This is a genomic window from Thiohalocapsa marina (genome assembly GCF_008632335.1).
Taxonomy (GTDB): Bacteria; Pseudomonadota; Gammaproteobacteria; order Chromatiales; family Chromatiaceae; genus Thiohalocapsa; species Thiohalocapsa marina.
This window is the reverse complement of record NZ_VWXX01000016.1, coordinates 1-56,444: the sequence shown is the minus strand read 5'-3', so window position 1 is coordinate 56,444 and position 56,444 is coordinate 1. Positions and strand designations below refer to the sequence as shown.

The window sequence follows — 56,444 nt, the reverse complement described above, 5'->3', positions numbered from 1 at the left end:
AGGTCTTGCAGCGCCACGCGGCTGTCGACGCCGGCGCGGGTCTGCAACATGACCATGCCGAGCTCTTCCGCCAGCTCCGGGTGCTGAATCTGGGTCTCCTGCGACACGCGCTGGATCGCGGCGTTAAGCCCCAGGCCGGCCTCGGTGCAGACCACCAGCATGTCTAGTGCATCCGGCAGGGCCCGCCGCAGGGCGGCCTGACGCTTGCGGCCCTGACGCGCGAGCCAGTTGTCGGGCAGCAGCGCGCCGATCAGGACAGACCCAATGACCATGCTGAGCTCGGTATTCAGCGGCAGACTGAGGCTGAAGTAGGCCACCAGCGCGACCACCACCGGCAGCACGACGAATCCGACAATCTTGGCGCCGTATAATGCAAACAGCGCCCGTGGCGAGCGATACCCGGCCATGGCCAGCCTGGCCTCCATGCGGCTGCGCTTGCCCACGTCCTGAGGGACCAGGCCCCGGCCGAGTCGCTCCAGCAGGCGGCGCGTCTGCGGCGCAACCCGACCCGGTGGCGCTGCCGCTTCCCTGGTGGCGCCCGCAGCGGGATTGCCGAGGTTTCCGGCGAAGGTGTCGATGCGCTGCTGCACCGGATTTCGGGTGCCACGCACCACCTGGGCGATCAGGAGCACCAGCAGGAACGCCAACAGACCCAGGCCGGCAATGAAGGCCCATTGCAGCGTCTGAGGATCGGCGAGCAGCCGGTCGAATGCAGCCTGGATCTTGGCTAGGGCGTCCATGAAGATGGCTCAGATGTCGAGCTTGATCATCTTGCGAATCCACAGCACGCCAATGGCCTGAAGGACCAGGGCCGCCGCCAGCATCTTCTGGCCCGTGGGATCGTCGAACAGATCGGTGACATAGCCCGGCGACATGAATTCGAGAAGACCGGCCATGATGAATGGCAGCAGGGCGACAATCCAGGCCGCGGCCTTGTTGGCCGCCACCAGCGTGCGCAGCTTGCGCTGGAAGGCAAAGCGCTGCCGGATCAGGCGCTCGAGACGGGCAACGGATTCGGCCAGGTTGCCGCCGGTTTCGCGCTGGATCATGATGGAGGTGGACAAGGCCATCACCGACACGCTGGGCACGCGCTCGAGCATGGCCATGAGCGCGCCGCGCAGATCGCCACCGTAGTTGAGCTCGGCAAAGACGGCACCGAACTCCTCGGCCACGGGCCCCTTGAGCTCTTGCGAGGCGACCTGCATGGCCTGGCTCAGGGGCAGGCCGGCGCGCAGCGTCCGCCCGAACAAGGCCAGCCCGTCCGGCAGCGATTCCTCGAACTTTTCCAGCCGCTGCGCCTTCTTGCGCTGCAGCCAGAGATACGGCGCAATGACACCGACCGCTGCCGCGGTGCCTGCAATCGCCAGCCCGTAACCAAGGACCATCGTGACGCCGAAGGCCGCCACACCCAGCGCGAGACTGATGCCGACAAAATGCACCGCCGCCAGGTCCAGGCCGGCCTGCATCAGCATGTGCACCAGCGGATCGAACACAGGACGCGTCTCCAGCCAACGCGCGGCGGGCGACATCCGCTGCAGATAGTTCTTGCGAATCAGCGAAATCTGCTGATTCTCCACCACTTCGCGGGACAATGACTTGATACGGCTGCGCAGGCGCCGGCGCATGCGGGAGTCGGCCCCGGCCACCGGGGTGGCAAAGGCATAAGCAAGCAGCGCCACCATGAAGAACAATGCGATGACAAGCAGCGTCTGGTCGGACATGGCGCGCTACCGGAAGTGCACGTCGCTCGGCTGGAAGGCCGACAGCTCCAGCGGAATCCCCCGTTGTCGCAGCCGCTCGTAGAACTTCGGCACCAGACCGGTGGCGGCATGGTGACCGATGACATTGCCTTCGGTGTCGATGCCGCTGCGCTCGAACTGGAAGATCTGGGCGGTGGTGATCATGTCGCCCTCCACGCCCTGCACCTCGTCGATGCTGACGAGGCGTCGGGCGCCGTCTTCGTGCCGCTCCAGCTGGACCAGGATGTCCAGCGCCGAGGCGATCTGCGAGCGCACGGCGCGCGCTGGCAGGTTGAGCCCGGTCATGGCCACCATGCTCTCCACGCGCGACAGCGCATCGCGCGGGGTGTTGGCGTGGATGGTGGCAAGCGAGCCCTCGTGGCCGGTGTTCATGGCCTGCAGCATGTCCATGGCCTCGGCGCCGCGGATCTCGCCGAGCACGATGCGATCGGGCCGCATGCGCAGGCTGTTGCGAACCAGGTCGCGCTGGGTCACCTCGCCGCGGCCCTCGATGTTGGGCGGGCGGGTCTCCAGCCGCACCACATGCGGCTGCTGCAGTTGCAGCTCGGCGGAGTCCTCGATGGTGATGACGCGCTCGCTGGGGGGGATCTCGGCCGACAGCACGTTGAGCAGTGTCGTCTTGCCCGAGCCGGTGCCGCCGGAGATGAGGATGTTGAGCCGCGCCCGAACGGCGGCGGAGAGCACCTGCGCCATGGTGCGGGTCAGCGCCTGCAGATCGATCAGGCGCTGCATGGTCAGGCGGTCGGACGGAAAGCGGCGAATCGACAGACTGGGCCCGTCGATGGCCAGCGGCGGGATGATGGCGTTCACGCGCGAGCCGTCGGCCAGGCGCGCGTCGACCATGGGCGAGGCCTCGTCGATGCGCCGCCCGACGCGGGAGACGATGCGGTCGATGATGGTCATCAGGTGCCGTTCGCTGTCGAAAAACACCGGCGCCTGCTCGAGCTTGCCGCGGCGCTCGATGTAGACCTTGTTCGGGCCGTTGACGAGGATGTCCGACACCGTCGGGTCTTTGAGTAGCGGTTCCAGCGGCCCCAGGCCCAGGATCTCGTCCTGAATGTCGCGGATGATGCGCTGGCGCGTGGTCTGCGGAAAGGGCGCGACGTCCTGCTCCATCAGCGTGACGCAGGTCTCGTGGATCTGGCGACGCGCCTCGTTGTCGTCGAGGGTGCCGACCAGACTCAGGTCCAGCGCCTTGACCACCCGATCGAAGATCTCGCGCTTCCAGCCAAGCTCGGCCTGGGACAGACTGCTGGTGATGCCGGAGCCGCCACCCAGGGTGCGCGCCCAGACATCCGGGCTGCGCCGCTCGCTGGGGGCCTGGGACTCAGGGGCAAGCGCCGAGGGCTTACGGATCAGTGCCATTCAGGTATCCACCAGATCATCGTCGGAACAGCCCGAGCACACCCTTTTTCTTCCGCTCTGGCGCTTCGCCCGCCGCCTGCGCGGGCCTGTCGCTGGCCGCCACGGGTTTGTCGATGCCCGTTGCCAGGGCCTGCAGACTGCGGCACAGCTCCGAGCGTGGGGCCGACTCGCAGATGGGCACTCCAAGGTTGATGCTCTCGGAGGCGCGCAGGTAATCACCGGGGAGGGTGCGCACGCGCAACTGCGGGAAGACATCCTCGAAGTCTTCCAGCCTGACCTCGGCCTTCGGGTCGTAGCGATTCACCAGCAGCACGATGCGCTCGGTGGCGATGCCGAGCCGGTCACGCAGCAGGAACACCAGGCGCTTGGTGTCGTGCAGGTGCGCCACCGATTGCTGTGCCACCAGGGCAATGACGTCGGCGCGCTCCAGCACCGCGGCGGTGGAGGCATCGATGCGGTGCGGCAGGTCGAACAGGATGTCCTCGTAGGCGCCGTTCATGGCATCCAGCAGCTTTGCCGTTCGCGCGGCGCTGACATCCTCCGGCACGATGATCTCGTCCATGGCCGCGGCGAGCAGATGCAGACCGCTGTCGTGCCGGATCACGTAGCCCTGCAGGGCGGAGTGATCGAGGGTATCGACGAACTCCATCGCCTTGATCAGCCCGTCGCGGGCGACCAGGTTGAGATAGGTGGGCAGACCGCCAAACTGGAAGTCGAAGTCCACCAGCAGAATGCGGCGGCTGAAGCGGGCCTCCTGCGCCATGGCGGAGGCCACGTTGGCCGCGATCAGGCTCGATCCGCTGCCGCCCTTGGTGTTCATGAACGCGACCAGCCGCGAACCAGACTCGCCCCGCTTGGAACGCTCTTCGCGCACCACGCGCGAAATGGCGGAGGTCAGCTCTTCCGGATTGAGCGGCATGGAGAAGACATCGCGCACGCCCAGGCGCATGGCCGTGCGCAGCAGGCCGACCTCGTTGGAGGAGGTCACCATGAACAGCGGCGGTCGCGGCAACGGGATGCGCTCGATCACCTGCCAGACATCGTCGCCCCACTGGTCATCGACGCAGAACAGCAGCGCGTCCGGCAGCGGGCGCATGTACTCGGGAAGCAGCAATTGGCCGTCGCCCAGGATCAGCGGCGTCAGCGCCAGCATGAGCTGGTCGTGGAGGTCTTCGGTGACGGCCGCGACGGTGTCGCGCGAGCGGCCGACGGCCAGGATCTCGAGGTTCAGATACATGGTGCCTTCAAAAGTTCGTTCAGTTGCCGCTGACGGTCGGCGTCTTCAATTCCAGTTCGCGGAGGGCCTCGAAGCTGGCGACGTCATCGCGATAGGCCGTCAACGCCACCTGCGACTTCCGTCCATCCAGGCCATGGGACCCCACGTCCGGATTGGATGTCTGCACCGCGATCATGTGCCGGACGGATGAACCGAATGCCGGGTCGAAGGCGGCGTCACCCGCCGGATCGCTGGCGCAGCCGAGCAGCAGCAGCCCGACGACACCGCCGGAAGCGGAGAGCGTCAGGGACGTTTTGAATCTGTTGATGTTCATAGGGTTATCCCGTAGATCCGCGGCCGTTGCCGGACCAGCGCCGAAAACTCTCCGCGCTCGACTTGTCCGGCGTGCGCGGAAGTCATCAGGCCCTTAGGGTATCAGAGGTCGTGCCCGAATGGTCCCTCCGAGCCCGACTTGTCGGGACCTAGCCGCTGAGAGCGGCGTGCCGCGGGGGCGGCCGGCGTCTCCGGCCGCCGACCTTCGAGCCGCCCCATCAGGTAGAACTCCACGTCGCTGGGCTCGACGAAGTCGTCGGTGGGCAGCCTCACTTCATCCGAGGCGAACGACCGCGCCAGCCGCGGTGTGACGAAGATGATCAGCTCCGTCTGGCCCGTTCGATAGCCCTGGCTGCGAAACAGCGCGCCGAGCACCGGAATGCTGCCAAGCCCCGGCAGCTTGTCGACCTCACCGCGCGTGGTCTCGCTGAGCAGGCCGGCGATGGCGATGGTCTGGCCACTGGGCACCTCGACCGTGGCGTTGGCGCCGCGACTAACGATGCTCAGCGCCTCACCGACGCCGGTGGGAACGATCTCGCCCTGCTCCGAGACCGACACGTTGACCTTCAGGCTGATGATGCCCGAGTCGAGCACGAAGGGAATGAAGCTGAGGTTGATGCCGACATTCTTGAATTCCGTGGTCACCTGGCCGTCGTCGTCCACCGTCTGATACGGGATCTGGCCACCGGACAGGAACTCCGCCTGCTGGCCGCTGAGCGTGGTCAGGTTGGGCTCCGCGAGGATCTTGGCCAGACCCCGGGATTCCGCGATGGCCAGTTCCATCTCGGCGAAGAAGTTGCCGCTGAGCACGCTGCCAAAGACACCCGTTGCCGGGACCGCATCCGCGGCGGAGAGGCCGGCATTGACAAGCCCGATCTGAACACTGCCGCCGTTGTAGAGGCCCAGAAAATCGATGTCGAGATCCTTGGCCATCGACCGCTGCACCTCGGCGACCTTGACCTCCAGCAGCACCTGCTGGGCCCCGCCCACTTGCAACAAATTGATCACGCCGGCCTTCTCCGTGCCGGCAAAACTCTGGGCAAGGCTCATGGCGGCGTCGATCTTGGCGGGACTGGACACCTCACCGCTCAACACGATGGCGCCCTGGGCCGACTCGACCCGCACCCGGTCCCCTGGCATGAAACGATGCAGTTTCTCCTTCAACCCTTGCAGATCATGCGTGACCTGAAGACCGACCTGGCGCTGAACACGATCGTCCTGATCCCAGAAGATCATGTTGGTGGTGCCGAGTTGCTTGCCGTTGATGTAGATCTGCCGGGGGTTGATGATCAGGATGTCGGCAATGGCGGGATTGGCCACCGAGACGCGGGCCACCGGGCTGGGCAGGTCAATCACCCGCGACTGGTTGACCGGGACACTGACGCCCTGCTGATTTCCGGCAGGCCCGGACAGGGAGGCGGGACCGCCGGCCCAGAGCAGCGTGCTGAGCACCATGCCAGTGAGCAACGCGATCGTGCGACGGACGGAACGGGCGCCGAGCCCCACTGTGAAACACTGGGGCTTCATTCCGCACCCTCCTCCGCATCCTCGTTCAAGGGAGCAACGGACCGCGACGGCAAGGTCGACAGCCCCTGAGACTGATCCCAACTGGTCCCGCGGATGACGGTGATCGGCTGAGGCGACCTGGCCCGCAGGATGTTCGCCTGCGCGGCGCGGGCCAGTTCTGCTTCTGCTTCCGGTGCTTCCGTGGCCGACACGCTCCCTTCGCCGAGATCGCGATCGAGCTGGTTGCGCAACGTCAGGCGGATACCGCCTCCGGTGGTGATTTCCGCCAGGATCTCGGCCTGCCGCGGATTGACCTCGAGGGTGACCGCTCGGACCTTGACGTTGCGCGACTCGTCCACCTGCAGACGCTCGCCGACCGCCAGGATCTTCATGTCTCTCAGGATGGTTCGCGCATTGCCGCCGCGCATGGAAATCACGTCCACGCGGCTGCCGGGAAGCAGGAATCCGGACAGGCCGCTGACCTCGTCCACGCCGATGGTGAGCGCCCGCATGCCCGGCTCCACCTTGGCGGCCAGGACGCTGCCGCCAGGGCCGCTGAGCAGGCGCTTGCCGGAGATGATCTCGCCGGCGTAGATGGAATCCTTGACGATCTCGCCCCTCAACTCCGCCTTGTCGGTGATGGCACCCTGGGGCAGCAGATCAGGTGGTATCTCGATCAGCTTAAGGTGCTTGTCTTCGATGACGCTGTCGACCGGGATATCCACCGCCGCGGCGACCACCTTCACCCTTTCCGCTGGCGCCGCGGGCTGACGGACCGCGAGCTGGCGATTCATCCACTCGTTGCCCAGATAGGCAACGACGCCGGCAAGAAGTAACGAGATGAGGATAGTAATGAGACTTCCAGCCCGCATGACGCCCCCTTGTCGATGTCTCGCCTTGCGCTAATGCGACGCCGTGCCCCGAACGGCTCCGCCCCCCTCGGCTCCAGCGCCACTGTCAACAAAATAGTTGTTCCACGCCCAGTCTAGCACCCTTTCATCGACCACGTAGTTCATGTAGCGTGCATAGTCTTCCGCCAGACCCAGCAAATCGCGCGGATGGCATTGCAGCAGGGGCCTTCCGGTGGCCTCGTAGTGCGTGCCGAGCAGGTAGTCGACCAGCGCGCGCGCGCGTGGAATCTGGCGCGCCGCACACGCCTGCTCCCAGATGGTGATGTATTCCTCACGGGTGGCTGGCTCAAAGGTGACCTTGTAGCCGATGCGGCGCAGAAAAGCCTCATCCGCCAGCGAGTGGGGGGGCAGATTGGTGGAGAAGATCAGCACCATGTCGAAGGGGATGTAGAAATGCGCCCCGGTCTTCAGCCACAGCTGATCCCGCTGCTCCTCCAGCGGCACGATCCAGCGATTGAGCAGCGCCTGAACGCTGACCCGCTGACGGCCCAGATCGTCGATCAGGAATAGCCCCGTGTTGGCGCGCATCTGCAGGGGGGCGGTGTACTGCCTCGTGGCGACGTCATACTGCAGTTCGAGCATGTCGAGCGTCAGCTCGCCGCCAACCGTCACGGCCGGGCGCTCACACAGCCTGTAGCGGCCATCGAACCCCGCCTGCAGACGAACGTCGGCGGTCTGCGGCCCGAGATCGACCGCCTTGTGGCTGCCGGCGTCGTAGTAATTGATGACACTGTCATTGACCAGCACTGCCTGGGGCAGCAGCACCGGATCGCCGAGCAAGCGGCTCATGCGTCTGGACACATAGGTCTTGCCGGTTCCGGGATGGCCGTGGATGAACACGGAGCGGCCCGCGCGCATGGCCGGGCCCAGGCGGTCCAGCAGTTCCGGCGCGATGACGACATCCGTAAAGGAGGCGTGCACCTCCTGGCGGGTCACCGGTCGCGTGCCGGCGGACTGGGCCGCAACCACGCGCCGGTAATCGGCAATGGTGACCGGCGCGGGACCGAGGTAGCCGTCCCGCTCAAGCGCCTGCATGGCCAGAAGACGTCCGCGCTCGGTCAGGCCATAACGCAGCAGGCGAGAATCATCGCGCTGGGTGTGCAGCTGCACGCGGCCCTCGGCGCGCAGGAAGCTGATGACCTCCTCGACGATATTGCCGGGCAGACCCAGGCGGCCGGCCAGATCCAGTTGGTCGAGCACACCGGAGGTGGCCAGATGCTTGGACAGCAGATCCGAGGCAAAGAGTTCGCCAAGACCGGTCTCGGCCAGCGTGGCCGGCCTCGGCGCCAGTTCCGCCAGGCGTTGCAGGTCGACCCTGCCTTCAGCTATCGACATACGTCCTCCTCAGCACGGGTCAGGAGTGATGTGCCAGCCAGATCGCCGCGCAGACGCCGAACGCGATGGCGGGTGCCATCGGCACAGGTTCCGCGTTGGGGGTACGGTGTCCGTCATCTAGATCCGCGTACTGATCGGTCGCGCACCGGTCGGTGCCTGCCGCCGCCCCCGTGGAACAACCAGCCCGCCGACGCCAAAGACGCAAGAAGGGCAGCGGCCGCCCGTTTACTATCGAGCCGTGCAGGGAATAGGCCACCGCCCAGACGGCCCCGACCAGATAGTAGACCATCACCGCGTGGAGGATCAGCCGAGGACCGAGCAAGCCCCCGAGGACGGCAACCAGCTTGAGATCTCCGCCGCCCGTCATGCGCAAGAGAAAACCTGGTAGAAGCAGAGTCGAGCCGACGGCGGTACCGGCAAACCAGATTGCCAGCCCATCCACCCCACTCTGCAGAACGGCAAGCAGTACGCCACCCAGGCTACCGGCAAGGACAATCTTGTTTGGAACGCGCCGCGTGACGACGTCCTTTGCGGCCGCTACGATCGCCAGGGCGATCGCCAAGATTAGCGCCAAGGGCGCGGGTTGCACGCGGTTGAACACCGCATCAGTGACAGGAGACACAAAGTCGCAAGGGTTGATGGCCACTGCCACCCAATACACTATACGGAGCAGATGTCACACAGGCAGGTCATTGCATCACCACCTATTAGCCGGCCGGCAGCGCCCCGAACCGAAGAAACGAAACCAGGCGACGACTCTCATATGCAAGGCCTCACCGATGGCTTCGCCATACAAACACCTGTTTCTTCAACGCTTCCGCCCCCGTACTCCGGAGACGGCAAGCGCTGAAGGTCCTATTAAACTAAGCTCGCCACTAACCAAGCGCGCCACTAATCGTGGTCGCGAGCGACGAGGCGGCAGTTTCGACGCTGTTACCAAGCAGCGAGAAGGCGGCGATGGCACCAACCACCACCAGCGCGACGACCACGACCCACTCGACGACCTCGGCACCTTCCTCGTTCTTCCAAAGCTTTTTCAGGAACTGTTTCATCTCTGTTACCTCAGATCAGACCAACCAGAGGCTGCAAGGTGCGCGCTGTCTTTATCGACAACCCGCCGCCCTAAGCCACCCAAAGTACCTCAGGATGCGCTGCTGCGAACCCTGCTAGCGCTCCGTCCTTGGGTATATACGATTGCGATGCGCAGCGACCATCTCCGAAGGACACACCATGCGTCACGGCAATCACTGCTCCGGTCGTGGACTCCTGGCGCGCCTGGCGAGCCGATAAGGTCGCAACCCCGAGATCCGTCTGCCATGAAGTCTAGCACTCGCTCAGCAGTTTGTATGCCCTCGCGAAGAAGTCCGAACACTTTTTGCCCGGCTTTTCCTGCCATTGATCAATCCACGGCCTTCACTGCTGGCCAAAGGTTATAGGCGTTTTCGAACTCGGCGCGAGGCGGGGGGCCCGCAGGGCGTGACGATTCCGGCCACCGAACGGAGACCGATGACGGCAGCATCCGTCCAGTTGGAATGGTGCCCGGGGCCGGACTCGAACCGGCATGGCCGAAGCCGAGGGATTTTAAGTCCCTTGTGTCTACCAATTTCACCACCCGGGCGGGCGACGAATGCATGGCGAAGGGGTGTCGCCGCGGACACCTGGGTAGTACCAGCGCCGAGCGCTTGGCATCGCTGCCCTGACAGCGACTCGGGACGGCTGCCGGGGCGGCAGTGAGGGGGGGGGGAAAGATGGAGGCTGAGGTCGGAATCGAACCGGCGTCCACGGCTTTGCAGGCCGCTGCATAACCACTCTGCCACTCAGCCGAAGCCCTGCAGTATAGGGCCTCAAGGTCGGCTTGTCATCCCCCAATTGTCTGAGGGTCCAAGCTGGCTCAGCCCATCGCGGACCGTCTGGAAACTGATTAATCGCCATCACGGCGTCCAGAACTTGATCAGGCTGACCACGATGCCGCCAACGGCGACAGTCGTGCCGAAGGACCAGATCATGAAGCGATCGATCCGCCGCGTGAGGGCCTCGAAGCGCTGATCAACCTGTTCGAACCGCTTGTCGACCTGTTCGAACCGCTTGTCGACCTGCTCGAACCGCTTGTCGATCTGCTCGAACCGCTTGTCGACCTGCTCGAACCGCTTGTCGACCTGCGCAAAGCGGGCCATCATGTCTTGGCGCAGTTCTTCGTGGCGCTTGTCCATCTGCTCGAAACGCTTGTCGACCTGCTCGAAGCGCCGCTCCATCATGGCGAAGCCCTGGCGCATCAGCTCGCGCTGGTGCTTGAGTTCTTCCTCCACCCGCACCATGCGCTCGCGCAACTCGATCTCATAGACCGCTGGCGGCTTGCCCAGACTCTGCTCGGCCAGCCATTCCGCCATGTGCCCCTTGATGAATTCGATGTCTTGCTGTGTGAGCGCCATGGGCCTGTCTCCGCGCGCCGGTGGCGCGATCTGATTGTGCAGTTGCCGAGCTTGGCGTCTACTCAGCCGCGCCGCCAGGTGGTGGTGCCGGCGCCGTCTTCGAGCACGACACCGGCATCCTGGAGCTGGTCGCGGATGCGGTCGGCCTCGGCGAAGTCACGGGCCTTGCGGGCGTCGGCGCGACGCTGGATCAAAGCCTCGATCTCGGCATCGGTGGGGCCTTGGGCGGCGGCGTCGCCGGCGCCGGCGCGCAGGTAGGCGTCCGGATCCTGGCCGAGCAGGCCGAGCACGTCGCCGAGGGTGCGCAGCTCCCCACCCAGGGCAGCGGCGGCGGCGATGTCGTCGGTGCGCAGACGGTTGATCTCGCGGGCCAGGTCGAACAGCACCGCCAGGGCCTCGGGGGTGTTGAAGTCGTCGTCCATGGCGGCGTCGAAACGGCGGCGAAAGTCTTCGGCACCGGGCGGCGAGCCCGTGTCCGCAACGGCCGACCGTTCGCTGTTCGCGGCGGACGGCAGGCCGCGCAGGGCGGTATAGAGCCGGGTGAGCGCGGCGCGGGCGTTGTCCAGGTGCTCGTCGTCGTAGTTCAGCGGGCTGCGATAGTGGCTGGTGAGGATGAAGTAGCGCACCTCTTCGGGCTGATAGCGGGCGAGGATCTCGCGGACGGTGAAGAAGTTGCCCAGGGACTTGGACATCTTTTCTTCGTTGACGCGGACGAAGCCGTTGTGCATCCAGACGTTGACGAAGGGCTCGCCCGTGGCGCCTTCGGACTGGGCGATCTCGTTCTCATGGTGCGGAAACTGCAGGTCGGCGCCGCCGCCGTGGATGTCGAAGTGATTGCCGAGGCAGCAGGTAGACATGGCGGAGCATTCGATGTGCCAGCCCGGGCGCCCGGCCCCCCAGGGCGAGTCCCAGGCGGGCTCGCCGGGCTTGACGGCCTTCCAGAGGGCGAAGTCCAGCGGATCGCGCTTGGCCTCGCCCACCTCGACCCGGGCGCCGGCCCGCAGGTCCTGCGGGTCCTTGCCAGAGAGCTTGCCATAGCCCGGAAAGCTGGCCACCGCGTAATAGACATCCCCGTTGTCGGCAACATAGGCGTGGCCGTTGTCGATGAGTCGCTGGATCATGGCCAGGATCTCGGCCATGTGGGCAGTGGCGCGGGGCTCGTCGTCGGGCGGCAGGATGCCCAGCGCCGCGGCGTCCTCGTGCATGGCGGCGATGAAGCGCTCGGTCAGGACGTCGATGGGTTCGCCGTTGTCGTTGGCGCGGCGGATGATCTTATCGTCGATGTCGGTGATGTTGCGGATATAGGTGACGTCGTAGCCGGCGCGCCGCAGATATCGATAGACGATGTCGAACACCACCAACACCCGGGCGTGGCCGAGGTGGCAGAGGTCGTAGACGGTCATGCCGCAGACGTACATGCGCACCTTGCCGGGCTCGATGGGGGTGAAGGGGGCCTTGCGGCGGGTGAGGCTGTTGTAGATCTCGAGCATGGCGGCGGGACTGCGCTGTGGGTTGACGGCGTTCGAAGGCTGCATGGTAACAGAGGGGCCTGAACCGTTGAACGCGATACCGCCGGCCCCGATGACGAAGCAGGCGACCAGGCCAGTGGCCGCGGCGGTGCGGGACAGAGAAAATTCCAAGGCCAGCGCTCGGAGAAGGCTTGTTACAATCCCGCCACCAAGCCGGGCCTGTGCGGCGACCGCATCCATGGCCTTCCGTGCCCAGCATCTGGGGAGGCTGTTTTTTGGTCAGGTGGCCAATAGATCAGCCTCTTCCCAGGTCCGACCTGATCGGCCCTCGACGCGGCCTTGCAACAACGGCCTGGCAACAGTCCACCAACAGACGCTGAGCAACCCCTCATCCAGGAGCACTTTCAATGATCAAACTGACCACCAACCACGGCGACATCACCATCGAGCTGGATCACGACAAGGCGCCGGTAACGGCGGCCAACTTCGAGCAGTATGTGCGCGACGGCCACTACGACGGCACTCTGTTCCACCGCGTGATCAACGGCTTCATGATCCAGGGCGGCGGCATGGACAGCAAGTTCACGCAGAAGGCCACCCGCGCGCCCATCGAGAACGAGGCCAAGAACGGGCTGAAGAACGTGGTCGGCTCCATCGCCATGGCCCGCACCATGGATCCGCACTCCGCCTCGTCGCAGTTCTTCATCAACGTCTCAGACAACAGCTTCCTGGACTACCCGGGTCAGGACGGCTGGGGCTACTGCGTGTTCGGCAAGGTGGTGGACGGCATGGACGTTGTGAATGCCATCAAGGAGGTCAAGACCGGCAGCCGCCATGGCCACCAGGACGTGCCGGCGGAGGACGTGGTGATCGAGAAGGCGGAGATTGTCTGAGCCAACCCGCACCGGCGCGCTGTTCGTCTCCGACCTGCACCTGGCGGCGGAGCGGCCGGCGATCGTACAGCGCTTTGTCGGTCTGTTGCAGGGACGCGCGCGTCAGGCGTCGCAGTTGTACATCCTGGGCGACCTGTTCGACGCCTGGGTCGGCGACGATGACGACACCCCGATGCACCGCGCCGTCATCCGCGCCTTGCGCGGCCTGACCGACAGCGGCACCCGCTGCGGGCTGATGCACGGCAACCGGGACTTCCTGCTCGGCCGGCGCTTCGCCCGCGCCAGCGGCTGCACCCTCCTGCGCGACCCGACGCGGATCCTGCTGGACGGCGAACCCGTGCTGCTGATGCACGGCGACCTGTTGTGCACCGGCGACCAGGCCTACCTGCGCTTTCGGCGCCGGGTGCGCAATCCGCTGGTGCAGCGGCTGTTCCTGTGGCAATCGCTGGCAAAGCGCCGGCAGGTGGCCGCGGACTATCGCCGCCGTAGCGGCGAGGCCATGGCCGCCAAGGACGCCAGGATCATGGACACCGACCAGGCCGAGGTGGTCCGCCGCATGCGCCGCGCCGGCGTGCACCGCCTGGTGCATGGCCACACGCACCGTCCGGCGGAGCATGTGTTCGGGCTGGACGGCGCCGAAGCGACGCGTCATGTGCTGGCCGACTGGAACGACCAGCAGGGCGAGCTGCTGGCCCAGGCCGACGGCCGATGGTGGCGAGAGACCCTGCCCTGACCCCTGCCGGTCAACGCCCCGTCCCTTTTGAACTTCACCCTACCAACTTCAGCCTTCAAGCCTTCCCGAACACATGGCCATCAACCCGTCGAGCTCGGCCTGATCGAAGCCAGCGCGACGGCGGTCCGGCAGGTTCAGCGGGCAGCGGACGGCGCCGCGGAAGTGCTCGCGGATCAGCCCCAGATAGGTATCCCGGGGCGCCAGGCCCCGTTCGGCGCAGAGCCAGCGGAACCAGCGGCTGCCGATGGCCACATGGCCCACCTCCTCGCGCAGGATGATCGCCAGGCGGTCGGCGGTGTCGTCATCGCCGACGGCACGCAGGCGCTCGATCATGCCGGGGGTCACGTCCAGCCCGCGCGCCTCCAGCACACGCGGCACCAGCGCCATGCGCCGCAACGGGTCGGCGGCGGTCTGCCGCGCCATCTGCCAAAGGCCGTCGTGGGCGGGAAAGTCGCCGTAGTCGTGGCCCAGCGCGCCCAGACGCTCGCGCATCAGCCGGAAGTGATATGCCTCCTCATCCGCCACCCGCAGCCAGTCGGCGGCGAAGTCCGGCGGCATGTCCGGGAAGCGCAGCACGGCGTCCAGCGCCAGATTGATGGCGTTGAATTCGATATGGGCCACGGCATGCACCAGGGCCGCGCGTCCCTCAGCATCCTTCAGGCCACGCTTGGGCAGTTGCCTGGGCGGGACCAGGCGCGGCCGGCCCGGACGCCCGGGGGTGTCCGGGGCGGGCGGCCGGGCCCCGACCAGCGACAGCTGGCCGTTTCGGAACTGCTCGGCGATGTCGTGCGTGCAGCGCACCTTGGCCGACGGTTCGCACACCGCCAGACACTGGGCCACGGCCTCGAACAAGGATTGTGTTGCCATCCGGCCTCGCTGTTTTTTGCTGTCGACGCGCCCCCGCGATGGGGTATGCTTGTTCAGTACTCCACCAATAACTAATCAAAAACCACACCCCACTGTCAAAGCCAGGAGGACCCGACAATGAAGCTGTGCCCCGGATGCGACACATCGCCATTGCCCTTCGTGATGGTGACCCTGATTGCGGGTATCGTCGGCTTCATCACCTGGCTGATCCTCGGGCTGTCCGACCTGGAGCCGCTGCTGCGCCTGGCAACGGCAGTGGCGGCCTTCCTCGCCATCGGCGCCACGCTGCTGCACTACGTCATCAGTTGCCTGCGGCGCCACTGCCAGCATCGGCAACGCTTCGAGCGCGGACTGTCGTCTCGCTGACGCAGACTCCATCCACCGCAAAGACTCAGCGGCAGACCGGCGCGTCTACGCAAGTCTTTGCGAATTCTCTGCGTACTCTGCGCCTTTGCGGTATTGACTTTCCGATTGCCGGCCGTCAGCGCAGCGGCGGGCCGGGCGGTTCTGATCGCGGCGGCACCGAGGCCACCCGATTGCGCAGGTACACCGGCAGGGCCGCGTAGGCGCTCACGACCTGGCCACGGCGAAAGGCGTCCTCCGCCAGGGGCAGAATGTCCTGCGACTCGCAGACCCGATCAGCATCCGCCAGATCGAGGCCCTGATCGAGCAAGGGCCCGACACGCCGCTGCAGCACATCGGCATGCGCCCGCCAGCCATCGCCGGCGGCGAACCAGGGCGTCTCACCGGACATCGGCGCCAGCGGAACCGCTTCGGGGGCGCAGACGCTGTCGTCCACCATGGGCCGCATCAGGCCCTGGTCGTCGGCCACATAGATCCCCCAGTAGACCTCGCCCATGCGGGCATCGAAGGCGCTCAGCACCCGCGACGCACCCCGCTCGCGCCGGCAGCCCTGGGCCAGGGTCGCCAGCGTGGAGATGCCGATGACCGGCAGTTCCGCGGCGAATGCCGTGCCCTGGGCGACGGCCGCGGCAATGCGCAGGCCGGTGAACGAGCCGGGGCCATGAGCGAAGGCCAAGGCATCCAGGTCGGTCACGGCCAGCCCCTGCGCGCGCAGCAGGTCGTCCATCATCGACAGGATCAGTTCGCCGTGACGGCGCGGTGCATGCTCCAGGCGCTGGCTGATGACACCGTCGATGGACAAGGCGGCGGAGCAGGCGGAACCGGAGGTATCGATGGCAAGCAGTCTCATGGGCGTGAATCGAGTCAGTGATTGGACCGGGTCGCGGTATCAGCGATCATCATCATCCGGCGCCGCGCCAAAGAAGGCGCGCACATCGTCTAGCGCGCGGGATCGGGCCATGGGCGGCAGGCTGTCGAGGAACACCTTGCCGTAGCCGCGGCTGTACAGTCGCGGATCGCAGACCACCAGCACACCGCGGTCTGCTGCATCGCGAATGAGTCGGCCGGCACCCTGTTTCAGGGCGATCACGGCCTGCGGCAGCTGGTGGTCGCGAAACGGGCTGCCTCCGCCCCGGCGCAGGGCATCCAGCCGCGCCTGCAGGATCGGGTCTCCCGGCGAGGCAAACGGCAGGCGATCGATGACGACGCATGACAGCGCCTCGCCGCGCACGTCCACCCCTTCCCAGAAACTGGAGGTGCCCAGCAGCACCGCGTTCCCCGTGGTGCGGAAGCGCTCGACCAGTTCCGCCCGCGGCGCCGTGCCCTGCACCAGCAGCGGATACGGGATGCGGTGCTGCAGCCGTGTCGCCACCTCGCGCAGGGCCCGGTGGCTGGTGAACAGCAGGAAGGCGCGCCCGCGGCTGGCATCGATGATGTCCAGGGCCAGATCCGCCACGGCGCCGCTGTAGCCGGGGTCCGCCGGATCCGGCAGACCGGTGGGCGCGAACAGCAGCGCCTGGTGCGGATAGTCGAACGGACTGTCCCACAGCGCCGTGCGCGGCTCTTCGGCGCCGATCTGGCGGGCAAAATGCTCGAACGAGCCGGCCACAGCCAGGGTAGCGGAGGTGAACACCCAGGCACAGGGATGGCGCTCGCGATAACCGCGAAACAGCTCGGCCACATCCAGCGGCGTCTGGTTGAGCCGAAAGCCCTGACCGCGCACCTCGAGCCAGCGGACTCGGGTCTCGTCGTCGGCATCGTCGAACACGGCCAGCCGGGTCGCCAGGGCCTTGGCCCGCAGCAGGCACCGGTCCAGACCCTTGGCCCGCTCGGCGATGGCCTCCAGCACCTGCGCCAGCCCCGCCACCACCGTGCCCAGATCCTCCAGGGCGGCCTGGATGTCGGGGCTGCGTTCCACATCCTGCCAGGGCGCCCGCCGATCAGGGCCGCCCAGCGCCTCGCGCAACTGGCCGATGGCATGGCGCAGACGCTCCAGCACCAGCGGGATCTCCGGCACGTCGCCGGCATCCCGGGCGGCCTCCTCGCTGGTGTCGCGCACCAGTTCGAGCAGTTGCCGGCTGCTCACGGTGGCGCCGAAAAAGGCCGCGGCCACTTCGGGCAACTGGTGCGCCTCGTCGACGATGACGCAATCGGTGCCCGGCAGCACCTCACCGAAGCCCTCGTCGCGCAGGGCCATGTCCGCGCACAGCAGGTGGTGGTTGATCACCACCAGGTCTGCCTCCTGGGCGCGCCGCCGGGCATCCAGCAGGTGGCATTTGTGCAGTGACGGGCATTCCTGGCCGAGGCAGTTGTCGGTGGTGGAGGTCACCGCCGGCCAGACCGGCGCTGCCTCCGGCAACGCCAGCTCGGCGATGTCGCCGTCGCGTGTGTCCGCAGCCCAGGCGTGCACGGCGCCCAGTTGCTGCCGTGCCTGGGGCGACAGCTTGTCCGGCCTGGCCAGGGCCAGGTCCAGACGGTAACGGCAGAGGTAGTTGCCGCGCCCCTTCAGCAACGCGATCCGGATGGGCTGGCTCAGCGCAGAGCGGATCAGCGGGATGTCGCGGTGGAACAGCTGATCCTGCAGATTGCGGGTGCCGGTGGAGACCAGCACCTTGCGGCCGCTGGCCAGGGCCGGCACCAGGTAGGCAAAGGTCTTGCCAGTGCCGGTGCCCGCCTCGCAGATCAGCAGTTCGCCGCTGTCGATGGCGTCGAACACCACCTCGGCCATGGCCTGTTGTTGCGGCCGCCGCACGAAGCCCTGGACGCGGCCGGCGAGCACGCCATGCTCGCCGAGGATGTCATCCACCACACCGGCCGAAGTTTGCGTCATCGGGTTGAAACGGCTCGCCTGCCTGGTTGCCAGGCTGCTGGTTGCCTGAGCGGCTGCCGTCAGCCGCCCCGGGCCATGCGTTCGGCCTCGACGGCACCATTGATGTCGCCGCTCTGGCGGCGCACGGTGGCGATGATGTCCCAGTTGTTCTGCTTGAGCTGGGCCTGGTCGCCGGCCAGGGCATTGGAGCGCGCAGCGAAGTTGCCGGCCTGGGAACCCAGCCCCTGCTCCAGCCGCACCCGGGCGAGCCGGTTCCACAGATAGGCGTCCTTGGGCTGGATGCGCAAGGCCCGCTCCAGGGTGGCCGCGGCACCGGAGAAGTCGCCGGTCTGGCGCTGCTGCTCCGCCCGTCTGGCCAGGGAGTCCACCGCTGGCGGCAGATCCGGTGGCGTCAGGCCCGGTGCCGGCGTGGCGCGGGCCACTTCAGGTGCCGGCGGCGCGACCGCAGCAGGCGGCGCCGGCTCCGATGTGGGCGCGGGCATCACTGTCCGCGGCTCGGCGGCGGCATTGGTTCGCGCCGTGGTGGTGGCCGCGGCCGACCCCGCCGCGGTTGCAGCACCCTGTACCGTGGTGCTCGGCGCATCACCGGCATCGGCCATGTCAGGCTGGGTGTCCGGAATGGATTCCGGCGGCGTGTAGGCATAGACCTGCGTCGGTTCCGGCGCCGCGGGCTGTTCCGCCGGCGACTCGCTGACCGGTGCCTGGCTGGCATCGACAATGGGCGCCGGGGGGCCGTCGCGCTGCGGCACGGAACAGGCGCCCAGCAGCAGTGCAGCGACGGTCGTGGCCAGGAGTAAGCGTGTATGCATGGCTCAGTTTCCGTAAAAATCACTCAGGAAGGGGTTGCTGGCGCCACCGGACCCACCTGACCGCCAGGCCGGCCGCGGGGCGGGTTCGTCCGGCTCCGCGGCCACCGCCGGGGGCTCTTCGGCCTCCAGCATGTCTTCTTCGGCACCGGCACCACAGACCCCCACATGATCGCGGCTGAACGGGATGCCCGTGCTGCCGCAGGCGTCGGCCACGACGATGTCGCCCGGCGGGGTCAGGTCCAGTGACTGGGCCTCGATGGTGGCCATGATGTCGCCCCAGAGCCGCAGCGCACCGGAGGAGCCGGTGAGCCGCGTGGGCTTGTTGTCATCGCGCCCCACCCAGGCAACCACCACCCGGTCGCCGCTGAAGCCGGCAAACCAGCTGTCGCGCAATTCATTGGTGGTGCCGGTCTTGCCCGCCACCACCAGTCCGCCCGGCAGCCGGCTGCCGAGCCAGGTGGCAGTGCCCTGCTCCACCACCTTGCGCATGGCCCACTGCGTCAGGAACGCGGCATCGGCACCGACCACCGGCTCCACCGCCAGCGGGTAGCGGTTCAGCGGCCGGCCGGAGGCGTCGAGCACCTCGCGAATGGTGCGCAAGGGCGCGCGGAAGCCGCCGGCGGCGATGGTCTGGTAGACCTGGGCCACCTCCACCGGAGACAGCGACACCGAGCCGAGCAGCATCGCCGGCACGCGGTCGATGCGGCGCATGGCGCCCAGGCGGTTCAGGGTGTCGGCCACCTCGTTCACGCCGAGGTCCAGCCCCAGGTTCACCGTGGCCAGGTTGTAGGACTTTGCCAGGGCGCGGTACAGCGGCACGTTGCCATGCACCTTGCGATCGTAGTTCTGCGGCTCCCACCAGTCGGCGCCGGCCCGCAGGGACACCGGCGTATCCGGAATGGAGGTGACCAGGGAGTACTGCTCCGGGCGCTCCAGCGCGCTGAGGTAGACCACCGGCTTGATCAGCGAACCGATGGGGCGCACGGCATCCAGCGCGCGGTTGAAGCCGGCATAGTCAGTGTCGCGGGCGCCCACCAGGGCCAGCACCTCGCCCTGGGCCACCGAGGTCACTACCACCGCCGTCTCCAGCGTGCCGGGGGGGAACTTGCGCTGCTCGTCGAGCTGCGGCAGGCGTTCGCGCACCGCCCCCTCCACCTGGGACTGGGTCAGGGGGTCCAGGGTGGTGAAGATGCGCAGGCCCTCTGAGCGCAGGTCCTCCTCGCGATAGTCCCGCTGCAACTGCCGCCGCACCAGCTGGATGAACGCCGGATAGTCGCCGCTGGGCCGCGCACCACCCTCGCGCAACCCCAGCGGCGCCTGCTTGGCCTGCTCGGCCTCGTCCCGGCTGATGATCTGGTGATAGGCCATCAGGTCGATGACCAGATTGCGCCGCTCCAGCACCTTCTCGGGTCGGCGCCGCGGGTTGTATTCCGACGGCCCCTTCAGGATGCCAACCAGCAGGGCCGTCTGGGGCACGTCCAGTTCGTTGAGGTTGCGGTTGAAGTAGAACTGGCTGGCCAGGCCAAACCCATGGATGGCCCGGCTGCCGTCCTGGCCCAGGTAGACCTCGTTGGCGTAGGCAGTGAGGATCTCGTCCTTGGAGTAGCGCCGCTCGAGCAGCACCGCCATGTAGGCCTCGTTGAGCTTGCGCTCCAGCGTGCGCTCCTGGGTCAGATAGAAGTTCTTCACCAGCTGCTGCGTCAAGGTGCTGGCGCCCTGCACGGTGCGCCCGGCGCTCAGGTTCTCGATGGCGGCGCGCAGGATGCCCTTGGGGTCGATGCCCAGATGCTGGTAGAACTTGCGGTCTTCCACCGCCAGCAGGGTCTTGATCAGCAGCGGCGGCAACTGCTCGCGCCGCAGCAGCACGCGGTCCTCGTTGTGGGTGGGATAGATGCTGGCGATCAGCGCCGGATCCAGCCGCGCCAGCGCGATGGGGGCGCCACTGTCGGCATCGGTCAGGTCCAGGATGACGCCATCGGACAGGCCGATGCGAAGCCGCCGCTGGGGTTCGACGCCGTCCCAGAAGCGAAATGCGCGGTTGTGCACCAGCACCTGCGCGCCATCAACATGCCAGGTGCCCACCGAGCCGGCGCCGGACTCGTCGCGATAGCCCAGGCGCTGGAGTTCGCCGGTGAGCTGCTGCACGCTCAACGGACGGCCAACATAGAGTTCCAGTGGCCGACCGTAGACCCGGGCCGGCAGGGCCCAGCGCTTGCCCTCGAACTTGGTGTATACCAGTTCGTCGAGATGGATGCCGTACAGCACTGCCCCCAGGCCCACGGCGACTGCCACTAGCAGACCCAGCCGGAACAGCAGGCCGAACAGTCTCAGGCCCCGCCTGCGGCGACGGGGTTGACGCCCGCGGCGGGCAGGTTTTCTGGAAGGTGTTGCCATGTATGCGTGTGCGACCGGCGCGCGTTCAGCTCTTGATGCCCACGCCCCGCTCCAGCAGCCACAGGCTGTAGGTTGCCAGCGCCAGGATGAAGACGAGGATGATGCCGAAGGCTACGGCCACGGGGATGTCGCTCACACCAAGCAGCCCGTCGCGAAAGGCATTGACCATGTATAGGACCGGGTTTGCCAGGGAAAGGTTCTGCCAGAGCGGCGGCAGGAGTTCGATGGAGTAGAACACCCCGCCGAGATAGGTGAGCGGTGTCAGGACGAAGGTGGGCACGATGGAGATGTCGTCGAAACTGTTGGCGTAGACGGCATTGATGAATCCGCCCAGCGCGAACAACACCGACGTGAGCACCAACACCAACAGCGTGACAGGCCAACTGTGCACGGTGAGGTCGGTGAACAGCATTGCCACCAGCATCACCACCAGACCCACGGTGAGCCCGCGGGCGACGCCGCCGGCGACATAGCCGGCCAGGATGACCCAGTTGGGCGCCGGCGACACCAGCAGTTCCTCCACGTAGCGCGAGAACTTGCTGCTGTAGAACGACGACACGACATTGCTGTAGGAATTGGTGATCACCGCCATCAGCACCAGCCCGGGCACGATGAAGTCGATGTAGGCCAGGCCCTCCATGCTGCCGATGCGCTCGCCGATCAGACGACCAAAGATGATGAAGTACAAGGCCGTGGTGATGGCCGACGGCAGGATGGTCTGCACCCAGATGCGCGAGAAGCGCATGACCTCCTTGCTCAGCAGGGTCAAGAAGGTGATCCAGTAGCGGTGCCAGCGTTCCAGCTCGGTATTCATGCGGCCCGTCCGCGGCGTTTGTCGAGCATGTCCAGAAACATCTTCTCCAGCCGATTCTGCTTGTTGCGCATGCTCAGCACCTCGACGCCGTGGCGCGACAGGGCCTCGAATAGCGCATTGATGCTGTGATCCCGGCCCACCTGCACCTCCAGCGTGTGGGGATCCAGGCGGTGCAGCCCGAAGCCGTCCAGCGCGGGCAGCGAGTCCGCCGGCCGTTTCAGGTCGAGTACGAAGGTCTCGGTGTCCAGCGCCGCCAGCAGGGTTGCGGTGTCAGACACCGACTCGACCCGCCCGTGGTCGATGATGGCGATGGTGCGACAGAGGCTTTCGGCCTCCTCAAGGTAGTGCGTGGTCAGGATGATGGTGGTGCCGTCGGCGTTCAGCTCGCGCAGGTAGTCCCACATGCTGCGGCGGATCTCGATGTCGACGCCGGCGGTGGGCTCGTCCAGGATGAGCAGCCGCGGATGGTGCACCAGCGCGCGGGCGATCATCAGGCGCCGCTTCATGCCGCCGGACAGCAGCCGCATCTCGCTCTTGCGGCGTGTCCACAGGTCAAGCTTGCGCAGGTAGTGCTCGGCGCGGGCGCGGGCCTCGGCGCGGGGGATGCCGAAGTAGCCGGCCTGGTTGACCACCACCTCTTCCACCGGCAGGAAGATGTTGAAGTTGAACTCCTGCGGGACGACGCCCAGCAGTGCCTTCACGCGCTCCGGCTCGCGGTCGAGATCATGGCCGAACACCTGCACCTGACCTGCGGTCTTGTTCACCAGCGAGGTCAGGATGCCGATCAGCGTCGACTTGCCCGCCCCGTTGGGACCGAGCAGGGCAAAGAAATCCCCCTCCTCCACCGTCAGGTCGATGCCCTTCAGGGCCTCGAATCCATTGCGATAGGTCTTGCGGAGCTGGCGGGCGACAAGCGCTGACATGACAGTCTGACGTATGAACCTGATGCAAACGAGTGATCGGTTTTCGCGGATTGTGGCCAAGAGTCGGTGGTCGTTGGCCGTGGTCGTTAGCCGTAGAATGACTGGACCGACAATGGCGAGTCGGTAAGCTATCGGCTGGCCTGACGCATTGCAAGCCGAACCCAGACCAGCATGACTCATACCGACAGCATACCAGACCTGATCCTCGCGCAGAGGGTGCCCCCGCTGCAGGCGCTGCTGCGGCGCTACGGCCTCACCACCCATTGGGTACCCGACGGGGCGCCGATTCCGGGCAGCTTCTGGGGCGCGCCGGAGGCAGGCGTCATCGGCACCGAGCTCCACCTGCGGCAGGACACGCCGCTGCATTCGGCGCTGCACGAGGCCTGCCATGTGATCTGCATGGACCCGCAGCGACGCGCGGGGCTGCATACTGACGCCGGCGGCGATTACGCCGAGGAAGACGCCGTGTGCTACCTGCAGATCGTGCTCGCGGACCACCTGCCCGGCGTTGGCGGCGCGCGCCTGTGCGCGGACATGGACGCCTGGGGCTACACCTTCCGCTTGGGGTCCGCGGCGGTCTGGTTTGCGCAGGACGCCGAGGACGCCCGCGCCTGGTTGCTGCGGCACGGCCTGCTGCAGGCCGACGGCGCACCCACCTGGACCCTGCGCGGCGCCTGATCGATCACCACCCGGTCCGTTCGACCGGTATACTCGGAAACCGTAGCAGCACCAAGGCACAAACACCAGGAACCAGAGGACATACAGCCGCCATGAAACCCGCCCGACTGCCGTTTCCGTCCCTGCTCGCCGCGACCGCCCTGGTGGTCACGGCCCCCGCCGCCGTCGCCTGGACGCCATCGAACCAGCCCCCCATCGGCGCCGATGGCCAGCTGACCGCGCCGCCGCTGCCGGTCTACCACGCGCCCTACGGACAGGGATACCCCGAGCGCTACACACCACCCTACCCGCAGCGCCTTGCACCACCGGCCTATCCCACAGCGTTTGGGCCGATGCCCCCGGACGCGGCTGGGGGCGCGGACGGCGGACCGGTGTCCTTCCAGTTCGGCGGCCTGCAGATGATCCAGGGCCGCAGCGACGAGGCCTACACCCTCGACATCGACCTCGGTGACATGGATCCGGCGCAGGTGCGCATCGCGCCCCTCGGCCAGGGGTTGATGATTGCCGTCGAGCGCACCGCGGAGCAGCGCCGCGAGGAGACCTTCGACGACGGCCGCGGCTATGTGCGCAGCTTCAGCTATTCCAGCGGTCAGCGCCGGCAGCGCCTGCCGGTGCCGCCGGACGGTGACCTGAGCGCCATGCAGCAGGCACTGGACAACGGCCACATCCACATCCGCATCCCGCGGCTGTCGACGCCCGGCGCCGAGGCGCCAGCGGCGCGGCCATGAGCAGCGCCGAAGACAGCCCGCGCTTCGCGACCCCCCAGGCGGCCGAAGACACCTTCTACGACGCCCTGGACGAACGCGATCCGGCGCTGATGCGCCGCGTCTGGGACGACAGCGCCGACATCGCCCTGCTGCTGCCGCTGCAGCCGCTGGTCTACGGCGGTGAGGTGCACCAGGCCCTGGCGGACCTGCTGCGCAGCGATGTGCCACTGGACCTGCAGGTCAGCCACCTGCACTGGGTGGAGATCGGCGATCTGGCCATCCACTACGTGCAGGAGCGCAACATGGCCGCGGGCCCGTCTGGCCCCGCATCCGACCGGATACCGGCGCTGTACGCCACCAACATCTACCGCCGCCGCGCGGACGGCGACTGGCGCATGATCCTGCACCAGAATGCCCCGCCACCACCGCCGGCCATGTCGCCCGGACCCTGATGCGCGTGCGCTTGCAGACCCTGGGCTGTCGGCTGAACGAGTCGGAGCTGGAGGCCTGGGCCCGGGACTTCCAGCGGCGCGGTTGCCGCGTCGCGACGGAGGACGAGACGGCGGACCTGGTGGTGGTGAACACCTGCGCCGTCACCGTGGATGCGGTGCGCAAGTCGCGCAAGCTGCTGCGGCGGGCCCAGCGCGACAATCCGCGGGCACGGCTGGTGGTCAGTGGCTGCGCTGCGTCGCTCGAGGACGAAGACCTGGGCGACACCGGCATCGACCTGCTGGTGCCCAACACGCACAAGGAGCGGCTGGTGGAGATCGCGGTGCGCGAGCTGGACCTGCCGCTGATGCCGGCCACCGCATCCGAACCGGCCGCCGCGGCGCTGTTCGCCCGGGGTCGTCAGCGTGCGTTCATCAAGATCCAGGACGGCTGCCGCTACCAGTGCACCTTCTGCGTCACTACCCGCGCCCGGGGCGACGAGCGTAGCCGCCCCGCAGCGGCCATCTGCGACGAGATCAACCTGCTGGCCGCCGGCGGTGTCCGCGAGGTGGTGCTCACCGGCGTGCATCTGGGCGGCTACGGCAGCGACCTGACCGCTGATGCAGGCGCCAATCCGGGCATCAGCCCGGGGGCCGATGCAAGCAACGGCCTGGTCTCACTGCTGCAGCGCATCCTGCGCGAGACCGATGTCCCGCGGTTACGCCTGGGCTCGCTGGAGCCCTGGGACCTGCCGGACGCCTTCTGGCAGCTGTTCGAGAATCCGCGGCTGATGCCGCATCTGCATCTGCCGCTGCAGAGCGGCGCCGACAGCGTGCTGCGGCGCATGGCGCGGCGCTGCAAGCGCGATGAATTCCTGCAGCTGGTGGAGCGGGCCCGCGCGGCGATCCCGGAACTGAACATCACCACCGACATCATCGTCGGCTTTCCCGGAGAGACCGACGACGACTGGCAACAGACCATGGACCTGGTGCAGCGGATCGGCTTCGGCCACCTGCACATCTTTGCCTATTCGCCCCGCGCCGGCACACGGGCGGCGACGATGCCGGATCAGGTGCCAGCCGAGGTCAGGCGGGAGCGCTCGCGGGCCTTGCATGCGCTGGGCCTGGAGCTGAAACGCGCCCTGCTGACGCGGCATCTTGGCCAGTGCCCACCTGTGCTCATCGAGGGGAGCAACCGCGATGCCGATGGCGAGTTTGCCGCGGGCTTCACCCCCAACTATCTGCCGGTACGGCTGCGCGGTGCGCCGTCTGGCCTGGTCAACCGGACCATCAGGGTGCGACTGGACGCCGTTTCGTCCGACGGCGAGGCCGTGAACGCCCTGCTGGCGGATGCTCAGTAGCCGCTCTGCGTCGCCGCCCGCTGCTGCCGATCCAGTTCATCCGCCACATAGGCCAGCGACAGGCCCATCTCGCGCGTCCAGCTCAGTTCCAGATGCCAGCCGTCCGGCTCGGTCCAGACATGGGAGGCGAACCCCTCGCCGCGCCGGATGGCCACCTGCTTGCGGCCCGGCGTGCGCGCATGGGACGGAAACTGGCTGTGGTCTTCCCCCTCGCCGTACTTGTCGCGAAGCAGCCGGTAGAGTTCGTCGAATCGCAGTTGCGACGCCACGCGGTAGCGGCGCTGCACCTTGTAGATGCGTGCGCGCCAGGCCAGCACATAGACGCGCTCGGCCCCTTCGAAATACACCAGCGCCACGCGCTCGCCGTCTTCCTGGCGCAGCGATGGCGGCAACTGCTGACTCAGCAGATTGACATCGCCACCCAGGCAGTAGCGGTTGAAGACCAGTTTCAGGCACGGCTGCTGTGCCCAGGCCGGAGCTCCACCGACCAGCCCCAGCAGTGCGACCGCCCCGAGCAGCCACGCCAGCATCCATGGCTGCCATGCCCGCCGCCACATCCCGCCCTGCGTGTCCAAGACCCCGCCCGATCCACCGCTCGCAGCCATCGCACCCTACCTGTCAATCGACTCGACTTGCCTCGGAACAGTCCACCACCCAATCCGACGTCACCCTTCACCCTTCACACCGTGATGCGCCGATAGATGTCCGACACCCGATACGGCAGCTTGGCGACATTCTCCACCAGGGTATAGCTGGCGGGGCCGAACATGTGCGGCAGGTAGTCCTGGGCATCGTCATCGATGGTGATGCAGAAGGGGTGAACGCCCTGGTTGCGGGCCTCCAGCACCGCCTGGCGGGTGTCCTCGATGCCGTAATCGCCGCGGTAGCCGTCCTCGTCGTCGGGACGTCCGTCCGACAGCGTGATCAGCACCCGGGTGCGAGCCTCCACCTCCAGCAGCCTGGCGGTCAGGTGCCTGATGGTGACACCCATGCGGGTATAGTCCCGCGGCCGGATGCCGGAGATGCGCCCGTGCACCACCGCGTCGTAGGCGTCGCTGAAGCGTTTGATGCGGAACAGGTCGCACCGCATGTGGGTGAAGCCGGAAAAGCCGTAAATGGCATAGCGATCGCCAAGGGACTCCAGCGACTCGCACAACAGCACCAGGGACTCGCGCTGCACGTCGTTGATCCAGCCCTTGGTGGAGCCAGACATGTCCACCATCAGCAGCACCGCCACATCGCGCTCGACCCGGCGGCGGCGCTGGAACAGGCGGTCGCCCATCTCCAGGCCCCGGGTGCGGTCGGCGTGGGCCTCCACCAGGGCGTCGATGTCCGGGTCCTCGCCGTAGGGTTCGCGCTTGAGGATGCGGTCCTCCCCGCGCAGGGCCTCGAAGGTGCGGTACAGATGCTTGAGCAGGCCGCGGTACTTGGTCCGCGTCTGCGCCACGAAATCGTCGTTCTGCGGCTGCACGTCACGCTCGCGCAACTGGCACCAGCCCTTGCGGTAGGCGCGGCGGGAATAGTCCCACTCGTCGTAGACGAAGACATTGCCGGCGCTGGCCGCCTCGGCGCTGTCGCCATCCTCGCGGGCCGCGCCGCTGCGGCGATGGTACAGGCCCTGCCCCGCGGCCTGCAGATACTCCGACGGGATGTGGCCGAAGTCCTGCACGATGGAGTGCATCAACTGACGAGCCTCGGCATTGGGCTGGATGGCCTGATCGCCCAGCACCAGCTGAAAGGCGATGCCGCCGGGCCAGTCGTCATCGGGCACGCGGCGCACGTCGAAGCGCAGTGCCTCCGACGCCTCGGCGGCCCGCAGATTGCCGCCAAGCTCATCGGCGATGACGCCGAGCTGCTGTTGCAAGGCCGCACGCTCGCGTGCCGCCCGCGCCGCCGCCACCTCCGCGACCGCCTTCGGCCGCAGTTCGCCGTGCCAGCAGTGCGGCTGGGGCGCGGCGCCGTCGGCGTGCAGCAGGGCCTCGGCAATGCGCCGGCTGGTGCCCGCATCGGCCGCTGCCCCCTGCAACTGCGCTGCCGCTGCACGCCAGGTGGCCGACAGCGGCTCTAGCGTCGACGGCATCAGGCGCTGCATCTCGCGCCACAGCCCCGGCAGTTCCCGGCTCAGGCAGGCGTCCAGGCGCAGGGCCTCGGCGCAGCGAAACAGGGTGAACAGCCGCGCCCCGTCCTGCGCCCGGCCTTGCGTCTGGTGCTGTGCCTGTTCCTGCACCTGCGTCAGCCAGTCCGCGCCCGGGCCGAGCCAGGTGCCGAACCAGTTCTGCGCCCACAGGGCGGCGATCATGGCCTTGTACAGCCGATAGTTGTCGGCGCGCTCGGCAAACTGGCTCAGCTGCGCCGGCAGAAAGATCACCTCGGTATCGGTGTAGATCGCGTCCGCCGCCTGCAGCCGCAAACGGCGCCCGGCTAGCCCCGTGGTAAACGACTCCAGCACCGGCGCCACTTCGGCGAAGTCGACCCCGCGCCGGCTGCGACGCAGGGCTTCGGCATGGGCCGCCACCTGCTGCATCTCGCGGATGCAACCCTGGCTGCCCTTGCGGTCGTACAGGTCCAGCAGCGCGGCGATCCAGTCGCCAATCTCGTCGTCGTCGAGGTGTTTCAGCACCTCCGGCGCGAAGGTACACAGGTGATAGCCCAGGTCCAGGCTGGAGCGGCAGACCCGGGCGATGTGTTCCAGCATGGCTTCCACCCGAGCCGCCGGAAACCAGGCCAGCGCCTGCGCCGCCGGCACCACGCTGCGCCGCATTGACAGCACCATGTAGACCAGCGCCTCGAGCCGGCGCAGGATGCTGTCGGCCGCCAGCGCATCCGCCGGTCGCCGGCCGTCGACGCCATAGCGACGCGCCAGCTCCGCTTCGTCCACCTCGAGACTGCGGATGCGCGCCAGCAGATCCGCCTGCCCGAGTTCCAGGGACGCCGGATGGTCTGCGCTCACCGGTCAGCCCGCCGTCACGCGATGTCGATCCAGACCGGACAATGGTCCGACGGCCGGTCCAGACCGCGAATGTCGTAGTCGATGCCGGCGTCGCGCAGCCGCTCGCGCAGGGGCGCGGTGATCAGTACCAGGTCGATGCGCAGACCTCGCCGGGGGTCGCGCTCGAAGCCGCGGGAGCGATAGTCGAACCAGCTAAAGCGGTCGTCGACGTCGGGATGCAGGCTGCGGTAAGCATCGAACAGGCCCCAGTCCATCAGGGTCTGCAGCCATTCACGCTCTTCCGGCAGGAAGCTGCACTTGCCGCTGCGCAGCCAGCGCCTGGCGTTGTCGGCGCCGATACCGATGTCCGCGTCCAGCGGCGCCACGTTCATGTCACCCATCAGCACCAGGTTCTGCTCCGGGCGGAACCGCTCCTGCAGGTAGGCCGCCAGGTCGGCGTAGAAGCGGCGCTTGGCCGGAAACTTGAGCGGATGATCCCGACTCTCGCCCTGGGGGAAGTAGCCGTTGATGACGGTCAACTCCTCGCCATCGGGCAGCTCGAACACCCCGGTGATGGCGCGCCGCTGGGCATCCGGCTCGTCGCCCGGGAAGCCCTTGTAGACCGTGCGCGGGGCCTGCTTGCTGAGCAGCGCCACCCCGTAGTGCCCCTTCTGGCCGTGATAATTCGGTTGCCAGCCCAGCGATTCGATCAGCTCCACCGGGAAGGCCTCGTCGGCGACCTTGGATTCCTGGATGCCGATCACGTCCGGATCATGACGCGCCTTCAGCGCCTCCAGTTGATGCGGACGGGCGCGGATTCCGTTGATATTGAACGAGACGAGCTTAGGCATGAGGGGTGGAGGTCGGTGGTTGAAGGTCTGGGTGCCGGTCTGCGCCGAGCACCTCGTAGGTCTGCGTGGCGCCGAGGTCGCGGCCATGGGCGTAGGCCTTGCCCCAGGGCAGGTGGTCCTGGTCGCGCGCGACCTCGTAGGGGTCGGGCTCGATCAGCGCATCCACGCGATCACCCAGGCCCAGCGCGCGCAACGCAGCGGCCATGCCGTTGGCGTAGCCGCGGTTGTACCAGAGCTGCGGGTCATCCTGACGGTCGAGATAGCCCTCCGACTCGGCGGTCAGCTCCGCCAGCAGATCGAACAGTTGGCTGAGGATTTCTGGGTCGGACATGGCATCAGCAGGCTAAGCAACAGCGGCAAGGATACGCGTCTTGCGCGTCTTACGATTCAACGGAGACGGCAGGTGGCGTGGACGCTCATCGGTCATCATACCGAGCGTGACACCGAAAACGAAGATTAGGGGCGCGCGAGGTAGCGCAACAACCAGGCCGACCGGAGCGATCTCACGCCACTCAGTGGAAAATCGTCTCGGGCGTCTCGGCGCTAAGGATGCGTTTCGACCACTGCAGCAGCTGCTCGGACTCGGCGGCGGTGATGCGCTCACGGTAGGCGTCGGCGGTGTCGGGCCCGAATTTCTCTTGTAACTGAGCCAGCAGGATCATGGCTTCGCCCCGCTGAATACCCGCTTGCTCAACTGTGGTGACATAAGGCATACGCTGTTGCTCCTCGTAGGCATAGAGTTGCTGGCGAAAATCCGCTTCCAGCCCTGCGGGCAGGCGGATCATCCAGTCGATGAGCCGAAACAGCTCCAGGATCAGCGCGCGCTCGTAGCCGCGCTCGTACATCATTCGGATGAGCCGGAATTTCCAGCCCTTGAGTGTTTCGGCATCGTCCGTGACCTTGGCGCGGATCTGGGCCATGACGACCAAGGCGAAGACGTTGTCACTCGCTTCCAGCTCCGCCCAGCGCGCCGGCTCGGCGTAGTCGAGCAGTTTGACCACGGGAAACTCGAACAGGATCCGACAGCCCCACCGGCCATCTTCGTAGCAGACCGGGCGAAACCGCCGGTTGCTGTCGCTGAGCACGGCCAGGCTGACCACCGAGCGGTCGTAGCGGTCTCGGATGCGGTAGTTGTACTGGAACATCCGCTTGGAAAACAGGGCCTGCGCACCCCCCTGGACCTCCACGTGCACCAGCACCCAAGTCTCGCGACCGTCGGTCGTGCGCACATCGAGTAGTTTGTCGGCATAGCACCGGCCGCTGTCGGCATCGCCCGTGATCTGCTGCAGCTCGCTGTCGAGCGCGCGATACGGCGCGCTCCAGTCGATCTCGGCATGGATGGCCGGAAACAGCAGCGCGAGGGACTCCGGAAAGAACCGCTCCAGGGCCTCCTTCCAGGGGCTGTCGTGATCCCGCTTGGGCGCTGCCACTGTGGTCTTGGTGTCCGCATTGGTCATGGGATGAGTGTAGCCGATGTCCCACCTGCTCGTTAATCGGCCTGTAGGCGATCCGCGTGCACACGGAAACCGCGCCCAATGCCTGAAGCATTTCTTCGAGAGGTAGCGTGCATGAGTGAGATCGGCACCTAACCATTGCGATCACCACGATCGATCCCCGCCAGCGCCGAGCGTGCGAGCAAGCGTGAAGGGGTCAGTACCGACCAGTTCGTCAGTGTCGCGGTAGCCGAGAAGCTCGCCATGCTGGAGTCGGGAACCTTATTACGAGGCGCACGCCAACCTCGAAGCCTTCGGCCGCCTGATGGCGCGGCAGACCGGTGAGCCTCTCCGCGAGGATGACACCCAGCAAGATCAACTCAATCAGATGACTTGACGAAACCATTAAGCTGCCGGCTGATCGCGAGAAGGGCTGGGGGATGAACAAGGGCCCTACTTAGAGCCCCTTTGACACAGAGCTCAGCGCGTCGCGTGTTAGCAGCCGCATCTTGCAGGAGTGGTTCGCGCAGACCTGGGTCGAGGGCCAGAGTCATTATCTTTGCGGCTATCTGGCCCGCGATGGCCAGCGCGCCTACTTCTGGCAGGATAACCTGTTGCAGCAGCCCGGCGGCAAATCCATGGTGCTGGCCCGCAGCGGGGCCAACCCCGGTGTGGACGTCGACCGTTTGTTTGTTGGCTTGCATGCCCTGGGATTTCACGGCCCCTTCATGATGGAGCTGATTAGCGACGCTCATGGCGCACTGCACTACATCGAGATCAATCCGCGCTTCTGGGGCCCACTACAACTGGTCCTCACCGCCTGCCCGCGCTTGTTGATCCTGTTTGCACGCGACCACGGAGCCACCCTGGCCGAGCCGCCACCACCCCCCACGGCAGGGCCGCATTGGTATGCCTGGGCACAAGGTGCACGGCAAGGTGATTGTCGCCACTACCCTGGTGCTCAAGGCCTGCCTGCTGAGAAGCTGTTGCTCCAGCATGACGTCTATGCCGCCGCTGACACCCAGGCCCTGCATGCTTGCTTTTGACACTTGAAAGCCCCCATGACGACCATGACAGATCCCGAAGTGCGTTCTCTGCAGCGCCTGATGCAAATGCACAGCAAGCACAGCGATTATCAACTGTTGCACCCTAGCCTTGGCGCCCTGCTGGGTGACCTGCCTCAACCCGTGGGCAAGCACGAAGCGCAGCGCCAACGCTATATGGCGCAGCGCTTGTCGCTGCGCGGCCTGAGTTTGTTGGATATTGGGGCCAACACCGGCTACTTCAGCTTTGCGGCTCTGGAGGCTGGTGCCGCCCGCGTGGTCAGCCAAGAGGGCAATGCCGAACATGCTCACTTCATCGCCCTGGCGGCACAAAGCCTGGGGGTGAATGACCGGCTGGAGGTGCGCCCCCACTATTACAGCTTCACCGACCCCAGTGCCGAGCGCTTTGATGTGACGCTGTGTCTGAATGTGCTGCACCACCTGGGAGATGACTTCGGCGACCAGACCCTAAGCCTGGACGAAGCCAAGGCGCAGATGCGCTTCGCGCTCAATCGCCTGGCCCGGCACACTCGTCACCTATGGATGCAGCTAGGCTTCAATTGGAAAGGCGATCGCCACCGGCCACTGTTTGCAGGCGGCACCAAGGCCGAGCTGATCGATCATGTGCGCCAAGGCGTGCAAGGCCATTGGCGTATTGACGACATCGCCGTGGTCAACCCGCAAACCCGCGAGCACGAGCCGATCAATGATCACAATCTGCAGCGCTTTGACAGCCTGGGCGAGTTCTTGAACCGCCCCCTGTTCCGCCTGACCAGCCTGCATGGATGAGCTGACAAGCTGCGCCTGGCACAAACGCGGCCTGATCTACGCCCTCAGTGGCCAGCATGGCTTTGAGCAGAGCCACTGCCACAAGCCCACCCCGCTGCAGCTGGACGAGCACACCCTGCGCCTACCCCTGCTGCGTCATCGGCGGGGTGTTCGAGCCGATTGGAGATGCCGATGATGTGCCGCAATCCGCGCGCTTTCGCCCTGCCACTGAGCTGACACCGGAGGTAATCGACGCCATCACCGGGGCCGCTCATATTGAGCAGATTCTCTTGGCTCTCGATGAGCCGTCACGCCCGCCCCTGATCGCGCCCGCACGTCCTGGCGCTGCGCTGTCATGCGCCGCTTGGGTACTAGCGCAAACCAATTTCGCGCAAACGCCACCGTTAACGCAGGCTAGCATCTGATGAATACTCGCAGATCTCCTCTGCACCCTCAGCCGCCGGCAGTGCAACCGCTCCATTTTCGCGGGAACAGGCTCTCCAGGGTGCCGGAGCGGTGCAGCACGGCGACGCCGAGGGTGTGACCGCAGTAGCGCACCAGCACCTGGCCGGGCCGGCAGTCGCGGGTCTGCTCCGGCCCCGGCGTGAATGCCTCACGGCGCAGATAGGCGTCGCGCTGGGGCAGGGTCAGGTCCATGCGGTTGCGCGTTGCCTGCGGACCCAGCAGCAGCGCGCCGGCGGTGGTCAGCTTGGGCGGGCGCATGTTGGTGCGATGAAAGAACAGTCCGCTGCCCTGGGCCGGCGGTGATACCGGTGGTGTGTGGTCGGCGGCGGCCAGGTGCAGGCCGCGCCGGGTCTGGCGGTGGAAGCGGTACCGCTCCCGCAGGCCGTCTGGCAGACCATAGCGTTCAACCAGCCCGTCGAGCCAGGGCGCATCCTCCGGCGCCAGATCCAGCCTGCGAGCGGCATGCGCCGGCGGCCCTGAGCCTGCGCCGGTCTCCGCGGTCTTTTCCAGCACGGCAACGAAGAAACCGCCGGTGTCGTTCCAGTGCGGCCAGAGCCGTGCGCACAAGGCCAGCCGGGGGTCGAGGGTCCGCCCCTGCCAGCGGGTGACGCCGGCACCAACGCGCAGCCCCGGCACATCCACCGGTAGCAATGTCAGACGCCCGGCTGCCGCGTCCAGGGCCTCGGCGACGATCAGTTCATTTTCTTCAGGCGCAAAGGTGCAGGTGGAATAGACGATCCGGCCGCCGGGCCGACACAGTTGCACCGCCTTGCGCAGCAGGGCGCGCTGGCGCGCTGCCATACGGGCACTGCGGGCCGGACCGTCGCCGGTGCGCAGCGTGCCGACCAGGCGGCGGTTGCGCCGCAAGGTGCCTTCGCTGGAACAGGGGGCATCCACCAGGATGCGGTCGAACGGGCCGGCAGCGGCCGGATAGTTGCTGCCGTCGCACCAGGTGGTGCTGACATTGACCAGGCCCAACCGGTCGAGGTTGCCCTGCAATGCCGCGATACGCTCCGGCGTGAAGTCGTTGGCCAGGACGGTGCCGCGATTGCCCAGTGCCAGGGCGATCTGCGCGGTCTTGCCGCCGGGCGCCGCGCACAGGTCCAGCACGCGGGTGACCGGGTCCGACGCACCCGGCGCCAGCCCCAGCAAGGTCACCGGCAGCTGTGACACCGCCTCCTGCGCATGCGCCAGGCCGGCGCAGTACCACCAGCGCTGCCCCGCCTTGAACCCCGGCGGCAATTGCAACGCCCGGCCCAGGGTCGGATGCCGCAGCCAGGGCACGGGCCCCGTCGGCACGCCCTCCGCGTCCAGCAGTGCGACCAGGGCATCGGCGTCCAGGCGCATCGGGTTGTTCCAGATACAGGCCGGCTGGGGACGCTGCAGGGCGTCGATGAACCCCTCCCAATCCTCCGTCACCTGCTCGAACAGCGGACGATAGCGCTGCACCGCGGCCTCGACATCGGCGCGATCATATTCATCGCGGGACACTAGGGCTCTCCTTGCCGGCGCCCGGTCCGGCGTTGCTCCAGCCGCGCCACCATCTCGCCGATGATGGCCTGATACAGCCCCTCGCCCAGGACCCGGTCCTCGATGCCGGCGTCCAGGTTGGGGTTGTCGTTCACCTCGATGACCACCGCACCCCGCTCGGTGGCCTTGACGTCGACCCCGTACAGGCCGTCGCCGATCAGGTTGGCCGCCCGCAGGGCGACCCGCACGACGTCCGCGGGCGCCTGCTCCACCGGCACCGTTTCGAAGCCGCCCTCGTCGCGTTTGCCGTCCGCCTCGTGCCGGACGATCTGCCAGTGGTCGCGGCTCATGAAATACTTGCTGGCATAGAGCGGCCTGCGCCCGAGGATGCCGATGCGCCAGTCGAACGCCGTGTAGAGGTATTCCTGGGCCAGGATCAGGTCCGACTCGCGGAACAGGCGCTGGGCGATGCGCTTGAGCTCGGCCCGGTCGCCGGCCTTGAACACACCGCGGGAGAAGGACCCCTCCGGGATCTTCAGCACCACCGGGTAGCCGATGGCCTGTTCTGCATCCAGCAACGTCTCGCGGCGCAGGATCAGCGTGCGCGGACGGGGCACCTGGTGGGCGTCCAGCAGTTCCGCCAGAAAGACCTTGTTGGTGCAGCGCAGGATGGAGCCGGGATCATCGATGACCACCATACCCTCGCTCTCGGCCTTGTGCGCAAAGCGGAAGGTGTGATGGCCGATGCGCGTGGTCTCGCGGATCAGCAGGGCGTCGTATTCCGCCAGCCGGCCGTAGTCCTTGCGCTGGATCAGCTCGACATTCACGCCCAGCCCCTTGCCCGCCTGCTGGAAGCGGCGCAGGGCACGGCCGTTGGACGGCGGCAGTTCCTCCTGCGGATCGTGCAGGATGGCCAGATCATAGCGGGAGTGAAGACGTGCCCGCGGCTGGCGCCAGCGCTGGGACAGATACCACTCCAGCGCGGCCAGGAATTCCGGCTCCTGCTCGGCGGTGAACCCGTCCAGCGTCAGCGGCTTGATGGCCGTGATGCGCCAGTGGCCGCCGGCATCGGCCTGCTTCAGCTCCACCCGCAGGGCCGGGCAGCGAAAGGTCTCGAAGATCTCGCGCGCCAGCGGCTGCAGCTCGCGGCTCGCGCTCTGGCCGAAGAACAGGATCAGCGCGTAGGCGGTGGGCATGGCGGCACCGCGGCGGCGTCCGAGCAGGCGTTGCACGCGCTGGTTGAGCTCCTCGGTGATGAGCCCGTAGATGCCGCGGCTGGACAGCTCCTGCAGCGTGCGCACACTCGGCACCACTTTGTGGCCGCGGGCCTCGGCCAGCAGCGAGCAGTAGTAGCCGACGCTGAGGTAGCGGTAGCTGCGGCAGAGGTTGACCACGCGCAGCCGGCGCTTGGACGAGAAGGCGTCTCCGCCACCCAGATACTCCCGCGCCGTGACCACCGGCAGGCGCGGAAAGCCGGGCTTCCAGTCCGCGGCCTGCTCCACCAGCAGGATGTGCTCAGCCATGGGCGGCCTCACCGGCGGGCAGGGAGACCAGCACCACCGCCTGCAGGCCGGCACGCCCGTAGCGGGCCATGCGCCGGAACTCGGCCAGCTGGATCGGCATGTTCATGGAGTCCAGCGGGGTCTCGCCATTGTCGTAGTCCACATAGGGATCGTGCACATAGACGAAGTGTTCATCGAAGCCCGTGACCACCACCCAGTGCGGAAACTTCTCGGCATAGATGCGATACGAGCTGATCAGTACCAGCGGCACGGCCCCATCGTCGAAGCGGGCGGCCAGGGCCTCAAGGCCCAGGGTGCCGTAGGTGACAGGAATGCGCCGGCGCCCGATCTCCGCGAGCATGTCCGCATGCACCAGTTGCATGACCTCCTTCTTTTCCGGGCTGCGCACCGAGTCGATCAATGGCACGCCACGGTCGTTGACGAAGACCTCGGCGGCATAGCCGCGGGCGTGCGCCGCCAGCGCCAGGCCGAACGGGCCGCAGCCGCCATGCCCCGAGGTCATGAAGATGGTGGTCGCCTCACGCCAGATGCGCAACTCCAGCGTACGGTCCAGGCTGATCTGCGGCGACAGCGCCTGCATGGCCATCATCAGCGACGAGGCGCCGCAGGTGAAGTCCAGCGTCTGCTCGTAGAAGGGCACCCGCGCCGGCGCGCGACGCACATAGGGGGCGAGCTGCTTCTCGTAGCGCAGCGCCTCCATATGGTCTTCGTAGTAGTCGGACAGCACGCCGAAGCGGCGATAGCCCAGCCCCTCGAACAGCCGCTGCGAGGCCAGATTGTCACGACGGATCTCCAGACGCAGGTAGGCCCGTTCTGCATCCCAGGTGGCCTGCTCGGCGGCGCGCACCAGGGCGGTGGCGACGCCGTGGCCGCGGGCCGACGGGGCCACCGCGATGGAGTACAGCCGGGCCACCGACGTGGCGCGGTTGAACAGCACCAGCACATAGCCCCACAGGGCCGACGCGTACGGGATGCTGGTCTGTTCGGATCGGGCCTGGCCCGATGCCGGCGGCTCCGGCTGGGTCTGCGTCGGCTCGGCCACCAGCAATGCCGCCTGCGCCCGCGCCAGCATGTAGCGGAAACGGCGGCGGCTGAGCCGGTCGCTGACGAAGCAGGCCTGTTCCAGCGCCACCAGGGCATCGATGTCCGACGCCGCGCCGGGACGCACCGACAGGGCCGTGCCGCCGGTCTTGTCGGCGACCCGGCTGGCTATCTGACCGGCTATCTGACCGGCTGGCTGGCCGGCTGGCTGATCAGCGGACGCAACCTGCGGACGATGAGCGCTCATGGTCTTGATCCCGGCGATCGGGCGTGCGATGTTCATGAAAAGTGTAGCCGCCAGCCGACGCCCATGAGTATAGGCCTCCGGCGGGTGCGGCGCCGAGCCGTCATCGTTCCCCCAGACCGCGCCGCACGCGCTGGAGTGCCGTCATGACCCATAGTCCCGCCACCGAGGCCCCGTCCCTGATGACCATGCTGCAGGGGCTGATCGCGACGCCCTCGGTCAGCAGCGTCACCCCGGACCGCGACCAGAGCAACCTGCCGTTGCTGGGGCTGCTGGCGAACTGGCTGCGGGATGCCGGCTTCCGGGTGGAACTGCTGGATATCCCCGGCCACGCCGGCAAGGCGAACCTGATCGCGACCCTGGGCAGCGGCCCCGGCGGGCTGGTGCTGTCGGGCCATACGGACACCGTGCCCTTCGACGGACACCTGTGGCAGCACGACCCGCTGAAGCTCAGCGAGGACGGCGGGCGCCTGTACGGCCTGGGCACCTCGGACATGAAATCCTTTCTGGCGCTGGCCATCGAGGCCGCCCGCGGGCTGTCGGCGCAGGACCTGCGGCAGCCGCTGATCATCCTGGCCACCGCCGACGAGGAGTCCGCCATGCATGGCGCCCGCGCGCTGGTGGAGGCCGGCCGACCGCTGGGACGCTACGCGGTCATCGGCGAACCCACCAATCTGCGTCCGGTGCGCATGCACAAGGGCGTGATGGGCGAGGCGGTGAAACTCACCGGTCAGAGCGGCCATGCCAGCGATCCGCGGCTGGGCAACAGCGCCCTGGAGGGCATGCACGACGTGCTCAGCAGTGTGCTGGCCTGGCGGGGCGAACTGCAACGGCGCCATGAAAACCCGGCGTTTTCGGTGCCCTACCCGACCATCAACCTCGGTCACATCCACGGCGGCGACAACCCCAACCGCATCTGTGGCGAATGCGAGCTGCACCTGGACCTGCGCGTGCTGCCGGGGCTGGATCCCGCCGAGCTGCGCACCGAACTGTCGCGACGCGTTGCCGACGTGGCCGAACGCCGGGGACTCGGCTGGCAGGTGGCGCCCCTGTTCGCCAGCATCCCGCCTGCGGAGACGGCGGCGGGCTCGGCCATCGTGCGCGCCGCGGAGGCCTTGACCGGGCACAAGGCGGAGGCGGTCAGCTTCGGCACCGAGGCGCCGTTCTTCAACCGGCTGGGCATGGAGACCATCGTGCTGGGCCCCGGCGACATCGCCCAGGCGCACCAGCCGGACGAATTCCTGGCCATGGACCGCATCGAGCCCACGCTGCAGTTGCTCAGGCACCTGATCCGGCAGTTCTGCCTGGAGGCCTGAGCCAAGCGTCGGGATCCGGGATTCGGCAGACGGCGGCCGACTAGCCCCGCGGGCGGGTCGGCGGCCGTGCGGGCCGAGCTCGGCGCGGCGCCGGCAGGTCCACCAGGGTCATGAGCCCGGCGAGTTCCTCGTCGGTGAGTTCGCGCCACTGTCCCGGCAAGGGCCGGGCGCCAAGGATCACGTTGCCGAAACGCACCCGCTTCAGCCGACTGACCTCGCAGCCCACCGCCTCCCACAACCGACGCACCTCGCGATTGCGACCCTCGCACAACAGCACGTGAAACCACTGGTTGGTACCGGTGCCGCCCGACTCCACCACCTCTTCGAAGCGCGCCGGGCCGTCCTCCAGCTCGACCCCGTGGACCAGTTGCTGCAACGCCGCATCCGACACCGTTCCGCGGATGCGCACGGCGTATTCGCGCTCGATGCGCCGCGACGGGTGCATCAGGCGGTTCGCCAGCTCGCCGTGGTTGGTGACCAGCAACAGGCCGGCGGTATTCAGGTCGAGCCGGCCCACGGCGATCCAGCGGCCATCGCGAATGCCCGGCAGTCGGCGGAAGATGGTCGGCCGGCCCTCGGGGTCACGGCGGCTCACCACCTCGCCCTCGGGCTTGTGATAGACCAGCACCCGCGGTCTGCGGCCGGCGCCCGCGGCGCGCCGCTTGATCTCGTTGCCATCCACCCGGATGCGATCCGACGGCGACACCCGATCGCCGAGCTTGGCGAGCTGGCCGTTCACGCGCACGCGACCGTCGCGGATCCAGGCCTCGATCTCCCGGCGGGAGCCCATGCCGGCCTCCGCCAGCACCTTCTGCAAACGGACCAGCTCGCCGATGGCCGCGGATGGCCGCTGGCCCTGTCGTTGGCCTGGTCGTTGGCCCGGTCGCTGGCCTGGTCGCTGTCTGGTGCTCATTGCGCTTTGCTCCCGCTCAGTGCGCTGCCGGTGGGGGGACGGTCGCCGGCGATTCCGGTGCCTTTTCCGGAGCCGGTTCCGATTCGGATTCCGGTGCTGTTTCCGGTACCGTTTGCAATTCAGGCGCCGGCGCGACCTGAACCCCGTCCGGCGTGTCGCCGTTCAGGTCCAGTTGCTCGCCGAAGAATGCGGGATCGCGAATCTCCGCCAGCGGCGGCAGGTCGTTCAGGGACCGCAGCCCGAAATAGTCCAGAAAGCGCCGGGTGGTGGCGTACAGGGCGGGCCGTCCGGGTACGTCGCGGTGGCCGACCACGCGCACCCAGTCGCGCTCGGTCAGGGTCTTGACGATCTGCGTGCTCACGCTCACGCCGCGGATGTCCTCGATCTCGCCCCGGGTGATGGGCTGGCGGTAGGCGATCAGCGCCAGGGTCTCGAGCAGGGCGCGGGAATAGCGGGCCGGTTTCTCTTCCCACAAGCGCGCGACCCAGGGCGCCACCGACGGCCGCACCTGGATGCGCCAGCCACCGGCCACCTGCACCAGCTCGATGCCGCGGCCGGCATAGTCGTCCGTCAGCGCGGCCACGGCGGCCTCGATGTCGGCCCGGGCGGGTCGCTGATCCTCGGGGTACAGGCCAAGGAGCTGATCCAGGGTCAGCGGGCCACCGGCCGCCATCAGCGCCCCCTCCACCACCTGCTTGACCGACGCTGACAGCACCGACAGGACCTGCTCGATCGGCCGGGGCTGCTTCGGGGTCCGGGACGCCTGCGACGGCTGTGGATCGTCGGCGCTCACGCGGCCTCCCGCAGGCGCACATGGATGGGCGCAAAGGGCTCGGTCTGCACCAGCTCGAGGCTGGCGGCCTTCACCAGCTCGAGCACGGCAAGAAAGCTGACCACCACGCCGGGGCGCCCTTCGCTGATGTCGAACAGGCGGACGAAGGGCACGAAGCCGCCGCCCCGCACCCGCTCCAGCACCTGGGACATGCGCTCGCGCAGCGACAGCGACTCCCGCTCCACCCGGTGGCTGGTGAACAGATCCGCCCGCTTGAGCACATCACGCAGGGCCAGCAGCACCTCACCGAGCTCCACTGTCGGCGGCACCCGGGGCACATGCCCCGCCGGCACCTCTGCCCGGGTAGGAAAGCAGTCCCGCTCCAGCCGCGGCAGCGCATCCAGGTTCTGCGCCGCCTGCTTGAAGCGCTCGTACTCCTGCAGCCGGCGCACCAGCTCCGCCCGCGGATCCGCGCCTTCTTCCTCGTCGCTCGGTGGGCGCGGCAACAACATGCGCGACTTGATCTCGCAGAGCATCGCGGCCATCACCAGGTACTCCGCGGCCAGTTCCAGCTTCAGCTCCTTCATCAGCTCCACGTACTCCATGTACTGGGCGGTGATCTGGGCGATGGGGATGTCGAGGATGTCCAGGTTCTGCCGCCGGATCAGGTAGAGCAGCAGGTCCAGCGGCCCCTCGAAGGCGTCGAGAAAGACCTCCAGGGCATCCGGCGGGATATACAGATCCTGCGGCAGCGTCAGGAGCGGGGCCCCCTGCACCACGGCAAAGGGCATCTCCTGCTGCCGCGGCGGCGCCTGTTCGCCCGGCCCGGCCGCGTCCGGCATCGGCGGGGCCTGGCTCACCCCTGCAGCAAGGACATGGCGTGACGCACTTCATCCATGGTCTCACGGGCGACATCGCGGGCGCGTTCGCAGCCCTCGTTGATGGCCGAACGCACCACCTCGGGCTGCGCGTCGAGCTCGCGCGCGCGGGCCTGGATGGGCGCCAGTTCAGCACGCACCGCATCCACCACCGGCTGCTTGCACTCCAGGCAGCCGATGCCGGCGGACCGGCAGCCCTGCTGCACCCACTCCTTCACGCCATCGTCGGAATAGACCTCGTGGAACTGCCACACCGGACAGATGGCCGGGTTGCCGGGGTCGGTGCGGCGCACGCGTGCCGGATCCGTGGGCATGGTGCGCAGTTTCTGCTCCACTTCCGCCGGGTCGTCCCGCAGGGAGATGGTGTTGCCGTAGGACTTGGACATCTTCTGTCCATCCAGGCCGGGCATCTTCGCCGCCCGGGTCAGCAGCGGCTGGGGCTCGGGCAGGATCACCCGACCGCTGCCCTCGAGGTAGCCGAACAGCCGCTCCCGATCGCCCAGGGTGATGTTGCCCTGGGCCTCCAGCAACGCCCGGGCCACCTGCAGCGCCTCCTGGTCGCCCTGTTCCTGGTAGCTGCGCCGCAGCTTGTCGTACATCTTGGCGTTCTTCTTGCCCATCTTGCGCTTGGCCTGCTCGGCCTTGTCCTCGAAGTCGGGCTCGCGGCCGTAGATGTGATTGAAGCGGCGCGCCACCTCGCGGGTCAGTTCCACATGGGCCACCTGGTCCTCGCCCACCGGTACCTGACCGGCCTTGTAGATCAGGATGTCGGCGCTCTGCAGCAGCGGGTAGCCGAGAAAGCCGTAGGTGGCCAGGTCCTTTTCCTTGAGCTTCTCCTGCTGGTCCTTGAAGCTCGGCACCCGCTCCAGCCAGCCCAGCGGGGTGATCATGGACAGCAGCAGATGCAATTCCGCATGTTCCGGCACCCGCGACTGGATGAACAGCGTCGCCGAGCCCGCGCTGACCCCGGCGGCCAGCCAGTCAACGACCATGTCGTGTGTCGCCTGGGGGACATTGGACGGGTCATCGTAGTCGGTGGTCAGGGCGTGCCAGTCGGCGACGAAGAAGAAGCACTCGTACTCGTGCTGCAGCTCGATCCAGTTCTTCAGCACACCGTGGTAGTGGCCCAGATGCAGCTTTCCGGTCGGGCGCATGCCGGACAGGACGCGCGCGTGTTGCGGATGGACAGTGGTCAAGGTGGATTCCTTCTCGCGGTTCGATTGAATCAGGGGCCGATGCCGGTTGCCGCCACCAGCGTCGCAGACAGACTCGCCGGGCGCGCTCAGACCGGGAACAGGTCGCGGACCAGTCCCGCCCCCGGGATCACGCCGAGCACCGCCCTGACCAGCGGATGCAGCACGGCACCCAGCAGTCCGGGCGGCTGGCCGTCGGGCAGCAGCAGCAGCGCCAGCAGGATCAGCAGGCCATAGCGCTCGAGCTGGCCGAAGCTGATGGCGAGACGGGGCGGCAACAGCGCCGCGAGGATGCGCCCGCCATCCAGCGGCAGTAGCGGAAACAGGTTCAGCGCCATCAGGAACAGGTTGATCATGATGCCGATGACACAGGCCTCGACGATGGTCGTCAGCAGCCAGGGCGGCACGGTGGTCAACTGCACCAGCAGCGCCATGAGCTGGATCAGCAGCCCCCAGCCCAGGGCCATGATCAGGTTTGCGGCCGGTCCGGCCACGGCCACCAGGGCCATGTCCCAGCGCGGATCGCGCAACCGGCGCCAGTTCACCGGCACCGGCTTGGCCCAGCCGAACAGGAAGGGCACGCCGACCAGGGTCTTGGATGACAGGAAGATCAGCAAGGGCACCAGCACGGTGCCCACCGGATCGATGTGCTTGAGCGGGTTGAAGGTCACCCGCCCGAGCATCCAGGCGGTGGGATCGCCACGCCGGTGCGCCACCCAGCCGTGGGCCGCCTCGTGGGCCGTGATGGCCAGCACCACGGGCACGGCGAAGATCAGGATGGTCCACAGGGTCTCGCTCAGCGGATGCATCATGGAATCGGCCCCATCAAACTAGTCGACCCAAAGCCTCAAGACGCAAACACCGCTGTGTCGCCCTTGCCCGCACGCAGCACCTTCGGCGGGTCCTGGGTCATGTCCACCACAGTGGTGGGCTCGGCCCCGCAGTGGCCACCGTCGATGATCAGATCGACGCAATGGCCGATGGACTCGCGGATCTCGTAGGGATCATCCAGCGGCACCTCGTCCCCCGGCATGATCAGCGTGGTGCTGAGGATGGGCTGGTCGAGTTCGGCCAGCAGGTCGCGGATGATCGGCGTGTCCGGCACGCGGATGCCGATGGCGCGGCGCTTGGGGTGCAGCAGCCGGCGCGGCACCTGCTTGGTGGCCTCGTAGATGAAGGTGTAGGGCCCGGGTGTCAGCGAGCGCAACTGGCGGTAGGCACTGTTGTCGATGCGCGCATAGGTGGCGATCTCTGACAGGTCACGACACACCAGGGTGAAGTTGTGCTTGTCGTCCAGGCGGCGGATCATGCGGATGCGATCCAGCGCAGACTTCTCTCCGATCTGGCAACCGAGGGCGTAGCTGGAATCGGTGGGGTAGACCACGACGCCACCGGCACGAAAGACCGCCGCGGCACGGGCGATAAGCCGCGGCTGCGGGTTGTCGGGATGGATCTCTAGAAAGTCGGCCATGTGTGGGCGGGGCCTAGCGTGGCCCGACGCGGACGCTACCCGCGCAGTTCAGCAGAGGATGCGGACACAGCGGGCATTGCGGACGCCGCAGACATTCCAGAGGTGCGCCAGGAGCCATGGGATGCCCGCTCATGCTGCGTTGCGGGTCGCTGCGGACCACGCCTGCCGGCAGATGCCAGTGTCGGCACCAGCTTCTGCGCCAGATTCGACTCGGCTCCCGGACTGGATGGCGGACTGGCGCCCGAATTGGGACCACTGCCAGATGGGCGTGCAGCCCTCGGGCAACGGCGGCAGTCGCCCGAGCTCCAGCCAGGCGTTGTCCGGGCCGTGGTAGTCGGAGCCGGCGGAGGCCAGCAGCCGGCTTTCGGCAGCATGCCGGGCGAAGACAAAGGCGTCGTCGCGGCTGTGGCTGCCGGAGACCACCTCGATGCCGCGCCCGCCACACTCGCGGAACTCGCCAATGAACCGCAGCATCTTGCTGCGGGTGAAGCCGTAGCGCGCGGGATGGGCGATGACGGCATGGCCGCCGGCGGCACGAATCCAGCCCACGGCCTGATCGAGGCTGGTCCACTCCCCTGGCACATGGCCTGGCTTGCCCTTGACCAGAAACTGCTTGAACACGCCGCGCACGTCCGCCGCGGCGCCGCGCTGCACCAGAAAGCGCGCAAAGTGGGTGCGGCCCACCAGCTCGCCCCCGGCATGGGCGCGCGCGCCCTCCAGGGCGCCCTCATAGCCGGCCCGGGCCAGCCGCCGCCCGATTTCGACAGCGCGCCACTCGCGGTAGTCGCACAGCCCGCGCAGCCCCTGGCGCAGCACCTCGCAGCCCGGGTCTACATCCAGACCGACGATGTGCACCGTGCGCCCGCCCCAGGTCACCGAGACCTCGACCCCCGCGATGAGTGCGAGGCCCAATTCTGCGGCGGCCCGGGCGGCCTCGTCGATGCCGGCAAGGGTGTCGTGGTCCGTCAGCGCCAGCATCTCGACACCGGCGGCATGGGCGCGCGCCACCAGCTGCGCCGGCGGCAGCGTGCCGTCGGAGGCGGTGGAATGCGTGTGTAGATCTGGTGACATGACCATGGCGTGCATTCTACCCGATCCGCGACCCGGCGCCGAAACGGTTTGTAGGTTTTTTGCTGCGTTGGCCCGAGCGGGGCTGGTATAGTCGGCGGCCACTGGAATCCGGGCCCGCCCCCGGCATTGCCGACAGGCAGGCCGGCGGATCCTGGGGCGAACACCGCCGCCGGACGCAAGCATGAAATTCCTGATCGATTTCTTTCCCGTCATCCTGTTCTTCGTCGCCTACAAGCTCTACGGCATCTATGCAGCGACCGTGGTTGCCATTGCCGCCTCAGCGGCGCAGGTGGCCTGGTTCCGCCTGCGCCACAAGCGCACCGAGCGCATGCATCTGGTCACCCTGGGCCTGCTCACCGTCTTCGGCGGGCTGACGCTGGCCCTGCGCGATCCGATCTTCGTCATGTGGAAACCGACCCTGGTCAACTGGCTGTTCGGTGCCGCCTTTCTGGGCAGCCAGTTCATCGGTGAGCGAACCCTGGTGGAGCGCATGATGAGCCAGGCGGTGGATGTGCCACAGGGGATCTGGCGTCGGCTGAACCTGGCCTGGGCGGGCTTCTTCGCCTTCTCCGGCCTGGTCAATCTTTATGTCGTGTACTTCTGGAGCGGATTCTTCCAGGCGAAACAGGATCTGGTCGCCGCCACCGGCGCGCCGGAGGTGGACCTGTCCCAGTGCGCATCACTCTACACCGGCGCGGTGAAGACCCTGTGCGATACCGCCAGCGCCAGCGAGGCGGTCTGGGTCAACTTCAAGCTGTTCGGTATGATGGGGCTGACAGCACTGTTCGTCATCGCCCAGGCGTTCTACATCGCCCGGCATATCCGCAATGACGACGAGGCAGGCAAGGGCGGCCAGCCGGACCAGCCCCCACCGACCACCACCTGACGAAAATCTCAAGGAAGTGACCCCATGCTGTATGCCATCATGCCCCGCGACAATCCCGACAGCCTGGCCGCGCGGCGGGCAGCCCGTCCAGAGCACCTGAAACGGCTCCAGGCGCTACAGTCGGAAGGCCGACTGGTGCTCGCCGGGCCCCTGCCGGCCATCGATGCCGCCGACCCGGGCGAGGCCGGCTTCAGCGGCTCGCTCATCGTCGCCGAGTTCGACGACCTCGACGCCGCCCAGGCCTGGGCGGACGCGGACCCCTACCGTGCCGCCGGCGTGTATCAGTCGGTTGAGGTCAAACCCTTTCTGAAGGTGCTCCCGGCATGAGTCCGCACGCCTGAGATGCGCGCAAAATAAGCACGCAAACCGGAACGCGCGCACCCATGCCTATGCACCCGAACATCCGTTCAGCAACTCAACCCACCACAACAGGAAGACCCATGAAAACAGCACTGCCACTGTCGCTGATGCTCAGCGCCGCCCTGGTCGTCCTCCCCGCCTCCGCGCAGGAGACCATCGAGACCGATCAGACCCTGATCGGCACCATCAACGGCCAGCCCTACGCCCTGGACCTGTTCCGCATCTTCTTCGCCCAGCGCGCCCAGGGCGAGCAGATGAACAACCCGGCACTGCAGGAGCAGGCCTTCAACGAGTTCCTGAGCCTGGTCGTCGCCGCCCAGGAGGGCGAGAAGCGCAAGCTCGGCGACGAGCCCGACGTACAACAGGCACTGCAGCTGCAGCGCATGATGATCCTGTCGAATGCCGCCCTGCAGCAGATCGCCGACGAGAACCCGGCCAGCGAGGACGAACTGAAGGAGGCCTACGAGCGGTTCAAGGAACAGGCCAAGCGCACCGAATACAAGGCGCGCCATATCCTGGTGGACGAAAAGGCCAAGGCCGAGGACCTGATCGCCAAGCTGGACAAGTCGAAGGGCAAGGACTTCGAGTCCCTGGCCAAGGAGCACTCCCTCGGGCCCACCGCCGAGAAGGGTGGCGACCTCGGCTGGTTCGACGCGCGTCAGATGGTCAAACCCTTCTCCGATGCGGTCAGCGCCATGGAGCCAGGCAGCTGGACCGAGCAACCGGTGCAGACCCAATTCGGCTGGCACGTGATCCTGCTGGAAGAGACCCGCGCCGCCGAGCCGCCGTCGTTCGAAGAGGCCCGACCGACGCTGGAGGCCGCCGTCCGCCGCCAGAAGCTGACCGAGGCGCTGTCCTCGCTGCGCGAGCAGGCCAAGGTAGAGCTGAACGAGGACGTCGTGGTGCTGAAGAACGACGGCGCCGAGGCGACGCCTGACAAGGACTGATCGCCATGCGATCGTGGCGTTCGGCCGGGCAGCCGGCCGGGAGAATCGGTCAGGGAAACCGAACTCCCGGCTGGCGGCTTTCATCCTTTAGCCGCCCGCAAACTTCCCGGCCGCAACGCTGGAGATTGCCCCAGGGATCACACAGTTGCTGACCTCCTGGCCAGCAATAAGCACAGGCTACGAGAACGCTGAATGGGAATGGATCAGCGTTCTGCCTACAGATCGCAGACCTTAGTGATGGCGCGTCCGTTCAGCGGCTGCACCGGTCGCGCATTGGCTCCGACGATCTGCCCCAGGGCCCGCAAATCCGCTGCGTCCACCTCGAGCGGCGTATCCATCACATACCAGCGCACGCCCTCGGTGCAGGGCGGGCGCGTCAGCGACCCGACGTAGGTGTAGTAGTGCCGACGCGTCGGCAGCAGAAACAGGGGGTTCACCCCGACGTTGCGCCCGTGATAACGCTCTCCAGGGGCTGTCGGGGCATGCTCCAGGATGCGCTTGAGGATGCGGTTGGGCCGACGACCCGCTTCCAGCGGCACCGAGACCACGGCGATGTCGCCGCGATTGTTGGCGTGGATCAGTTGCAGTTCCCCATCGGCCACACCACCATCGATGCTGTGCTCGGCGGGTACATGAAAGCGCAGCTCGACCAGCTCGTAACTGAGCCCGTCCACCACCAGGAAACTGCTCCGGTCGTAGCCCAGGCGCAGGGCCTTGCCGTCGTTGGTGGCGTAGAGCGGACTGCTGCGATAGCGGAAACGCAACGGCACACAGGGCGCGGCGACTGCGTCCGCCTGCTGCAGGGCGACCGGCGACTGCGACCCACCGGTGCTGCAGGCAGCAAATTGCGGCGACAACTGTCCCCAGCGATCGGGGCCATTGTCCGGGCCGTAGCCCCAGTCGGCTGCCGTGGAGCCGACATCTACAACCGGCGGACGGGACCAGGCCGGTGCTGCCAGCAGCCCGACCACCAGACCAAGGGCCAACCCCGCGACCGGAGCACGGTGTGTTGGTCTGTCTCGATACCGCGGTACAGCCATGTCGCCTCCCGGCAGTGCCTGGCTTGGCTTGCTGGGCCCGACCTGCAGCCCCCGTGTATTGCAAGCATACCAGCCTTGGCGCCATCTAGCCTTCCCCGGACTCCGATCCGTTGCTGCCCCGGCGCAGGCCGCTGATCGGCACCACCTTGGCCGCCGGCGGCTGGTCAGTGTAGTAGGGCCGCTCACCGCCGCGACCCTCGGCATCGGCCAGTTCCTTCTCGCGGGCGGAGATCAGCGCAAAGCAATGGCGCACGTCTTCGATGGTGGTTGCTGACAGCGGGTGCTTCATGCCCGGCGGCGGGGTCACATCCCGGACGATAGCGGACAGGGTCTTGCGCATGGCGATGAGGATCTGTTGTTCGGTGGAGAGTTCTGACATCGGATAGGCCTGTCCTGGTTGAAGCCGCGGCGGGCGTTTATTCTGTCCGAAATCTGGGCACGACGCAGGGCATTCAACCTGGGCTCGGCATCCGACCGGACATCCGCCCCGGCACCGCCGCAACAGAGTGCCGGCGTCGACCTTGCCGGAGCTGTGCCCGTATTCGATCGATCAGTCGCCCGACAAGACCTGCCTTCCCGCATCCTGACCGCAACCGGGCCTCAGCCGCCCGTCATCGCCGCACGCGCTTACCGGAGCAGTTGCTCCAGTCCGTCCTCGTCCAGGATGCGCACGCCCAGGGCCTGGGCCTTGTCCAGTTTTGATCCGGCATCGCTGCCGGCGACCACGAAATCGGTCTTGCTCGAGACACTGCCGGTCACCTTGGCACCGAGGGCCTGGAGTTGCGCCTTGACCTGATCGCGGGGGCGGCTCAGCGTGCCGGTGATGACGACGGTCTGACCGGCCAGCGGCCGTGCCTCGGTATCGGCCGACGCAGATGGCGCCGGGCTGTCCCAGTGGATGCCCCCCAGGTCCGGGTCCAGCAGACGCTCGATGACCGCGCGGTTGTGCGGCTGGGCGAAGAACGAGGCCAGATGGGCCGCGACGATGGGCCCGATCCCCGGCACGCCGGCCTCGACGAGTTCCGCTTCGCTGGCAGACAGCAGCGGGGACAGATCGCCGAAATGACTGGCCAGGGCCGCCGCCGTGGTCTCGCCCACTTCGCGGATGCCGAGGGCATGAATGAAGCGCGCCAGGGTGGTGTGCCGACTGCGTTGCAGTGCGTCCAGCAGGTTCTGCGCCGATTTCCGGCCCATGCGCTCCAGGTCGGCCAAGGTGTTTAGATCCAGCCGGTACAGATCCGACGGATCGTGCACCAGGTCGCGCTCGACCAGTTGCTCCACCAGCTTGTCGCCCAACCCCTCGATATCCATGGCGCGACGGGAGGCGAAATGCTTGATGGCCTCCCGCCGCTGGGCCGCGCACACCAGCCCTCCGCTGCAGCGGGCCACGGCCTCGCCCTCGGCACGCACCACGTCCGAGCCGCACACCGGGCACTGCCGCGGCAACTGCACCGGCGCCGCCCCCGGGGGCCGTCGCTCCGGCAGCACCCGCACCACCTCGGGGATGACATCCCCGGCCCGGCGGACAAAGACCGTATCGCCCACGCGCACATCCTTGCGGGCCACCTCGTCCATGTTGTGCAGCGTGGCGTTGGACACGGTCACACCGCCGACGCTGACCGGCTCGAGCCGCGCCACCGGCGTCACCGCACCGGTTCGGCCCACCTGGAACTCCACCGCCTGCACCCGGGTGAGTTCCTCCTGCGCCGGAAACTTGTAGGCGATGGCCCAGCGCGGGGCGCGGGACACGAAACCCAGGCGCTCCTGCTGCTGCCGGCCATCCACCTTGAGCACGACGCCGTCGATGTCGTAGTCCAGCCCGTCGCGGCGCCGGCCCATGTCCCGGTGGTAGGCGATGCAGGCCTCGACCCCCACCAGGCGCCGCTGCTCCGGAGACACCGGCAGCCCCCAGGCGGCCAGGCGCCGCAGGCTGTCGGTGTGGCTGGCAAAGGCGTCCGTCTCGGCCAGCGCGGCATCGACCAGACCGATGCCGTAGCAGAACAGGCTCAGCCGACGCGACGCCGTGACCTTGGGGTCCAGTTGCCGCAGGCTGCCGGCGGCGGCGTTGCGCGGATTGGCAAAGACCTTGCCATCGCTGCGCCGGGCCTCGGCATTCACCGCCTCGAAACTGGCATGGCTCAGGAAGGCCTCGCCGCGCACATCGAGCAACTCCGGCGGGGCCTCGCCGTCCGCGGTGCGCAGGCGCAAGGGCACACAGCGGATGGTGCGCACCTGGGCGGTGACGTCCTCGCCGCGGTGGCCGTCACCGCGAGTGGCGGCCTGCACCAGGACGCCCTGTTCGTACACCATGCTGATGGCAAGGCCGTCGAGCTTGGGTTCGGCGGAGTAGACCACCTGCTCCAGCCCCAGGGACTCGCGCACGCGCCGGTCGAAGTCGCGCATCTCGTCCTCGTTCAGGGCATTGGCAAGCGACAGCATGGGCCGCCGGTGCGCCACCTCGGCAAAGGCGGACAGGGGCTCAGCACCCACGCGCTGGGTCGGAGAATCCGGAGTGCGCAGTTCGGGATGGGCCTGCTCCAGGGCCTGCAGTTCCCGAAACAGCCGGTCGTACTCGGCATCCGGAATCTCCGGATCGTCGAGCACATAGTAACGGTAGTTGTGATGCGTGAGCTCCCGGCGCAACGCCTCGGCGCGCCGGCTTGCGTCCGCTGGCGCGGTCATTCGACGCCGCGCGCGCCGCGCTGGGGATCGATGAGACCAAGCACCTGGCCGCGCAGGATGCGCATCCGCTCCACCGACAGGGGCGTGCGCCCGCGTTCTTCCAGTTCGCCGCCGAGTTCTTCCGCCAGTCGCCGCGCGGCCTGGACCATCTCATCGAACACCATCAGGTCACCCGGATCGCCGGAGAACTGCGCGAACAGGGCCAGCCCCGGGGTCTCGAAGTCTTCCATCACCTCCACCGGGAAGCTGCCCGGCTTGACCAGGTTGGCCATGCTGAACAGGGGTTCGTGGTCGCCGTCTTCGGACGCAAAGCGGTGGAAGATGTCCCAGTCACCCAGGGTCAGGCGACAGTGCGCCGCGGCCTCCAGGATGTCTTCGCCGGTGAAGGGCACGCCGGTGTTGACCACATGGATCTGGATCAGCAGTTCATTCGCCGCAGCGTCGGAATCGTCGATGTCGGGCTCGTCGGCCGCTGGCCCCGCACCGATCGGGCCGGTGGTGGGAGCCGCGCCGGCCAGGCTGCTGTCGGTCGTGGCTTCAGCCGATGCAAACGACGCCGCCGGAGGGGGCGCCGGCCGATCCGTGTCGTCCGGCGGCTCGCTCTCCCAGACGCCCAGGTTCGGCTCCATGCGCAGGTTGCCGGCGGTGCGGCCGCTCGCATCGGCGGACCCATGCATGGAACGGTCGCTGCTATCGGTGTCCCAGTCCTCCTCCCGGTCGTCGTCGCCGGCATCCAGCCAGGCCGCCCGCCTGCGCTCCCACAGGAACAGGCCCACCAGAAAGGCGACTCCGACGATGATCAGGATCAGGCGCAGTTGAGCGGCGTCCATCCAGGTCTTGCCCCCGGGTTCAAGTGTAACGACCGATCATCAGGTTTCGGCCCATGGTCGGTGACTGAGCATTGGGTCCTGAGTATACCAGCGCCGGCGCCGGTGGGTGGCAGGGCGCGGCCTCAGGAGACGGCCACCATCTGCGCCGCCGCATCCACATCCACCGACACCAGCCGCGACACCCCGGGCTCGTGCATGGTGACGCCGACCAGGTGGTCGGCGATCTCCATGGTGACCTTGTTGTGGGTGATGAAGATGAACTGCACCTGATCGGACATGGAGCGCACCAGCTCGCAGAATCGGCTGACATTGGCGTCGTCCAGCGGGGCATCCACCTCGTCCAGCATGCAGAACGGCGCCGGATTGAGCTGGAAGATGGCGAACACCAGGGCCACCGCGGTCAGGGCCTTTTCGCCGCCGGAAAGCAGGTGGATGCTGGAATTCCGCTTGCCCGGCGGCCGCGCCATGATGGCCACGCCCGTCTCCAGCAGGTCGTCGCCGGTGAGTTCCAGATAGGCGTGCCCGCCGCCGAACACCCGCGGAAACAATTGCTGGAGGCCGTGGTTGACGCGATCGAAGGTCTCCTTGAACCGGCTGCGGGTCTCCCGGTCGATCTTGCGGATGGCGGTCTCCAGGGTCTCCAGCGAGGTGCTGATGTCCGCATGCTGCTGGTCCAGGTAGCGCATGCGCTCGGACTGTTCGTTGAACTCGTCGATGGCCGCCAGATTGATGTTGCCCAGGCGCTGGATTCGGGCCCGCACCTGCTCCAGTTCCGCCTCCCAGGCATCCGCCGTGGCCGCCTCGCCCAGCGCCGATAGCAGATCCGCCGGCAGCGCCTCGCGCGCGGCCAGTTGCTCCTCCAGCGTGCGCCGACGCACCAGCAGTTCCTGGTGCTGCAGACGCTCGCCGTCCAGTGTGCCTTGCGCCTGCGCCACCTGCTGTTCCAGGCGCTGGCGCTGTTGCTCGCCGTCGCGCACGCGCCGATCCAGGTCTTCCATGCGGTTGCGCGCCGCGGTCAGCTCGGTCTCCACCTGCAGGCGCTGTTCCAGTTGCTCCTCCAGTTGCTCGTGCAGGTCGGCCATGGGCTGCGCCTCCTGCTCCAGCCCGTCGGTCAGCGCGGCGCGCCGTTCGCCGAGGGTGGCCATCTGGGCCTGGGCACGCTGCACGGCGGATGTGAGCGCCTCGCGGGCGGCCCGGCGCGTCTCGATGGCGAGCTCGAGTCGCTGCCGCTCGTCCCGCAGCCGGCCCTCATCCGCGCGGGCGGCGGTCACCTCGGCACGCAGCGTGTCACGCTCGGTGGCCAGGGCGTCACGGGCAGCGGTGAGGGACTCGGTCTCCTCCAGCGCCAGATGCAGCCGTTCACGGGCGGTCTCGATCTCATCCAGGGCCTCGGCCCGGGCCTCTGCCAGTTCGGCGAGCTCCGCGTCCAGGGTGCCGCGGCGTTCCGCCAGATGCTCCAGCCGAGAACGCCCGGCGCCCAGTTCCGCGTCCAGCGCGGCGCGCTCGCGACTGAGGCGGCCGACGGCCTGCAGCGCCTGCTCGCGGGCCTGTTCCAGGCCCTGCCGGCGCTCCGCCAGTTGCGCCTGCTGCGCCGACAGGTCGTCGATCACCTGCTCCAGTTCATCGCCGGCGGCCTGCAGCCGGCGCAATTCCTCCGCCCGACCGATACTGCCGCTGCGACCGGCGCCGTCCGCCGGCGAGCGTACCCAGTCGCGCCCCACCAGCACGCCGGCGCGGGTGACCAGCCGTTGCCCGGGGGCCAGCGTCGGGCGACGCGCCAGGGCTGCGGGCAGGTCCTCCACCACGCCGACGCCGCCCAGCAGGCTCTCCAGGGGCCAGGGACTGCGCACATGGGCCAGCAGCGCACCTTCGGGAAGCGGATCTGCGGGCGCATCCAGGAGCTGACCGGCAACCGGGGCAGCGAGCGGCGCCAGCAGCGTCAGCGGCCCGCAATCCAGCGCCTGGGCATGGGCGTCGAGTTCCGACACGCACAGCGCGGCGAGCCGGTCGTCCAGCACCGCCTCCACCGCCCGCTCCCAGCCGCCGTCCACCTGCAGGTCGTCCAGCAGCCGCGGCACGTCTTGCAGCCGGCGGCGCTCGATCCAGCCGGCGGCAGCATCGTCGCCCGCCTCCAGCGCCGCGTCCTGCAAGGCCTCCAGCGACGACTGTCGTCCGCGGCAGGTCTGCAGCTCGGTGCGGGCGGCATCCAGCCGTGCCGACAGCGCCTGGCCTTCGTCATCCTGAGCCCGCAGGGCCGCGCTCGCCTCGGCCTGGGCCTCGTCGGCGGCGGCCAGCTGCTCGTCCAGTCCTTCGGCGCGGTCCTCCAGGTCGCTGACCCGCGCTTGCAGGTCCGCGGTGTCCAGGCGTTCGCGCTCCTGGGCGAGGCGCGTCTCGCGCTGGGCGTCCTGGGTCAGGCGCTGCTCCAGGTTGTTGATGCGCCCGCGCTCCAGTTGCGCCCGCTGCGTCGGCTCGCCGATCTCCTGCTGCACCCGGTCCCAGCCGGACTGCCAGGCGTCCAGCCGGTCCTCGGCCTCGGCCAGCCGCTCGCCGGCCACCTCGAAGGCCTCCGTCGCCTGCTCCAGCAACGGCAGGTCGCGTTCCAGCTCGCCGTCCAGCTCGGTCAAGCGCAATTGATCGCGCTCGAGCAGGGCCTCGGCATCGTCCAGCTCGCGCCGCACCCGGTCCAGCTCAGCCTCCTGCCGCGCGCGGGTCTCGCGGGAGAACTGGATCGCCTGCTCCAGGCGCGCGATCTCGGAGCCCACGGCGTAGTAGCGCCCCTGCACGGCGTTGAAGCCGTCCGAGGCATCGGCAAAGGCGTCGCGATTGGCCTCGATCTCCGCCTCGATGCCCCGTTGCTCCGCCCGGCGGGCCTCCAGCGACACCGCCAGTTCGCCCAGCACCCGCTCGCGGGCGCCGATGTCCTGATCCAGATCGCGCCAGCGCAGGGCCGTGAGCTGATCCTCCAGGCGCCGCTCGTCGGCCTTCAGGGCGCGGTACTTCTCCGCCGTGGCGGCCTGGCGCTGCAGGTGCTGGAGCTGCTTGCCCACCTCCTCGCGCAGGTCGTCCAGCCGCTCCAGGTTCTCGCGCGTGTGGCGCATGCGATTTTCGGTCTCGCGCCGGCGCTCCTTGTACTTGGAGATGCCCGCGGCCTCCTCGATGAACAGCCGCAGCTCATCGGGCTTGGCCTCGATGAAGCGCGAGATCATGCCCTGCTCGATGATGGCGTAGCTGCGCGGGCCCAGACCGGTGCCGAGGAAGAGGTCCTGGATGTCGCGCCGACGACAGCGCGCGCCGTTCAGGAAATACTGCGACTGGCCATCGCGGGAGACCTGGCGCTTGACGGCAATCTGGTTGAAGGCCGCGAACTGGCCGCCGGCGGCGCCGTCGCTGTTGTCGAAGGTGAGCTCGATGCTGGCCATGCCCACCGGCTTGCGCCCGGTGCTGCCGTTGAAGATGACATCGGCCATGGACTCACCGCGCAGCATCTTCGCGGAACTCTCGCCCATGACCCAGCGCACGGCGTCGATGACGTTGGACTTGCCGCAGCCGTTGGGGCCGACCACGCCGGCCAGATTGCTCGGGAAGAGCACGGTGGTAGGGTCGACGAAGGATTTGAAGCCGGCGAGCTTGATCTTTTCCAGGCGCATCGACGAAAGATACTGAACGGGTTGAAACCACACAACCTGTAAATGCTTGCGCCAGCCGCCAGCCGCCAGCCGCCAGCCGCCAGCCGCCAGCCGCCAGCCGCTCAACAAAACCCTGTCGCTGCCGGCCGCGGCTTGATCAACCGCAGAGTCGCAGAGCGCGCAGAGCAGAAAACGCGGAGCAGAGCCACCAGCCGACAACCGCCGCGACCATCTCACGCCACCAACCAATGGTTGCGCAGGGCTGGCGGGCTGGGTACCGGCGATCGGGGGTCTCGATCGCAGGGATGCGATCGTGAAGCCTCCAGGGATGGATTCACGGCGTCCCCCGACTGCCGGTACCCAGCCCGCCAGCCCGTCTCCAGCAAAACGAAAGCCGCCAGCCGCCAGCCGCCAGCCGCCAGCCGCCAGCCGCCAGCCGCCAGCCGCTCAACAAAACCCTGCCGCTGCTGGCCGCGGCTTGATCAACCGCTGAGTCGCAGAGCGCGCAGAGCAGAAAACGCGGAGCAGAGCCACCAGCCGACAACCGCCGCGACCATCTCACGCCACC

53 protein-coding genes and 2 tRNA genes (1 of these 55 running past the window's edge) are annotated in these 56,444 nt (G+C 67.6%); 14 read left to right on the top strand and 41 right to left on the bottom strand.

Annotated features, from left to right (window positions below):
• From F2Q65_RS11410 to cysS, 14 genes are all read right to left on the bottom strand, one after another.
• Positions 1-740 carry the 5' portion of a type II secretion system F family protein gene (locus F2Q65_RS11410; RefSeq protein ID WP_150093464.1) on the bottom strand. It extends 265 nt beyond the left edge of the window, so the window shows 740 of its 1,005 coding nt (coding positions 1-740); its start codon is at positions 738-740; its stop codon lies off the left edge, out of view.
• 9 nt (positions 741-749) lie between these two features.
• Entirely contained in the window at positions 750-1,721 is a 972-nt protein-coding gene (locus F2Q65_RS11405) for a type II secretion system F family protein (RefSeq protein ID WP_150093463.1), read from the bottom strand.
• Positions 1,722-1,727: 6 nt separating this feature from the next.
• Positions 1,728-3,125 carry a TadA family conjugal transfer-associated ATPase gene (locus tag F2Q65_RS11400; protein WP_150093462.1) on the bottom strand — a complete coding sequence of 466 codons (1,398 nt, stop codon included), beginning with the start codon at positions 3,123-3,125 and terminating at the stop codon, positions 1,728-1,730.
• A 16-nt stretch (positions 3,126-3,141) separates the two neighbouring features.
• Positions 3,142-4,362 carry a CpaE/TadZ family protein gene (locus F2Q65_RS11395; protein ID WP_150093461.1) on the bottom strand — a complete coding sequence of 407 codons (1,221 nt, stop codon included), beginning with the start codon at positions 4,360-4,362 and terminating at the stop codon, positions 3,142-3,144.
• A gap of 19 nt (positions 4,363-4,381) precedes the next feature.
• A complete protein-coding gene (locus F2Q65_RS11390; RefSeq protein ID WP_150093460.1) occupies positions 4,382-4,675 on the bottom strand; it encodes a hypothetical protein in 294 nt (97 codons plus the stop codon).
• A 101-nt stretch (positions 4,676-4,776) separates the two neighbouring features.
• Positions 4,777-6,201: a type II and III secretion system protein family protein gene (locus F2Q65_RS11385; RefSeq protein WP_150093459.1), complete on the bottom strand. Its 1,425-nt coding sequence runs from the start codon at positions 6,199-6,201 to the stop codon at positions 4,777-4,779.
• A complete protein-coding gene (gene cpaB, locus F2Q65_RS11380; protein ID WP_150093458.1) occupies positions 6,198-7,052 on the bottom strand; it encodes a Flp pilus assembly protein CpaB in 855 nt (284 codons plus the stop codon). Before cpaB ends, F2Q65_RS11385 begins: the two co-directional genes overlap by 4 nt.
• A 30-nt stretch (positions 7,053-7,082) precedes the next feature.
• Entirely contained in the window at positions 7,083-8,426 is a 1,344-nt protein-coding gene (locus F2Q65_RS11375; RefSeq protein WP_150093456.1) for an ATP-binding protein, read from the bottom strand.
• 19 nt (positions 8,427-8,445) lie between these two features.
• Positions 8,446-8,988 carry an A24 family peptidase gene (locus tag F2Q65_RS11370; RefSeq protein WP_170265652.1) on the bottom strand — a complete coding sequence of 181 codons (543 nt, stop codon included), beginning with the start codon at positions 8,986-8,988 and terminating at the stop codon, positions 8,446-8,448.
• A gap of 313 nt (positions 8,989-9,301) precedes the next feature.
• Positions 9,302-9,478, bottom strand: a complete 177-nt coding sequence (locus F2Q65_RS19465) for a hypothetical protein (RefSeq protein ID WP_170265650.1) — start codon at positions 9,476-9,478, stop codon at positions 9,302-9,304.
• 481 nt (positions 9,479-9,959) lie between these two features.
• Positions 9,960-10,044 (bottom strand) — tRNA-Leu (locus F2Q65_RS11365).
• 131 nt (positions 10,045-10,175) lie between these two features.
• Positions 10,176-10,249: transfer RNA gene (locus tag F2Q65_RS11360), tRNA-Cys, on the bottom strand.
• Positions 10,250-10,357: 108 nt separating this feature from the next.
• Positions 10,358-10,855: a hypothetical protein gene (locus F2Q65_RS11355; RefSeq protein WP_150093452.1), complete on the bottom strand. Its 498-nt coding sequence runs from the start codon at positions 10,853-10,855 to the stop codon at positions 10,358-10,360.
• A 62-nt stretch (positions 10,856-10,917) separates the two neighbouring features.
• Positions 10,918-12,345, bottom strand: coding sequence for a cysteine--tRNA ligase (cysS, locus tag F2Q65_RS11350; protein WP_150093514.1), 1,428 nt, complete (start codon positions 12,343-12,345; stop codon positions 10,918-10,920).
• 386 nt (positions 12,346-12,731) lie between these two features.
• Here cysS and F2Q65_RS11345 point away from each other — a divergent pair, with 386 nt between their 5' ends.
• Positions 12,732-13,217: a peptidylprolyl isomerase gene (locus F2Q65_RS11345; RefSeq protein ID WP_150093450.1), complete on the top strand. Its 486-nt coding sequence runs from the start codon at positions 12,732-12,734 to the stop codon at positions 13,215-13,217.
• Complete coding sequence (locus F2Q65_RS11340) at positions 13,210-13,950, top strand: UDP-2,3-diacylglucosamine diphosphatase (RefSeq protein WP_211354021.1); 741 nt, start codon at positions 13,210-13,212, stop codon at positions 13,948-13,950. Before F2Q65_RS11345 ends, F2Q65_RS11340 begins: the two co-directional genes overlap by 8 nt.
• 48 nt (positions 13,951-13,998) lie before the next feature.
• Here the strand turns inward: F2Q65_RS11340 and F2Q65_RS11335 are convergent, their stop codons facing one another.
• On the bottom strand, positions 13,999-14,817 hold the full coding sequence (locus F2Q65_RS11335) for a ferritin-like domain-containing protein (RefSeq protein WP_150093447.1): 819 nt from the start codon (positions 14,815-14,817) through the stop codon (positions 13,999-14,001).
• 117 nt (positions 14,818-14,934) lie between these two features.
• On the opposite strand from F2Q65_RS11335, the gene F2Q65_RS11330 reads away from it, so the two are divergent.
• A complete protein-coding gene (locus F2Q65_RS11330; protein ID WP_150093445.1) occupies positions 14,935-15,183 on the top strand; it encodes a hypothetical protein in 249 nt (82 codons plus the stop codon).
• A 115-nt stretch (positions 15,184-15,298) separates the two neighbouring features.
• Here F2Q65_RS11330 and tsaB read toward each other — a convergent pair whose 3' ends face one another.
• Genes tsaB through F2Q65_RS11300 form a run of 6 tightly spaced genes read right to left on the bottom strand, consistent with a single transcriptional unit; the run spans position 15,299 to position 22,950 of the window.
• Positions 15,299-16,030 (bottom strand): tRNA (adenosine(37)-N6)-threonylcarbamoyltransferase complex dimerization subunit type 1 TsaB, encoded by a 732-nt coding sequence (gene tsaB / locus F2Q65_RS11325; RefSeq protein WP_150093443.1) that lies wholly within the window; start codon positions 16,028-16,030, stop codon positions 15,299-15,301.
• A gap of 39 nt (positions 16,031-16,069) precedes the next feature.
• Positions 16,070-18,010, bottom strand: a complete 1,941-nt coding sequence (gene yoaA, locus F2Q65_RS11320) for a DNA repair helicase YoaA (protein ID WP_150093441.1) — start codon at positions 18,008-18,010, stop codon at positions 16,070-16,072.
• A gap of 59 nt (positions 18,011-18,069) precedes the next feature.
• Positions 18,070-18,819 (bottom strand): tetratricopeptide repeat protein, encoded by a 750-nt coding sequence (locus tag F2Q65_RS20205; protein ID WP_150093439.1) that lies wholly within the window; start codon positions 18,817-18,819, stop codon positions 18,070-18,072.
• 3 nt (positions 18,820-18,822) lie between these two features.
• Positions 18,823-21,213: a penicillin-binding protein 1B gene (gene mrcB / locus F2Q65_RS11310; RefSeq protein ID WP_150093437.1), complete on the bottom strand. Its 2,391-nt coding sequence runs from the start codon at positions 21,211-21,213 to the stop codon at positions 18,823-18,825.
• A gap of 25 nt (positions 21,214-21,238) precedes the next feature.
• Positions 21,239-22,027, bottom strand: coding sequence for an ABC transporter permease (locus tag F2Q65_RS11305; RefSeq protein WP_211354020.1), 789 nt, complete (start codon positions 22,025-22,027; stop codon positions 21,239-21,241).
• Positions 22,024-22,950: an ABC transporter ATP-binding protein gene (locus F2Q65_RS11300; protein WP_150093435.1), complete on the bottom strand. Its 927-nt coding sequence runs from the start codon at positions 22,948-22,950 to the stop codon at positions 22,024-22,026. Before F2Q65_RS11300 ends, F2Q65_RS11305 begins: the two co-directional genes overlap by 4 nt.
• Positions 22,951-23,121: 171 nt before the next feature.
• On the opposite strand from F2Q65_RS11300, the gene F2Q65_RS11295 reads away from it, so the two are divergent.
• The 4 genes from F2Q65_RS11295 (at position 23,122) to mtaB (ending at position 26,124) form a co-directional block, all read left to right on the top strand.
• A complete protein-coding gene (locus F2Q65_RS11295; RefSeq protein ID WP_150093434.1) occupies positions 23,122-23,628 on the top strand; it encodes a hypothetical protein in 507 nt (168 codons plus the stop codon).
• Between the two features lie 92 nt (positions 23,629-23,720).
• Positions 23,721-24,356, top strand: coding sequence for an Hsp20/alpha crystallin family protein (locus F2Q65_RS11290; protein WP_150093432.1), 636 nt, complete (start codon positions 23,721-23,723; stop codon positions 24,354-24,356).
• The gene (locus F2Q65_RS11285; protein ID WP_150093430.1) at positions 24,353-24,787 is read left to right on the top strand and encodes a YybH family protein; all 435 of its coding nucleotides are present in this window, start codon (positions 24,353-24,355) and stop codon (positions 24,785-24,787) included. The genes F2Q65_RS11290 and F2Q65_RS11285 overlap by 4 nt, the downstream gene beginning before the upstream one ends.
• On the top strand, positions 24,787-26,124 hold the full coding sequence (mtaB, locus tag F2Q65_RS11280) for a tRNA (N(6)-L-threonylcarbamoyladenosine(37)-C(2))-methylthiotransferase MtaB (RefSeq protein ID WP_150093428.1): 1,338 nt from the start codon (positions 24,787-24,789) through the stop codon (positions 26,122-26,124). The genes F2Q65_RS11285 and mtaB overlap by 1 nt, the downstream gene beginning before the upstream one ends.
• Here mtaB and F2Q65_RS11275 read toward each other — a convergent pair.
• The 5 genes from F2Q65_RS11275 to F2Q65_RS11255 form a co-directional block, all read right to left on the bottom strand.
• A complete protein-coding gene (locus F2Q65_RS11275) occupies positions 26,118-26,654 on the bottom strand; it encodes a hypothetical protein (protein ID WP_150093426.1) in 537 nt (178 codons plus the stop codon). The two genes, mtaB and F2Q65_RS11275, sit on opposite strands and share 7 nt — an antisense overlap.
• 149 nt (positions 26,655-26,803) lie before the next feature.
• Positions 26,804-29,074 carry a nitric oxide reductase activation protein NorD gene (locus tag F2Q65_RS20200; RefSeq protein WP_150093424.1) on the bottom strand — a complete coding sequence of 757 codons (2,271 nt, stop codon included), beginning with the start codon at positions 29,072-29,074 and terminating at the stop codon, positions 26,804-26,806.
• 14 nt (positions 29,075-29,088) lie between these two features.
• Entirely contained in the window at positions 29,089-29,904 is an 816-nt protein-coding gene (gene xthA, locus F2Q65_RS11265; RefSeq protein WP_150093421.1) for an exodeoxyribonuclease III, read from the bottom strand.
• Positions 29,897-30,235, bottom strand: coding sequence for a hypothetical protein (locus F2Q65_RS11260; RefSeq protein WP_150093407.1), 339 nt, complete (start codon positions 30,233-30,235; stop codon positions 29,897-29,899). The genes xthA and F2Q65_RS11260 overlap by 8 nt, the downstream gene beginning before the upstream one ends.
• Positions 30,236-30,416: 181 nt before the next feature.
• Positions 30,417-31,361, bottom strand: a complete 945-nt coding sequence (locus F2Q65_RS11255; RefSeq protein ID WP_150093405.1) for an RpnC/YadD family protein — start codon at positions 31,359-31,361, stop codon at positions 30,417-30,419.
• Positions 31,362-31,846: 485 nt separating this feature from the next.
• On the opposite strand from F2Q65_RS11255, the gene F2Q65_RS11250 reads away from it, so the two are divergent.
• The 3 genes from F2Q65_RS11250 to F2Q65_RS11240 are packed head-to-tail and all read left to right on the top strand — an operon-like array spanning position 31,847 to position 33,344.
• Positions 31,847-32,383, top strand: a complete 537-nt coding sequence (locus tag F2Q65_RS11250; RefSeq protein ID WP_150093403.1) for a hypothetical protein — start codon at positions 31,847-31,849, stop codon at positions 32,381-32,383.
• 15 nt (positions 32,384-32,398) lie between these two features.
• Positions 32,399-33,169, top strand: coding sequence for a class I SAM-dependent methyltransferase (locus F2Q65_RS11245; protein WP_150093401.1), 771 nt, complete (start codon positions 32,399-32,401; stop codon positions 33,167-33,169).
• Positions 33,162-33,344, top strand: coding sequence for a hypothetical protein (locus F2Q65_RS11240; RefSeq protein ID WP_150093399.1), 183 nt, complete (start codon positions 33,162-33,164; stop codon positions 33,342-33,344). Before F2Q65_RS11245 ends, F2Q65_RS11240 begins: the two co-directional genes overlap by 8 nt.
• A 257-nt stretch (positions 33,345-33,601) precedes the next feature.
• Here F2Q65_RS11240 and F2Q65_RS11235 read toward each other — a convergent pair whose 3' ends face one another.
• Genes F2Q65_RS11235 through F2Q65_RS11225 form a run of 3 tightly spaced genes read right to left on the bottom strand, consistent with a single transcriptional unit; the run spans position 33,602 to position 37,930 of the window.
• The gene (locus F2Q65_RS11235; protein ID WP_246156148.1) at positions 33,602-35,104 is read right to left on the bottom strand and encodes an RsmB/NOP family class I SAM-dependent RNA methyltransferase; all 1,503 of its coding nucleotides are present in this window, start codon (positions 35,102-35,104) and stop codon (positions 33,602-33,604) included.
• Positions 35,104-36,606, bottom strand: coding sequence for a RimK family protein (locus F2Q65_RS11230; RefSeq protein WP_150093397.1), 1,503 nt, complete (start codon positions 36,604-36,606; stop codon positions 35,104-35,106). Before F2Q65_RS11230 ends, F2Q65_RS11235 begins: the two co-directional genes overlap by 1 nt.
• The gene (locus F2Q65_RS11225; RefSeq protein WP_246156146.1) at positions 36,599-37,930 is read right to left on the bottom strand and encodes a GNAT family N-acetyltransferase/peptidase C39 family protein; all 1,332 of its coding nucleotides are present in this window, start codon (positions 37,928-37,930) and stop codon (positions 36,599-36,601) included. Before F2Q65_RS11225 ends, F2Q65_RS11230 begins: the two co-directional genes overlap by 8 nt.
• A gap of 107 nt (positions 37,931-38,037) precedes the next feature.
• Here F2Q65_RS11225 and argE point away from each other — a divergent pair, with 107 nt between their 5' ends.
• Positions 38,038-39,207, top strand: coding sequence for an acetylornithine deacetylase (gene argE, locus F2Q65_RS11220; protein ID WP_150093395.1), 1,170 nt, complete (start codon positions 38,038-38,040; stop codon positions 39,205-39,207).
• 40 nt (positions 39,208-39,247) lie between these two features.
• Here argE and rluB read toward each other — a convergent pair whose 3' ends face one another.
• From rluB to F2Q65_RS11185, 7 genes are all read right to left on the bottom strand, one after another.
• Complete coding sequence (gene rluB / locus F2Q65_RS11215) at positions 39,248-40,120, bottom strand: 23S rRNA pseudouridine(2605) synthase RluB (RefSeq protein WP_150093393.1); 873 nt, start codon at positions 40,118-40,120, stop codon at positions 39,248-39,250.
• A 16-nt stretch (positions 40,121-40,136) separates the two neighbouring features.
• Positions 40,137-40,835: an SMC-Scp complex subunit ScpB gene (gene scpB, locus F2Q65_RS11210; RefSeq protein ID WP_150093504.1), complete on the bottom strand. Its 699-nt coding sequence runs from the start codon at positions 40,833-40,835 to the stop codon at positions 40,137-40,139.
• Between the two features lie 74 nt (positions 40,836-40,909).
• Positions 40,910-41,734, bottom strand: coding sequence for a segregation and condensation protein A (locus tag F2Q65_RS11205; protein WP_150093391.1), 825 nt, complete (start codon positions 41,732-41,734; stop codon positions 40,910-40,912).
• Between the two features lie 14 nt (positions 41,735-41,748).
• Positions 41,749-42,966: a tryptophan--tRNA ligase gene (locus F2Q65_RS11200; protein WP_150093388.1), complete on the bottom strand. Its 1,218-nt coding sequence runs from the start codon at positions 42,964-42,966 to the stop codon at positions 41,749-41,751.
• Between the two features lie 86 nt (positions 42,967-43,052).
• Entirely contained in the window at positions 43,053-43,772 is a 720-nt protein-coding gene (locus tag F2Q65_RS11195) for a site-2 protease family protein (protein WP_150093502.1), read from the bottom strand.
• Between the two features lie 38 nt (positions 43,773-43,810).
• Positions 43,811-44,434, bottom strand: a complete 624-nt coding sequence (locus F2Q65_RS11190; protein WP_150093386.1) for an L-threonylcarbamoyladenylate synthase — start codon at positions 44,432-44,434, stop codon at positions 43,811-43,813.
• A gap of 129 nt (positions 44,435-44,563) precedes the next feature.
• The gene (locus tag F2Q65_RS11185; RefSeq protein WP_150093500.1) at positions 44,564-45,511 is read right to left on the bottom strand and encodes a PHP domain-containing protein; all 948 of its coding nucleotides are present in this window, start codon (positions 45,509-45,511) and stop codon (positions 44,564-44,566) included.
• 175 nt (positions 45,512-45,686) lie between these two features.
• Between F2Q65_RS11185 and F2Q65_RS11180 the strand changes: the two genes are divergently transcribed.
• The 3 genes from F2Q65_RS11180 to F2Q65_RS11170 all read left to right on the top strand — a co-directional run bounded on the left by F2Q65_RS11180 (position 45,687) and on the right by F2Q65_RS11170 (position 47,698).
• A complete protein-coding gene (locus tag F2Q65_RS11180; RefSeq protein ID WP_150093384.1) occupies positions 45,687-46,391 on the top strand; it encodes a septation protein A in 705 nt (234 codons plus the stop codon).
• Positions 46,392-46,415: 24 nt separating this feature from the next.
• Positions 46,416-46,718, top strand: a complete 303-nt coding sequence (locus F2Q65_RS11175) for a YciI family protein (RefSeq protein ID WP_150093382.1) — start codon at positions 46,416-46,418, stop codon at positions 46,716-46,718.
• 113 nt (positions 46,719-46,831) lie between these two features.
• Positions 46,832-47,698 carry a peptidylprolyl isomerase gene (locus tag F2Q65_RS11170; RefSeq protein ID WP_150093380.1) on the top strand — a complete coding sequence of 289 codons (867 nt, stop codon included), beginning with the start codon at positions 46,832-46,834 and terminating at the stop codon, positions 47,696-47,698.
• A 215-nt stretch (positions 47,699-47,913) separates the two neighbouring features.
• Here the strand turns inward: F2Q65_RS11170 and F2Q65_RS11165 are convergent, their stop codons facing one another.
• The 5 genes from F2Q65_RS11165 to smc all read right to left on the bottom strand — a co-directional run bounded on the left by F2Q65_RS11165 (position 47,914) and on the right by smc (position 55,897).
• Positions 47,914-48,684, bottom strand: coding sequence for a carbonic anhydrase (locus F2Q65_RS11165; RefSeq protein WP_170265648.1), 771 nt, complete (start codon positions 48,682-48,684; stop codon positions 47,914-47,916).
• 139 nt (positions 48,685-48,823) lie between these two features.
• Positions 48,824-49,117, bottom strand: a complete 294-nt coding sequence (locus tag F2Q65_RS11160; RefSeq protein ID WP_150093376.1) for a segregation and condensation protein A — start codon at positions 49,115-49,117, stop codon at positions 48,824-48,826.
• A 248-nt stretch (positions 49,118-49,365) separates the two neighbouring features.
• Positions 49,366-51,420, bottom strand: coding sequence for an NAD-dependent DNA ligase LigA (ligA, locus tag F2Q65_RS11155; protein ID WP_150093374.1), 2,055 nt, complete (start codon positions 51,418-51,420; stop codon positions 49,366-49,368).
• Positions 51,417-52,250: a cell division protein ZipA gene (locus F2Q65_RS11150; protein WP_150093372.1), complete on the bottom strand. Its 834-nt coding sequence runs from the start codon at positions 52,248-52,250 to the stop codon at positions 51,417-51,419. The genes ligA and F2Q65_RS11150 overlap by 4 nt, the downstream gene beginning before the upstream one ends.
• A gap of 122 nt (positions 52,251-52,372) precedes the next feature.
• Positions 52,373-55,897 carry a chromosome segregation protein SMC gene (gene smc, locus F2Q65_RS11145; protein ID WP_150093370.1) on the bottom strand — a complete coding sequence of 1,175 codons (3,525 nt, stop codon included), beginning with the start codon at positions 55,895-55,897 and terminating at the stop codon, positions 52,373-52,375.
• Between the last annotated feature and the right edge of the window lie 547 nt (positions 55,898-56,444).

Coding starts and splice junctions, on each gene's coding strand:
- F2Q65_RS11405 (WP_150093463.1), bottom strand. CDS start 1,721: ATGTCCGACCAGACGCTGCTTGTCATCGCATTGTTCTTCATGGTGGCG.
- F2Q65_RS11400 (WP_150093462.1), bottom strand. CDS start 3,125: ATGGCACTGATCCGTAAGCCCTCGGCGCTTGCCCCTGAGTCCCAGGCC.
- F2Q65_RS11395 (WP_150093461.1), bottom strand. CDS start 4,362: ATGTATCTGAACCTCGAGATCCTGGCCGTCGGCCGCTCGCGCGACACC.
- F2Q65_RS11390 (WP_150093460.1), bottom strand. CDS start 4,675: ATGAACATCAACAGATTCAAAACGTCCCTGACGCTCTCCGCTTCCGGC.
- F2Q65_RS11385 (WP_150093459.1), bottom strand. CDS start 6,201: ATGAAGCCCCAGTGTTTCACAGTGGGGCTCGGCGCCCGTTCCGTCCGT.
- cpaB (WP_150093458.1), bottom strand. CDS start 7,052: ATGCGGGCTGGAAGTCTCATTACTATCCTCATCTCGTTACTTCTTGCC.
- F2Q65_RS11375 (WP_150093456.1), bottom strand. CDS start 8,426: ATGTCGATAGCTGAAGGCAGGGTCGACCTGCAACGCCTGGCGGAACTG.
- F2Q65_RS19465 (WP_170265650.1), bottom strand. CDS start 9,478: ATGAAACAGTTCCTGAAAAAGCTTTGGAAGAACGAGGAAGGTGCCGAG.
- F2Q65_RS11355 (WP_150093452.1), bottom strand. CDS start 10,855: ATGGCGCTCACACAGCAAGACATCGAATTCATCAAGGGGCACATGGCG.
- cysS (WP_150093514.1), bottom strand. CDS start 12,345: ATGCTCGAGATCTACAACAGCCTCACCCGCCGCAAGGCCCCCTTCACC.
- F2Q65_RS11345 (WP_150093450.1), top strand. CDS start 12,732: ATGATCAAACTGACCACCAACCACGGCGACATCACCATCGAGCTGGAT.
- F2Q65_RS11335 (WP_150093447.1), bottom strand. CDS start 14,817: ATGGCAACACAATCCTTGTTCGAGGCCGTGGCCCAGTGTCTGGCGGTG.
- F2Q65_RS11330 (WP_150093445.1), top strand. CDS start 14,935: ATGAAGCTGTGCCCCGGATGCGACACATCGCCATTGCCCTTCGTGATG.
- tsaB (WP_150093443.1), bottom strand. CDS start 16,030: ATGAGACTGCTTGCCATCGATACCTCCGGTTCCGCCTGCTCCGCCGCC.
- yoaA (WP_150093441.1), bottom strand. CDS start 18,010: ATGACGCAAACTTCGGCCGGTGTGGTGGATGACATCCTCGGCGAGCAT.
- F2Q65_RS20205 (WP_150093439.1), bottom strand. CDS start 18,819: ATGCATACACGCTTACTCCTGGCCACGACCGTCGCTGCACTGCTGCTG.
- mrcB (WP_150093437.1), bottom strand. CDS start 21,213: ATGGCAACACCTTCCAGAAAACCTGCCCGCCGCGGGCGTCAACCCCGT.
- F2Q65_RS11305 (WP_211354020.1), bottom strand. CDS start 22,027: ATGAATACCGAGCTGGAACGCTGGCACCGCTACTGGATCACCTTCTTG.
- F2Q65_RS11300 (WP_150093435.1), bottom strand. CDS start 22,950: ATGTCAGCGCTTGTCGCCCGCCAGCTCCGCAAGACCTATCGCAATGGA.
- F2Q65_RS11295 (WP_150093434.1), top strand. CDS start 23,122: ATGACTCATACCGACAGCATACCAGACCTGATCCTCGCGCAGAGGGTG.
- F2Q65_RS11290 (WP_150093432.1), top strand. CDS start 23,721: ATGAAACCCGCCCGACTGCCGTTTCCGTCCCTGCTCGCCGCGACCGCC.
- F2Q65_RS11285 (WP_150093430.1), top strand. CDS start 24,353: ATGAGCAGCGCCGAAGACAGCCCGCGCTTCGCGACCCCCCAGGCGGCC.
- mtaB (WP_150093428.1), top strand. CDS start 24,787: ATGCGCGTGCGCTTGCAGACCCTGGGCTGTCGGCTGAACGAGTCGGAG.
- F2Q65_RS11275 (WP_150093426.1), bottom strand. CDS start 26,654: ATGCTGGCGTGGCTGCTCGGGGCGGTCGCACTGCTGGGGCTGGTCGGT.
- xthA (WP_150093421.1), bottom strand. CDS start 29,904: ATGCCTAAGCTCGTCTCGTTCAATATCAACGGAATCCGCGCCCGTCCG.
- F2Q65_RS11260 (WP_150093407.1), bottom strand. CDS start 30,235: ATGTCCGACCCAGAAATCCTCAGCCAACTGTTCGATCTGCTGGCGGAG.
- F2Q65_RS11255 (WP_150093405.1), bottom strand. CDS start 31,361: ATGACCAATGCGGACACCAAGACCACAGTGGCAGCGCCCAAGCGGGAT.
- F2Q65_RS11245 (WP_150093401.1), top strand. CDS start 32,399: ATGACGACCATGACAGATCCCGAAGTGCGTTCTCTGCAGCGCCTGATG.
- F2Q65_RS11240 (WP_150093399.1), top strand. CDS start 33,162: ATGGATGAGCTGACAAGCTGCGCCTGGCACAAACGCGGCCTGATCTAC.
- F2Q65_RS11230 (WP_150093397.1), bottom strand. CDS start 36,606: ATGGCTGAGCACATCCTGCTGGTGGAGCAGGCCGCGGACTGGAAGCCC.
- F2Q65_RS11225 (WP_246156146.1), bottom strand. CDS start 37,930: ATGAACATCGCACGCCCGATCGCCGGGATCAAGACCATGAGCGCTCAT.
- argE (WP_150093395.1), top strand. CDS start 38,038: ATGACCCATAGTCCCGCCACCGAGGCCCCGTCCCTGATGACCATGCTG.
- rluB (WP_150093393.1), bottom strand. CDS start 40,120: ATGAGCACCAGACAGCGACCAGGCCAGCGACCGGGCCAACGACCAGGC.
- F2Q65_RS11205 (WP_150093391.1), bottom strand. CDS start 41,734: ATGCCGGACGCGGCCGGGCCGGGCGAACAGGCGCCGCCGCGGCAGCAG.
- F2Q65_RS11195 (WP_150093502.1), bottom strand. CDS start 43,772: ATGCATCCGCTGAGCGAGACCCTGTGGACCATCCTGATCTTCGCCGTG.
- F2Q65_RS11190 (WP_150093386.1), bottom strand. CDS start 44,434: ATGGCCGACTTTCTAGAGATCCATCCCGACAACCCGCAGCCGCGGCTT.
- F2Q65_RS11185 (WP_150093500.1), bottom strand. CDS start 45,511: ATGGTCATGTCACCAGATCTACACACGCATTCCACCGCCTCCGACGGC.
- F2Q65_RS11180 (WP_150093384.1), top strand. CDS start 45,687: ATGAAATTCCTGATCGATTTCTTTCCCGTCATCCTGTTCTTCGTCGCC.
- F2Q65_RS11175 (WP_150093382.1), top strand. CDS start 46,416: ATGCTGTATGCCATCATGCCCCGCGACAATCCCGACAGCCTGGCCGCG.
- F2Q65_RS11170 (WP_150093380.1), top strand. CDS start 46,832: ATGAAAACAGCACTGCCACTGTCGCTGATGCTCAGCGCCGCCCTGGTC.
- F2Q65_RS11160 (WP_150093376.1), bottom strand. CDS start 49,117: ATGTCAGAACTCTCCACCGAACAACAGATCCTCATCGCCATGCGCAAG.
- ligA (WP_150093374.1), bottom strand. CDS start 51,420: ATGACCGCGCCAGCGGACGCAAGCCGGCGCGCCGAGGCGTTGCGCCGG.
- F2Q65_RS11150 (WP_150093372.1), bottom strand. CDS start 52,250: ATGGACGCCGCTCAACTGCGCCTGATCCTGATCATCGTCGGAGTCGCC.
- smc (WP_150093370.1), bottom strand. CDS start 55,897: ATGCGCCTGGAAAAGATCAAGCTCGCCGGCTTCAAATCCTTCGTCGAC.